This is a genomic window from Pseudomonas sp. Leaf48 (assembly GCF_001421885.1).
Lineage (GTDB): Bacteria > Pseudomonadota > Gammaproteobacteria > Pseudomonadales > Pseudomonadaceae > Aquipseudomonas.
In genome coordinates, this window is record NZ_LMLH01000015.1 from 1 (window position 1) to 57671 (window position 57671).

At 60.4% G+C, this 57671-nt stretch carries 52 protein-coding genes (1 of these 52 running past the window's edge); 22 read left to right on the forward strand and 30 right to left on the reverse strand.

The genetic code is table 11. From position 1 onward, the window contains the following. Positions 1-155 precede the first annotated feature (155 nt). Entirely contained in the window at positions 156-974 is an 819-nt protein-coding gene (gene tcdA / locus ASE98_RS13160) for a tRNA cyclic N6-threonylcarbamoyladenosine(37) synthase TcdA (RefSeq protein WP_060541799.1), read from the reverse strand. A gap of 272 nt (positions 975-1246) precedes the next feature. On the opposite strand from tcdA, the gene ASE98_RS13165 reads away from it, so the two are divergent. The 4 genes from ASE98_RS13165 (at position 1247) to ASE98_RS13180 (ending at position 6493) form a co-directional block, all read left to right on the forward strand. Then, positions 1247-3838 carry a glycosyltransferase gene (locus ASE98_RS13165; protein ID WP_060541800.1) on the forward strand — a complete coding sequence of 864 codons (2592 nt, stop codon included), beginning with the start codon at positions 1247-1249 and terminating at the stop codon, positions 3836-3838. Between the two features lie 239 nt (positions 3839-4077). After that, positions 4078-5229, forward strand: coding sequence for a succinyl-diaminopimelate desuccinylase (dapE, locus tag ASE98_RS13170; RefSeq protein ID WP_060541801.1), 1152 nt, complete (start codon positions 4078-4080; stop codon positions 5227-5229). Continuing rightward, entirely contained in the window at positions 5229-6041 is an 813-nt protein-coding gene (locus ASE98_RS13175; protein ID WP_060541802.1) for a putative RNA methyltransferase, read from the forward strand. The genes dapE and ASE98_RS13175 overlap by 1 nt, the downstream gene beginning before the upstream one ends. Positions 6042-6115: 74 nt before the next feature. Next, positions 6116-6493, forward strand: coding sequence for a hypothetical protein (locus ASE98_RS13180; protein WP_060541803.1), 378 nt, complete (start codon positions 6116-6118; stop codon positions 6491-6493). Between the two features lie 140 nt (positions 6494-6633). Here the strand turns inward: ASE98_RS13180 and ASE98_RS13185 are convergent, their stop codons facing one another. Next, positions 6634-6843 (reverse strand): cold-shock protein, encoded by a 210-nt coding sequence (locus tag ASE98_RS13185; protein ID WP_010462862.1) that lies wholly within the window; start codon positions 6841-6843, stop codon positions 6634-6636. A gap of 166 nt (positions 6844-7009) precedes the next feature. Between ASE98_RS13185 and plsB the strand changes: the two genes are divergently transcribed. The 3 genes from plsB to ASE98_RS13200 all read left to right on the forward strand — a co-directional run bounded on the left by plsB (position 7010) and on the right by ASE98_RS13200 (position 10944). Beyond that, complete coding sequence (plsB, locus tag ASE98_RS13190; protein ID WP_060541804.1) at positions 7010-9502, forward strand: glycerol-3-phosphate 1-O-acyltransferase PlsB; 2493 nt, start codon at positions 7010-7012, stop codon at positions 9500-9502. Positions 9503-9655: 153 nt separating this feature from the next. Beyond that, positions 9656-10006, forward strand: a complete 351-nt coding sequence (locus ASE98_RS13195; protein ID WP_060541805.1) for a YbaY family lipoprotein — start codon at positions 9656-9658, stop codon at positions 10004-10006. 248 nt (positions 10007-10254) lie between these two features. After that, complete coding sequence (locus tag ASE98_RS13200; protein ID WP_060541806.1) at positions 10255-10944, forward strand: DUF4197 domain-containing protein; 690 nt, start codon at positions 10255-10257, stop codon at positions 10942-10944. Positions 10945-11993: 1049 nt separating this feature from the next. On the opposite strand, the gene ASE98_RS13205 is transcribed toward ASE98_RS13200, so the two are convergent. Continuing rightward, positions 11994-15059 (reverse strand): efflux RND transporter permease subunit, encoded by a 3066-nt coding sequence (locus tag ASE98_RS13205; RefSeq protein ID WP_060541807.1) that lies wholly within the window; start codon positions 15057-15059, stop codon positions 11994-11996. A 5-nt stretch (positions 15060-15064) separates the two neighbouring features. After that, positions 15065-16165 carry an efflux RND transporter periplasmic adaptor subunit gene (locus ASE98_RS13210; protein WP_060541808.1) on the reverse strand — a complete coding sequence of 367 codons (1101 nt, stop codon included), beginning with the start codon at positions 16163-16165 and terminating at the stop codon, positions 15065-15067. 93 nt (positions 16166-16258) lie between these two features. Here ASE98_RS13210 and ASE98_RS13215 point away from each other — a divergent pair, with 93 nt between their 5' ends. Beyond that, the gene (locus tag ASE98_RS13215) at positions 16259-16897 is read left to right on the forward strand and encodes a TetR/AcrR family transcriptional regulator (RefSeq protein ID WP_060541809.1); all 639 of its coding nucleotides are present in this window, start codon (positions 16259-16261) and stop codon (positions 16895-16897) included. A gap of 124 nt (positions 16898-17021) precedes the next feature. Here ASE98_RS13215 and ASE98_RS13220 read toward each other — a convergent pair whose 3' ends face one another. Next, positions 17022-17804, reverse strand: coding sequence for a class I SAM-dependent methyltransferase (locus ASE98_RS13220; RefSeq protein WP_060541810.1), 783 nt, complete (start codon positions 17802-17804; stop codon positions 17022-17024). 93 nt (positions 17805-17897) lie between these two features. On the opposite strand from ASE98_RS13220, the gene ASE98_RS13225 reads away from it, so the two are divergent. Next, a complete protein-coding gene (locus ASE98_RS13225) occupies positions 17898-18518 on the forward strand; it encodes a hypothetical protein (RefSeq protein WP_060541811.1) in 621 nt (206 codons plus the stop codon). A 3-nt stretch (positions 18519-18521) separates the two neighbouring features. Here ASE98_RS13225 and ASE98_RS13230 read toward each other — a convergent pair whose 3' ends face one another. The 9 genes from ASE98_RS13230 to ppc all read right to left on the reverse strand — a co-directional run bounded on the left by ASE98_RS13230 (position 18522) and on the right by ppc (position 27330). Beyond that, positions 18522-19217 carry an extensin-like domain-containing protein gene (locus tag ASE98_RS13230; RefSeq protein ID WP_060541812.1) on the reverse strand — a complete coding sequence of 232 codons (696 nt, stop codon included), beginning with the start codon at positions 19215-19217 and terminating at the stop codon, positions 18522-18524. 2 nt (positions 19218-19219) lie between these two features. Beyond that, on the reverse strand, positions 19220-20041 hold the full coding sequence (locus ASE98_RS13235) for an isocitrate lyase/PEP mutase family protein (protein WP_060541813.1): 822 nt from the start codon (positions 20039-20041) through the stop codon (positions 19220-19222). A 32-nt stretch (positions 20042-20073) separates the two neighbouring features. After that, positions 20074-20934 (reverse strand): DUF72 domain-containing protein, encoded by an 861-nt coding sequence (locus ASE98_RS13240; RefSeq protein ID WP_060541814.1) that lies wholly within the window; start codon positions 20932-20934, stop codon positions 20074-20076. Beyond that, complete coding sequence (locus ASE98_RS13245) at positions 20934-21239, reverse strand: hypothetical protein (RefSeq protein ID WP_060541815.1); 306 nt, start codon at positions 21237-21239, stop codon at positions 20934-20936. The genes ASE98_RS13240 and ASE98_RS13245 overlap by 1 nt, the downstream gene beginning before the upstream one ends. A 229-nt stretch (positions 21240-21468) precedes the next feature. Continuing rightward, positions 21469-22329 (reverse strand): hypothetical protein, encoded by an 861-nt coding sequence (locus ASE98_RS25850; RefSeq protein WP_236707795.1) that lies wholly within the window; start codon positions 22327-22329, stop codon positions 21469-21471. Between the two features lie 18 nt (positions 22330-22347). Next, positions 22348-22668, reverse strand: a complete 321-nt coding sequence (locus ASE98_RS27215) for a hypothetical protein (RefSeq protein WP_060541817.1) — start codon at positions 22666-22668, stop codon at positions 22348-22350. A 326-nt stretch (positions 22669-22994) separates the two neighbouring features. Then, on the reverse strand, positions 22995-23675 hold the full coding sequence (tsaB, locus tag ASE98_RS13260) for a tRNA (adenosine(37)-N6)-threonylcarbamoyltransferase complex dimerization subunit type 1 TsaB (protein ID WP_060541818.1): 681 nt from the start codon (positions 23673-23675) through the stop codon (positions 22995-22997). A gap of 88 nt (positions 23676-23763) precedes the next feature. Next, positions 23764-24411, reverse strand: coding sequence for an adenylate kinase (gene adk / locus ASE98_RS13265; RefSeq protein WP_060541819.1), 648 nt, complete (start codon positions 24409-24411; stop codon positions 23764-23766). 288 nt (positions 24412-24699) lie between these two features. Beyond that, on the reverse strand, positions 24700-27330 hold the full coding sequence (gene ppc, locus ASE98_RS13270) for a phosphoenolpyruvate carboxylase (protein ID WP_060541820.1): 2631 nt from the start codon (positions 27328-27330) through the stop codon (positions 24700-24702). Positions 27331-27532: 202 nt separating this feature from the next. Between ppc and ASE98_RS13275 the strand changes: the two genes are divergently transcribed. The 3 genes from ASE98_RS13275 to ASE98_RS13285 all read left to right on the forward strand — a co-directional run bounded on the left by ASE98_RS13275 (position 27533) and on the right by ASE98_RS13285 (position 29549). Next, positions 27533-27877, forward strand: coding sequence for a hypothetical protein (locus ASE98_RS13275; protein ID WP_060541821.1), 345 nt, complete (start codon positions 27533-27535; stop codon positions 27875-27877). Positions 27878-28291: 414 nt separating this feature from the next. Continuing rightward, positions 28292-28705, forward strand: a complete 414-nt coding sequence (locus tag ASE98_RS13280; RefSeq protein ID WP_060541822.1) for a DUF4398 domain-containing protein — start codon at positions 28292-28294, stop codon at positions 28703-28705. 46 nt (positions 28706-28751) lie between these two features. After that, positions 28752-29549, forward strand: coding sequence for an OmpA family protein (locus tag ASE98_RS13285; RefSeq protein ID WP_060541823.1), 798 nt, complete (start codon positions 28752-28754; stop codon positions 29547-29549). Between the two features lie 127 nt (positions 29550-29676). Here ASE98_RS13285 and ASE98_RS13290 read toward each other — a convergent pair whose 3' ends face one another. The 15 genes from ASE98_RS13290 to ASE98_RS13355 all read right to left on the reverse strand — a co-directional run bounded on the left by ASE98_RS13290 (position 29677) and on the right by ASE98_RS13355 (position 46370). Beyond that, a complete protein-coding gene (locus ASE98_RS13290) occupies positions 29677-30006 on the reverse strand; it encodes a hypothetical protein (RefSeq protein ID WP_060541824.1) in 330 nt (109 codons plus the stop codon). Continuing rightward, positions 30003-30917 carry an alpha/beta hydrolase gene (locus tag ASE98_RS13295; RefSeq protein WP_060541825.1) on the reverse strand — a complete coding sequence of 305 codons (915 nt, stop codon included), beginning with the start codon at positions 30915-30917 and terminating at the stop codon, positions 30003-30005. Before ASE98_RS13295 ends, ASE98_RS13290 begins: the two co-directional genes overlap by 4 nt. 146 nt (positions 30918-31063) lie before the next feature. Next, entirely contained in the window at positions 31064-32341 is a 1278-nt protein-coding gene (locus ASE98_RS13300; RefSeq protein WP_060541826.1) for a flavohemoglobin expression-modulating QEGLA motif protein, read from the reverse strand. 29 nt (positions 32342-32370) lie between these two features. Then, on the reverse strand, positions 32371-32925 hold the full coding sequence (locus tag ASE98_RS13305) for a hypothetical protein (RefSeq protein ID WP_060541827.1): 555 nt from the start codon (positions 32923-32925) through the stop codon (positions 32371-32373). Between the two features lie 310 nt (positions 32926-33235). Next, the gene (locus tag ASE98_RS13310; protein WP_177336972.1) at positions 33236-33940 is read right to left on the reverse strand and encodes a TetR/AcrR family transcriptional regulator; all 705 of its coding nucleotides are present in this window, start codon (positions 33938-33940) and stop codon (positions 33236-33238) included. A 111-nt stretch (positions 33941-34051) separates the two neighbouring features. After that, positions 34052-35554: a lysine--tRNA ligase gene (lysS, locus tag ASE98_RS13315; RefSeq protein ID WP_060541828.1), complete on the reverse strand. Its 1503-nt coding sequence runs from the start codon at positions 35552-35554 to the stop codon at positions 34052-34054. A gap of 105 nt (positions 35555-35659) precedes the next feature. Next, a protein-coding gene (gene prfB, locus ASE98_RS25855; RefSeq protein WP_103394385.1) for a peptide chain release factor 2 occupies positions 35660-36755 on the reverse strand; the annotation gives its coding sequence in 2 pieces (ribosomal slippage) (positions 35660-36682 and positions 36684-36755; 1095 coding nt in all). 248 nt (positions 36756-37003) lie between these two features. Next, positions 37004-38005 carry a response regulator gene (locus ASE98_RS13320; protein ID WP_060541829.1) on the reverse strand — a complete coding sequence of 334 codons (1002 nt, stop codon included), beginning with the start codon at positions 38003-38005 and terminating at the stop codon, positions 37004-37006. A 48-nt stretch (positions 38006-38053) separates the two neighbouring features. Beyond that, positions 38054-39064, reverse strand: a complete 1011-nt coding sequence (locus tag ASE98_RS13325; protein ID WP_060541830.1) for a chemotaxis response regulator protein-glutamate methylesterase — start codon at positions 39062-39064, stop codon at positions 38054-38056. Next, positions 39061-41331 (reverse strand): hybrid sensor histidine kinase/response regulator, encoded by a 2271-nt coding sequence (locus ASE98_RS13330; protein ID WP_060541831.1) that lies wholly within the window; start codon positions 41329-41331, stop codon positions 39061-39063. The genes ASE98_RS13325 and ASE98_RS13330 overlap by 4 nt, the downstream gene beginning before the upstream one ends. Next, entirely contained in the window at positions 41328-42008 is a 681-nt protein-coding gene (locus tag ASE98_RS13335) for a chemotaxis protein CheW (RefSeq protein WP_060541832.1), read from the reverse strand. The genes ASE98_RS13330 and ASE98_RS13335 overlap by 4 nt, the downstream gene beginning before the upstream one ends. Then, the gene (locus ASE98_RS13340) at positions 42005-43276 is read right to left on the reverse strand and encodes a CheR family methyltransferase (RefSeq protein ID WP_060541833.1); all 1272 of its coding nucleotides are present in this window, start codon (positions 43274-43276) and stop codon (positions 42005-42007) included. Before ASE98_RS13340 ends, ASE98_RS13335 begins: the two co-directional genes overlap by 4 nt. Continuing rightward, entirely contained in the window at positions 43273-43809 is a 537-nt protein-coding gene (locus ASE98_RS13345) for a chemotaxis protein CheW (RefSeq protein WP_060541834.1), read from the reverse strand. Before ASE98_RS13345 ends, ASE98_RS13340 begins: the two co-directional genes overlap by 4 nt. Further along, the gene (locus ASE98_RS13350; RefSeq protein WP_060541835.1) at positions 43809-45431 is read right to left on the reverse strand and encodes a methyl-accepting chemotaxis protein; all 1623 of its coding nucleotides are present in this window, start codon (positions 45429-45431) and stop codon (positions 43809-43811) included. The genes ASE98_RS13345 and ASE98_RS13350 overlap by 1 nt, the downstream gene beginning before the upstream one ends. A 255-nt stretch (positions 45432-45686) precedes the next feature. Then, positions 45687-46370 carry a tellurite resistance TerB family protein gene (locus ASE98_RS13355; protein WP_060541836.1) on the reverse strand — a complete coding sequence of 228 codons (684 nt, stop codon included), beginning with the start codon at positions 46368-46370 and terminating at the stop codon, positions 45687-45689. 205 nt (positions 46371-46575) lie between these two features. On the opposite strand from ASE98_RS13355, the gene ASE98_RS13360 reads away from it, so the two are divergent. The 9 genes from ASE98_RS13360 to ASE98_RS13400 all read left to right on the forward strand — a co-directional run bounded on the left by ASE98_RS13360 (position 46576) and on the right by ASE98_RS13400 (position 56142). Beyond that, positions 46576-47490, forward strand: a complete 915-nt coding sequence (locus tag ASE98_RS13360; protein WP_060541837.1) for a LysR family transcriptional regulator — start codon at positions 46576-46578, stop codon at positions 47488-47490. A 102-nt stretch (positions 47491-47592) separates the two neighbouring features. After that, positions 47593-49080: a gamma-aminobutyraldehyde dehydrogenase gene (locus tag ASE98_RS13365; protein ID WP_082457538.1), complete on the forward strand. Its 1488-nt coding sequence runs from the start codon at positions 47593-47595 to the stop codon at positions 49078-49080. A gap of 84 nt (positions 49081-49164) precedes the next feature. Beyond that, the gene (gene ydcS / locus ASE98_RS13370; RefSeq protein WP_060541839.1) at positions 49165-50316 is read left to right on the forward strand and encodes a putative ABC transporter substrate-binding protein YdcS; all 1152 of its coding nucleotides are present in this window, start codon (positions 49165-49167) and stop codon (positions 50314-50316) included. Between the two features lie 516 nt (positions 50317-50832). After that, positions 50833-51870 carry an ABC transporter ATP-binding protein gene (locus tag ASE98_RS13375; RefSeq protein ID WP_060541840.1) on the forward strand — a complete coding sequence of 346 codons (1038 nt, stop codon included), beginning with the start codon at positions 50833-50835 and terminating at the stop codon, positions 51868-51870. A 1-nt stretch (position 51871) separates the two neighbouring features. Continuing rightward, a complete protein-coding gene (locus ASE98_RS13380; RefSeq protein ID WP_060541841.1) occupies positions 51872-52819 on the forward strand; it encodes an ABC transporter permease in 948 nt (315 codons plus the stop codon). Then, positions 52809-53618 carry an ABC transporter permease gene (locus ASE98_RS13385; protein ID WP_060541842.1) on the forward strand — a complete coding sequence of 270 codons (810 nt, stop codon included), beginning with the start codon at positions 52809-52811 and terminating at the stop codon, positions 53616-53618. The genes ASE98_RS13380 and ASE98_RS13385 overlap by 11 nt, the downstream gene beginning before the upstream one ends. A 179-nt stretch (positions 53619-53797) precedes the next feature. Beyond that, on the forward strand, positions 53798-55222 hold the full coding sequence (locus ASE98_RS13390) for a gamma-aminobutyraldehyde dehydrogenase (protein ID WP_060541843.1): 1425 nt from the start codon (positions 53798-53800) through the stop codon (positions 55220-55222). A gap of 403 nt (positions 55223-55625) precedes the next feature. Further along, positions 55626-55874 carry a CopG family ribbon-helix-helix protein gene (locus ASE98_RS13395; protein ID WP_060541844.1) on the forward strand — a complete coding sequence of 83 codons (249 nt, stop codon included), beginning with the start codon at positions 55626-55628 and terminating at the stop codon, positions 55872-55874. Then, on the forward strand, positions 55852-56142 hold the full coding sequence (locus tag ASE98_RS13400; RefSeq protein WP_060541845.1) for a type II toxin-antitoxin system RelE/ParE family toxin: 291 nt from the start codon (positions 55852-55854) through the stop codon (positions 56140-56142). Before ASE98_RS13395 ends, ASE98_RS13400 begins: the two co-directional genes overlap by 23 nt. A 39-nt stretch (positions 56143-56181) precedes the next feature. Here ASE98_RS13400 and ASE98_RS13405 read toward each other — a convergent pair whose 3' ends face one another. Next, positions 56182-56367 (reverse strand): hypothetical protein, encoded by a 186-nt coding sequence (locus ASE98_RS13405; RefSeq protein ID WP_060541846.1) that lies wholly within the window; start codon positions 56365-56367, stop codon positions 56182-56184. Between the two features lie 433 nt (positions 56368-56800). On the opposite strand from ASE98_RS13405, the gene ASE98_RS13410 reads away from it, so the two are divergent. After that, on the forward strand, positions 56801-57671 hold the 5' portion of the coding sequence (locus ASE98_RS13410) for a glucan biosynthesis protein D (protein WP_060541847.1). The gene runs 758 nt beyond the window's last position; the window shows 871 of its 1629 coding nt (coding positions 1-871); its start codon is at positions 56801-56803; the stop codon falls past the right edge of the window.

Here is a 57671-nt window from a genome sequence, read left to right on the forward strand (position 1 = left end):
AAGCTTGCTCGGGTGGTATTCGCCTTGCTGAAAGGACAAAGCGAATATCAGCCAAAAGTCAGTTGAGGGCTTCCCCTCAACCATAGAATCTCCCACATTGGAATGCATTCCCCTGTGGGCGAGCCTGCTCGCGATGAGGCCATCAGCCCAACCAGCTAAACTTGAGACTTTATCCGCTCCGACGGGCGCCGCCCCCCCGCAACGATCTTATCCACCGCCTTGGTCGCCGCGACCATGCCGAAGGTCGCAGTCACCATCATCACCGCACCAAAGCCGCCGGCGCAGTCGAGCTTGACGCCGTCGCCGACAAAACTCTTCTGCAGGCAAATGCTGCCATCAGGTTTCGGATAGCGCAGTTGCTCGGTGGAAAACACACACGGCACGCTGTAATGGCGGGTTACGGTGCGTGAAAAGCCGTAGTCGCGGCGCAAAGTGGAACGCACTTTGGAGGCCAGCGGATCATTGAAGGTGCGGTTCAAATCGCAGACCTGAATCAAGGTCGGGTCGATCTGCCCACCCGCGCCGCCGGTGGTGATGATCTGGATCTTGCGGCGTTTGCACCAGGCGATCAGCGCCGCCTTGGCGTTGACGCTGTCAATGCAGTCGATCACGCAATCGATGTTCGGCGTGATGTACTCAGCCATGGTCTCACGGGTGACAAAATCCGCCACCGCATGCACCGTGCAATCCGGGTTGATGCCGCGCAGGCGCTCGGCCATCACCTCGACCTTGGGTTTGCCGACCGTGCTGTCCAGCGCGTGCAACTGGCGGTTGGCGTTACTGACGCAAACATCGTCGAGATCAAACAGCGAAATCTCGCCCACGCCGCAACGGGCCATGGCTTCTGCCGCCCAGGAACCCACACCGCCCACGCCGACTATCGCCACATGGGCCGCGCGCAGACGCTCCAGGCCTTCGATGCCATACAAACGGGCAATGCCAGCAAACCGCGGATCTTCTGTACTCATGACCATTACCCCAAAAACCGGCGCGCATTATAGGGCCGTCCGCGGCCAAGAGCATCTTTTGGGCTATGAACGGGCGCGTCATTGCTTTTGATAAGACTACATCGAACGAAGAATTGAACTACATGCTCTAAGGAAAGAACTTAAGTCGACTTGGAGTGCCCAACGTCCGGCATTTCCCTGTGCGATGTAAGTTCAGTGAGCTGCCGGTGTAGGAAGCGCGCCCTTGTGCGGCCGCCGACCGTTCTTTTGTTCCACATTCCTTGGAACCCGAAATAGCTATGTCATCGCGTAAATTTGGACTCAACCTGGTCGTGGTGCTCGCCATCGCCGCCTTGTTTACCGGCTTCTGGGCGTTGATCAATCGCCCGGTCACCGCACCCAACTGGCCTGAACAGATCTCCGGTTTTTCATACTCGCCGTTCCAGCAAGGCCAGTTCCCTCAGAAGGAGCAGTATCCGACCGACGATCAGATGCGCCGCGACCTGGAGATCATGAGCAAGTTGACGGACAACATCCGCACTTACTCGGTCGACGGCACGCTGGAAAACATTCCGAAACTAGCGGAAGAGTTCGGCCTGCGGGTGACGCTGGGGATCTGGATCAGCCCGGACCAGGAACGCAATGAACGCGAGATCAACCGTGCCATCGAAATCGCCAATTCCTCGCGCAGCGTGGTTCGTGTGGTGGTCGGCAACGAAGCGATCTTCCGCAAGGAAATCAGCGCCGCCGAGTTGGGCATGATCCTTGATCGCGTCCGCGCTGCCGTGAAGGTACCGGTCACCACCTCCGAGCAGTGGCACGTCTGGGAAGAACACCCGGAACTGGCCAGGCACGTCGACCTGATCGCCGCGCACGTCCTGCCTTATTGGGAGTTCATCCCGATGGACAAGGCCGGGCAGTTCGTTCTCGACCGCGCTCGCGACCTGAAAAAGATGTTCCCGAAAAAGCCGCTGCTGCTGTCCGAAGTGGGCTGGCCGAGCAACGGCCGCATGCGCGGTGGCGCCGACGCGTCGCCGGCAGACCAGGCCATCTACCTGCGCACCCTGGTGAACAAACTCAACCGTCAGGGCTTCAACTACTTCGTGATCGAAGCGTTTGACCAGCCGTGGAAAGCCAGTGACGAAGGCTCCGTTGGCGCCTACTGGGGCGTGTTCAACGCCGCACGCCAGCAGAAGTTCAACTTCGAAGGCCCGGTAGTGGCGATTCCGCAATGGCGCGTGCTGGCCATCGGCTCCGTCGTGCTGGCCCTGTTGTCCCTGACCTTGCTGATGATCGACGGCTCGGCCCTGCGCCAACGCGGCCGCACTTTCCTGACCTTTATCGCGTTCCTCTGCGGTTCAGTGCTGGTCTGGATCGGTTATGACTACAGCCTGCAATACAGCACCTGGTTCAGCCTGACCGTGGGGTTCCTGCTCGCCCTTGGTGCGCTCGGGGTGTTCATCGTGTTGCTGACCGAAGCCCATGAACTGGCTGAAGCGGTGTGGGTGCACAAGCGCCGGCGCGAGTTCCTGCCGGTGGAAGGCGACTCCAGCTACCGTCCGAAAGTGTCGATTCACGTGCCCTGCTACAACGAGCCGCCTGAGATGGTCAAACAGACCCTCAACGCCCTGGCCAACCTCGACTATCCGGACTTCGAAGTCCTGATCATCGATAACAACACCAAGGACCCGGCGGTCTGGGAGCCGGTGCGCGACTACTGCGCCACCCTCGGCCCGCGCTTCAAGTTCTTCCACGTCGCCCCACTGGCCGGCTTCAAGGGCGGCGCGCTGAACTACCTGCTTCCGCACACCGCCAAGGACGCCGAAGTGATTGCCGTGATCGACTCGGATTACTGCGTCGACCGCAACTGGCTCAAGCACATGGTGCCGCACTTCGCCGATCCGAAAATTGCCGTGGTGCAGTCGCCGCAGGACTATCGCGACCAGAACGAAAGCACCTTCAAGAAGCTCTGCTATGCCGAATACAAGGGCTTCTTCCATATCGGCATGGTCACCCGCAACGACCGTGACGCGATCATCCAGCACGGCACCATGACCATGACCCGGCGCTCGGTGCTCGAAGAGCTGGGCTGGGCCGACTGGTGCATCTGCGAGGATGCCGAACTGGGCCTGCGCGTGTTCGAGAAAGGCCTGTCGGCGGCGTATTACCACACCAGCTACGGCAAAGGCTTGATGCCCGACACCTTTATCGACTTCAAGAAACAGCGCTTCCGCTGGGCCTACGGGGCGATTCAGATCATCAAGCGCCACACCGCCAGCCTGCTGCGCGGCAAGGACACCGAGCTGACCCGCGGCCAGCGCTACCACTTCCTCGCGGGCTGGTTGCCGTGGGTCGCCGATGGCATGAACATCTTCTTCACCGTCGGTGCCCTGTTGTGGTCGGCAGCGATGATCATCGTGCCGCAGCGGGTGGATCCGCCGCTGCTGATTTTCGCCATCCCGCCATTGGCACTGTTCGTGTTCAAGGTGGCCAAGATCATTTTCCTCTACCGTCGAGCGGTCGGGGTCAATCTCAAGGATGCCTTCTGCGCGGCGCTGGCCGGGCTGGCCTTGTCCCATACCATTGCCAAAGCGGTGTTGTACGGCTTCTTCACCAGCAGCATTCCGTTCTTCCGCACACCGAAGAATGCCGATAACCATGGCTTCTGGGTGGCGATTTCCGAGGCCCGGGAAGAGATGTTCATCATGCTGCTGCTGTGGGGCGCTGCACTGGGGATCTTCCTGGTCAACGGCCTGCCGAGCAACGACATGCGCTTCTGGGTCATCATGTTGCTGGTGCAGTCGCTGCCGTACGTGGCGGCGCTGATCATGGCGTTCCTGTCGTCGCTGCCAAAACCTTCTGTCGAGGCGCAAACCGCACCGGCGGTCTAAATCTCTGCGGATGCACTAAACGGCGGCCAATGGTCGCCGTTTTGCTTTAAGATAACCGCCATTTTGCGGGGCTTGGCGTGCCTCGGCTTGCCGATCGAAGCCAATACCTGTGGGAGCGGGCTTGCTCGCGAATGCGTTGTAACAGTCGAGGAGTATGTTGACTGATACACCGCATTCGCGAGCAAGCCCGCTCCCACACTAAAAGCCCAAGCCCATACCTCAAGTTTCCGGAGTTTTCCATGACGGCCCACGCCGACCTTTCGCCGACCCTCCAACTCGCCATCGACCTGATCCGCCGTCCATCCGTGACGCCGCTCGACGCCGATTGCCAGAAGCAGATGATGCAGCGCCTGGGCGATGCCGGCTTCACCCTGGAACCGATGCGCATCGAAGATGTGGATAACTTCTGGGCCACCCACGGCCAGGACGACGGTCCGGTGCTGTGCTTCGCCGGCCACACCGACGTGGTCCCGACCGGCCCGGTGGCGGCCTGGCAGATCGAACCGTTCAACGCACTGATCGACGAACACGGCATGCTCTGTGGCCGTGGCGCGGCTGACATGAAAGGCAGCCTCGCCGCCATGACCGTCGCCTCCGAGCGTTTTGTCACCGACTACCCGAATCACAAGGGCAAGGTCGCCTTCCTGATCACCAGCGACGAAGAAGGCCCGGCGCACCACGGCACCAAGGCAGTGGTTGAGCGCCTGGCCGCACGCAATGAGCGCCTGGACTGGTGCATCGTCGGCGAACCGTCGAGCACCACCCTGGTCGGTGACGTGGTCAAGAACGGTCGTCGCGGCTCCCTCGGCGCCAAGCTGACTGTACGCGGCATTCAGGGTCACGTGGCCTATCCGCATCTGGCGAAGAACCCGATCCACCTCGCAGCTCCGGCGTTGGCGGAACTCGCCGCCGAGCATTGGGACCACGGCAACGATTTCTTCCCGCCGACCAGCTTCCAGATCTCCAACGTCAATTCCGGCACCGGCGCGACCAACGTGATCCCCGGCGACCTGATCGCGGTGTTCAACTTCCGTTTCTCCACCGAGTCCACCGTCGAAGGCCTGCAAAAGCGCGTCGCCGACATCCTCGACAAGCACGGCCTGGACTGGCACATCGACTGGGCACTGTCCGGCCTGCCGTTCCTCACCGAGCCAGGCGCTCTGCTCGACGCGGTGTCGTCGAGCATCAAGGACATCACCGGTCGTGACACCAAGGCCTCCACCAGTGGCGGCACCTCCGACGGGCGCTTCATCGCGACCATGGGCACGCAAGTGGTCGAGCTGGGCCCGGTCAACGCGACGATTCACCAGGTCAATGAGCGGGTACTGGCGGCTGATCTCGATGTGTTGACCGAAATCTACTACCAGACCCTGATCAAGTTGCTCGCCTGATGCTCGCGTGTCCGATCTGCAGTGAACCGCTGAGCGCGGTGGATAACGGCGTGGCGTGTCCCGCCGGGCATCGGTTCGACCGCGCGCGCCAGGGCTACCTGAACCTGCTGCCGGTGCAGCACAAGAACAGCCGTGACCCTGGGGATAACCAGGCAATGGTCGAGGCTCGCCGTGACTTCCTCAACGCCGGCCATTACGCACCGGTGGCCAGGCGCCTGGCGGAGCTGGCTGCGGGTTACGCGCCACAGCGCTGGCTCGACATCGGTTGTGGCGAGGGTTACTACACCGCGCAGATCGCCGAGGCCTTGCCGAACGCCGACGGATACGCCCTGGACATTTCCCGGGAAGCGGTGAAGCGTGCCTGCAAACGCAACCCGGCAATTACCTGGTTGATCGCCAGCATGGCGCGGGTGCCGCTGGCATCGGCCAGCTGCCAGTTCCTGGCCAGTGTTTTCAGCCCGCTGGACTGGCAGGAGGCCAAACGCCTGCTCAGCCCCGGCGGCGGCCTGATGAAGGTCGGCCCGACCAGCGGCCACCTGATGGAATTGCGCGAGCGGCTGTACGACGAAGTACGCGAGTACATCGACGACAAGCATCTGGACCTGGTGCCGGACGGCATGCAGCTGCAACACAGCGAGATCCTGGAGTTCAAGCTGACGCTTGCCCATGGTCAGGATCGCGCCAACCTGCTGGCCATGACGCCCCACGGCTGGCGCGCCAGCGCCGAACGCCGGGCAGCGGTCATCGAGCAGGCTGAGCCGTTCGAGGTCACCGTGTCGATGCGCTACGATTATTTCGTTCTTCAACCCTAATATTGGCCTTGAGCATCAGCTTGAGCCCGGCTAAATCCGCGAATGGATTTTTCAGACACGCAGTGAGGACATCCATGCGCCAACCCGATATCGAGATTTACCTGAAAGACGCCGACGTCGACCACAAAGCCATCTCGGCTTGGCTCGGTGCGGCATTGGGCCCGTGCAGCGACTGGGTACAGAGAGGCCAGACCTACAAGTGCAAGGCTGGCAACGTGCCGGTGACCTGGCTACCCAAGGCCGTGGGCAAATGGAACAGCCTGTACCTTGAAAGCGACCAGACCCCGTGGGAAGACGACATCGCCTGCGCCCGCGCCGCGTTTGTCGCGCTGAACGTCGAAGTGCGCTGCGCACCGGGTAGCTGGGTCGAAGAAGAAGGTGAAGAAACAGCGGATCGCTGGATACGCATCAGCGCTGATGGTGAAGAAGAGATCACCTGGAAAACTGCTTAAAGCAGAGCGACACCGAGCTGGATGTGGGAGCGGGCTTGCTCGCGAATGCGGTGCGTCAGTAGAGATCAATGCTGACTGACGCACCGCATTCGCGAGCAAGCCCGCTCCCACAATGGTTTTGGGTGAGCTGATGAGTGGGTTTACAGCCCGACGACGTCTTCGGCCTGCAAACCCTTCTCGCCCGTCACCACGGCATATTCAACCTGCTGCCCTTCAGCCAGCGAGCGGTGCCCTTCGCCGCGAATTGCGCGGTAATGCACGAACACGTCCACCCCGTCCTCGCGCTGAATGAAGCCGTAGCCTTTGGCGTCGTTGAACCACTTCACGTTGCCTGTTTCGCGCGTTGCCATGAATCAGTACCCCCTTGTTTTTATTTTGAGCGTCGGAGTATATGACAGCCGTCAAAACTCTCAACTCAACTTTACTTAGCCGCTTTTTTGCCGATTTTCGGCGAATACGGCACACTATCGCCCACCCGAGCATTTGCTCGGTTTTATTCACTCACGCAGAAGCCGTATGACCCGTTCCCCGTTCCGCCGTCTTGTGTTTGGCACACTGCGCCGACTTTTGTACCTCTGGGTTCGCTCGGAGACGATCAATCAGTCGTCGTTCACCCTTAACCTCGACCGCAGTCGCCCGGTGCTCTACGTCCTGCAAAACCCTTCGCTGAGCGACCTCGCCGTGGTCGACAGCGAATGCACCAAGGCCGGCCTGCCGCGCCCGGTGCTGCCAGTCTCGGTGGGCGGCCTGGTGGAACCCGCGGCGTTCTTCTACCTGACCCCGGATCCCGACTGGCTCGGCCGCCAGGACAAGCGCGGTGCGCCGCCGACCCTGACCCGGCTGGTCAGCGCCTTGAGCCAGAACGCTGGCGAAGACGCGCAGATCATTCCCGTCAGCGTGTTCTGGGGCCAATCGCCGGACAGCGAGTCCAGCCCCTGGAAACTCTTGTTCGCCGACAGCTGGGCCGTCACTGGCCGCCTGCGCCGCTTGCTCAGCATCATCGTGCTGGGGCGCAAGACCCGCGTGCAGTTCTCCGCGCCGATCCACTTGCGTGAGTTGATCGATCACAACAAGGGGCACGAGCGAACCGTGCGCATGGCCCAGCGGATACTGCGGGTGCACTTTCGCAACCTCAAGGCCGCCGTCATCGGCCCGGATATTTCCCACCGGCGCAACCTGGTCAAGGGCTTGCTCAATCAGCCACTGGTCAAGCAGGCGATCCTCGACGAAGCAGAGCGCGAGAACATCTCCCCGGAAAAGGCCAAGGCCCAAGCGCTGCGCTATGGCAACGAGATCGCCTCGGACTACACCTACACCGCAATCCGCTTCATGGAAGTGGTGCTGAGCTGGTTCTGGAACAAGATCTACGACGGCATCAAGGTCAACAACATCGAAGGCGTGCAAAAGGTCGCACCGGGTTACGAAGTGATCTACGTACCCTGCCATCGCAGCCACATCGACTACCTGCTGCTGTCCTATCTGCTGTTCCGCAATGGCCTGACCCCACCGCACATCGCCGCCGGGATCAACCTCAACATGCCGGGCATCGGCGGCCTGCTGCGTCGTGGCGGTGCGTTCTTCATGCGCCGTACCTTCAAGGGCAACCCGCTGTACACCTCGGTATTCAACGAATACCTGCACACCCTGTTTACCAAAGGCTTCCCGGTGGAGTACTTCGTCGAAGGCGGCCGTTCGCGCACAGGGCGCATGCTGCAACCGAAGACCGGGATGCTGGCGATCACCCTGCGCAGTTTCCTGCGCTCCTCGCGTATGCCGATCGTCTTCGTACCGGTGTACATCGGCTACGAACGCGTGCTGGAAGGCCGGACCTATCTTGGCGAACTGCGTGGCGCCACCAAGAAGAAAGAGTCGATTTTCGACATCTTCAAAGTCATCGGCGCGCTCAAGCAGCGTTTCGGCCAGGTAGCGGTGAACTTCGGTGAGCCGATCAAACTCGCGGAATTTCTCGACAGCGAACAGCCGGACTGGCGCAAACAGGAGCTCGGTCCGCAATTCAGACCGGCCTGGCTCAACGAAACCACCAACCGCCTCGGCGAAAAGGTCGCGCAGCACTTGAATGAAGCGGCGGCGATCAACCCGGTCAACCTGGTGGCGTTGGCGCTGCTCTCCACCTCGCGCCTGGCCCTCGACGATCGGGCCATGGCGCGGGTACTCGACCTGTATCTGGCGCTGTTGCGCAAAGTCCCTTATTCACCGCACACCACCCTGCCCGCAGGTGATGGTCGTGCGTTGATCGAGCACGTGAAGGACATGGACCTGTTGTCCGAGCAGAGCGATGCCCTGGGCAAGATTCTGTATCTGGACGAGCAGAACGCTGTCCTGATGACCTACTACCGTAACAACGTCCTGCATATCTTCGCGTTGCCGGCGTTGCTGGCGAGCTTCTTCCAGAGTGCGTCGCGCATGAACCGCGAACAGATCCTGCGCTACACCCGCGCGCTTTATCCGTACTTGCAGGCGGAGCTGTTCATTCGCTGGTCGCTGGACGAACTGGACGCGGTGATCGATCAATGGCTGCAAGCCTTCGTCGAGCAAGGCTTGCTGCGATTCGAAAACGATGTCTACCTGCGCCCGGCACCGAGCTCGCGGCATTTCGTGCTGCTGACCCTGCTGTCGAAAAGCATCGCCCAGACTCTGCAGCGTTTCTACATGACCGTCTCTTTGCTGCTCAACAGTGGCCAGCACAGCATCAGCGCCGAAGAACTGGAAGACCTGTGCACGGTCATGGCCCAGCGCCTGTCGATCCTGCATGGCCTGAACGCCCCGGAATTCTTCGACAAGAGCCTGTTCCGCCACTTCATCCAGACCCTGCTCGATCTCGAGGTGCTCAAGCGCGACGAAGCCGGCAAGCTGGGCTACCACGAACTGCTCGGCGAACTGGCCGAAGGCGCGGCCAAGCGAGTGTTGCCGGCGGAGATTCGTTTGTCGATCCGTCAGGTGGCGTTGCATCGCAGTGAAGATGCAGCGGAGTTACTGACGCCGCTCTGACCCATCGAGTATTTGGCAGAAACAAGGATTTTTCTGCCCTATAAGACGCCCCGTTCGACTCGGTTTGCAGGAATCGCCCTACATAAAAGTCGCGGTATCGACTTTATGGTTAGCGCTCGTCAATACCGACGGTCAATTGAAAAGGAAATCAAAATGAGCGGCGAAAAAGAAATTACCGGTAGCGTAATTTATCTCGAAAAGGTTGGCCTTCTATCGGGTTCGACCCTCCAGGTCAGCCTGGTGGATGTCACTCAGCCAAGTGACCTGAAAACACTGGCTACAGAGGTCTATACCGATCTGAACCAGGATTTCATGGAATACGCACTGACTTTCGACATGGCAAAACTGCAGTACGGGCGTACCTACGCCATCAGTGCAAGCATCTTCTATGAAGATGAGAGGGTGTTCACCTCCACGAACCATCCCGCACTGGATTTGAGCGAGGAGACGTTGTGGGTTAAAGATGTGGTGGTGAAAATCGTCAGTGTTTCGCCAGACGCATAACCGGCAGTTTTTCTTGAGTTGCCGTTGGCGCCGACTGTGCTCGAGCGCCAACGACTAAGTGTTACCTGGAACATTGCGCAACAAATCCGTTAAATTGTCATAGGCGCCAGTGAACTTCCGGCGCCAACGACACGGATTCGCTTCATGAAAGAACATGCTCTGCCAAGGCGAATCGCAACAATCAGCAACCCGTTGATAATTCCCGACGAAGCCGTCCGCTGATGCCCTCTTTCAAACAAGGAAGCCTAATGTTCCGCCCTACCCTTCGCTTTGCCGGTCTGTGCGCCGGCGTGATGATCTGCGCCAACGCCCTGGCCCTTTCCCTCTCCGACCTGTCGCAAAAAGACGCCACCGGTGGTCTCAAGGATGCCTTGACCCAGGGTGCACAATTAGCCGTGAAACAACTCGGCACCCCAGGCGGTTTCAGCAACAACCCGGACGTCAAAATCGAACTGCCAGGCAAGCTCGGCAAAGTCGCGAACAAGATGAAACAGTTCGGCATGGGTGCTCAGGTCGACCAGCTGGAATCGAGCATGAACAAAGCAGCTGAAACCGCTGTGACCCAGGCCCAGCCGATTCTTGTGGATGCCGTGAAGAAAATGACCGTGGAAGACGCCAAGGGCATCCTCAGCGGCGGCAACGATTCGGCCACTCAGTACCTGAACAAAACCAGCCGCGAACAGATTCGCGTCAAGTTCCTGCCCATCGTCAAGCAAGCCACCGATCAAGTGGGCCTGGCCCAGCAATACAACGCCTTCGCCGGCCAGGCCGCGACCATGGGTGTGATCGATGCGAAGAGCGCCAACGTCGAAAACTATGTGACTGAGCAGGCGCTCAATGGCTTGTTCGAAATGATCGGCAAACAGGAAGAAACCATTCGCCAGAACCCGGCTGCGGCTGCGACAGGTTTGGCCAAAAAAGTATTCGGCACTCTGTAACGATCACCTGCCATATCCCTTCCGCGTACGGCGCATTCCGTATAGATCTGCCGAAGGCTGCAGTCTTCTGATCTCGCTCTTAAATCAAGATCAAAAGATCGCAGCCTCCGGCGCCTCCTACAGGGATCGAGTGCATCTGAAAGCGACTGGTTGGCTTGCAGGCCGCCATCGCTGGCAGCCCAGCTCCCACAATTAGTCCCCGGTGCATCTAGGAGAGATTGGTCGGCTCGTAGACCGCCATCGCTGGCAGGCCAGCTGCCACAATTAGTCCCCGGTGTATCTGAGAGAGATTGGTCGGCTCGTAGACCGCCATCGCTGGCAAGCCAGCTCCTACAATTTGGGTCCCGGTGCATCTGAGACAGATTGGTCGGCTAGTAGGCCGCCATCGCCGGCAGGCCAGCTCCCACAATTAGACCCTGGTGCATCTGAGAGAGATTGGTCGGCTCGTAGACCGCCATCGCTGGCAAGTCAACTCCTACAATATGGATCCCGGTGCATCTGAGAGAGATTGGTCGGCTCGTAGGCCGCCATCGCCGGCAAGCCAGCTCTACAATTTGGATCCCGGTGCATCTGAGAGAGACTGGTCGGCTCGTAGACCGCCATCGCTGGCAGGCCAGCTCCCACAATTAGTCCCCGGTGCATCTGAGAGAGATTGGTCGGCTCGTAGGCCGCCATCGCTCTTCACCACTCAACAGGCCGAGCGTTAGCTCGCCTGCAGCTTTTGATCTTGATCCACCCGCCCCTTCGGGAGGCTGAGTGGAGGTGTTTATCCGGGGGGTAGGCGCGTAGCGCCGTTCGACGAAGTCGAACACATCGAGAGGAGGTCGAAGCGAAGCCGACCGGAGGCGATGCCCCCGGATGAATACCGGAACGAAGGAACGCCGAGCCTAAGCGAGGGGCCGGACGCTGGGGCAAGCCTTTTTGGGTACTTTTTTGGCGTTTGAAAAAAGTGCCTCGCCGTAAGGGCGAAACCATAAGCCGCCATTACCGCAGCAACGGATATGTACTCAATCCCCCCAAGAACCTGGTCGGCCCAAAGGCCGCCAAGGTCAAACAGATTCTTTGCGAACACGAAACCAGGCCGCATAAAGCGCAGGCAAGAACAACAGCGTCAAAGCCGTAGCAACAATCAACCCCCCCATGATCGCCACCGCCATCGGCCCGAAAAACAAACTGCGCGACAGCGGAATCATCGCCAGCACCGCCGCCAGCGCCGTCAACACAATCGGCCGGAACCGCCGCACCGTCGCCTCGATAATCGCCTCCCAAGGCTTATACCCGGCAGCGATATCCTGCTCGATCTGATCCACCAGAATCACCGAGTTACGCATGATCATCCCGGACAAAGCGATAGTCCCCAGCATCGCGACAAATCCGAACGGCTGGCGGAACACCAGCAGAAACAGCGTCACCCCGATCAACCCCAACGGCGCCGTCAGAAACACCATCGCCGTGCGTGAGAAACTGCGCAGCTGCAGCATCAGCAACGTCAACACCACCACGATGAACAGCGGCACACCGGCCTTCACCGAGTTCTGTCCGCGTGCCGAATCCTCCACGGTGCCGCCAACATCCAGCAAATACCCATCCGGCAGTTCGGCGCGGATCGGGTCGAGGGTCGGCATGATCTGCTTCACCAGGGTCGCCGGTTGTTCCTTGTCGTAGATGTCGGCGCGAACCGTCACGTTAGGCAGGCGATTGCGGTGCCAGATCACGCCTTCTTCGAAGCCGTATTCCAGGGTCGCGACCTGCGACAATGCCACGCTGCGACCGTTGTCGGTCGGTACCGCCAGGCTTGGCAGCAGCGACAGCTCAGTGCGTTCATGCAAGGTGCCGCGCAACAGGATCTCGATCAACTCGTTGTCTTCGCGATACTGGCTGACGCTGGAGCCGGTCAGGGAGCTTTGCAAAAACTTCGACAGGTTCGCCGTACTGACGCCCAGTGCCCTCGCGCGGTCCTGATCGACGTTCAGGTACACCACCTTGCTCGGTTCTTCCCAATCAAGGTGGACGTTGACCACATGGGGATTCTCGCGAACCTTGGCCGCGACTTTGCGCGCCAGTGCACGGACTTCCTCAATGTGCTCACCGGTCACCCGGAACTGCACCGGATAGCCGACCGGCGGACCGTTCTCCAGACGCGTAACCCGCGCGCGCAGGGCTGGAAACTGCTCGTTGAGGGTGGCGATCAACCAGTTGCGCAGGGTTTCGCGCTCCTCGATGTTTTTCGCCAGGACGACGAACTGGGCAAAACTCGCCGCCGGCAGTTGCTGATCGAGGGGCAGGTAGAAACGTGGCGAACCGGTGCCGACATAAGCCACATAGTTGTCGATCCCGGCATGATCCTTGAGCAACGCTTCGAGGCGCTTGACCTCATCGGCGGTGTTGCTCAGCGAAGCGCCTTCGGCCAGTTTCAGGTCGACCATCAATTCCAGGCGGCCCGATGCCGGGAAGAACTGCTGCGGCACAAAGCGGAACAGCACGATCGAGCCAATGAACAACAGCACGGTCAGCACGATAACGGTTTTGCGCCAGCGCACACACCACTCCACCAGTCGCCGCACGCGCTGATAGAAAGGTGTGCCGTAGGGGTCGGGTTGGCCTGCACCATGCTTGGCCGCATGAATTTTCGCCAGGTCCGGCAGGAGCTTTTCCCCAAGGTAAGGCACGAAGAGTACCGCAGCCACCCATGACGCCAGCAGCGCGATGGTGACCACCTCAAAGATCGACCGGGTGTATTCGCCGGTGCTCGATTGCGCGGTGGCAATCGGCAGGAAGCCGGCTGCGGTGATCAGCGTCCCGGTGAGCATCGGGAACGCGGTGCTGGTCCAGGCGTAGCTGGCAGCCTTGATGCGGTCGAAGCCCTGCTCCATTTTGATCGCCATCATTTCCACGGCGATGATCGCGTCGTCCACCAGCAAACCCAGCGCCAGCACCAAGGCGCCGAGGGAGATCTTGTGCAGGCCTATCCCTAAGTAATACATGCAGGCGAAAGTCATCGCCAATACCAGCGGGATCGTCAGCGCCACGACCATGCCGGTGCGCATGCCGAGGGAAAAGAAACTCACCAGCAGCACGATGGCCAGGGCTTCGACCAGCACCTGGACGAACTCGCCGACCCCGGTTTTCACCGCCGCTGGCTGGTCGGAGACCTTGCGCAGCTGCATGCCGGCCGGCAGGTTTTTCTGGATGCGGGCAAACTCGACTTCCAGGGCCTTGCCGAGCACCAGAATATCGCCGCCGCCCTTCATGGCGACGGCCAGGCCGATAGCGTCTTCCCCCATAAAGCGCATGCGCGGCGCCGGAGGATCGTTGAAACCGCGCCGCACATTGGCCACATCGGAAATGCGGAAAGTGCGATCGCCTACGCGAATCGGGAAATTCCGGATCTCGTCGACCGTCTGGAAGTTCCCCGTGACCCGTAGCTGCAATCGCTCGCTGCTGGTTTCGAAAAAGCCCGCCGTGGATACCGCGTTCTGCTCTTCCAAAGCTTGTTGCACCGCCGCCAACGGCAAGCCGAGGGTGGCGAGCTTGACGTTGGAGAGCTCGATCCAGACTTTCTCGTCCTGCAACCCGAGCAGGTCGACCTTGCCCACGTCCTTGACCCGTTGCAGCTGGATCTGGATGCGGTCGGCGTAATCCTTGAGGACCGCGTAGTCAAAACCATCGCCCGTAAGGGCGTAGATGTTGCCGAAGGTGGTGCCGAATTCATCGTTGAAAAATGGCCCCTGGATGCCAGGCGGCAAGGTGTGACGAATGTCGTTGACCTTCTTGCGCACCTGATACCAGAGCTCGGGGATATCCACCGAATGCATGGCGTCGCGGGCGATGAAGGTCACCTGGGATTCGCCGGGGCGCGAGAACGACATGATGCGCTCGTAATCGCCGGTTTCCATCAGCTTCTTTTCGATGCGTTCGGTGACCTGGCGCGAGACTTCCTGCGCCGTCGCCCCCGGCCAGTTGGTGCGAACCACCATGGCCTTGAAGGTGAACGGCGGGTCTTCGCTCTGGCCGAGCTTGGTGTAGGAAAGCGCGCCAACAATGGCCAGCAACAGCATCAGGAACAGGACAATCTGACGATTACGCAGCGCCCAGGCGGAGAGATTGAAACCCATCGGGATTACTCCTTGTCCGCCAGATTGACCACGCGGTTGGAGCGATCTACCGGGCGCACCTGCTGCCCTTCGAGAAGCACATGGACACCGGCGGCCACTACCCAGTCGCTGGCTTTGAGCCCTTCGAGCACCGGTACGGTTTTTTCACCGAAGGCACCGATACGCACCGGGGTCTTCTTCAAGGTATTGTCGGCGCTGACGACCCAGACGTAGGACACGCCGTTTTCCGAGGTCAGTGCCGAAAGCGGCACCGACAGCACCATCACGTCGCTGCTCTGCACGAATACCCGGGCGCTCTGGCCCAGTTCGACGGGTACATTGCCGGCGGTGAAGGCGATGCGTGCGGCGAAGGTGCGGGACTTGGGATCGGCCGCTGGCGACAGCTCGCGGATACGTCCGGCGAAACGCTGATCGGGTTGGGTCCACAGTTCCACCGCGACCGGCTGGCCGACCTTGAAGCGGCCGAAGCTCTGCTCCGGCAGGCTGATCAACACCTCACGCTCGCCGTCGGTGGCGAGGGTAAATACCGTCTGCCCTGGCGCCACCACTTGCCCGACTTCCACCGCGCGCTTGGCCACCACACCATCCTGGGGAGCACGCAGCACCGCGTAACTGGCCTGGTTGGTCGAGACGTTGAATTCGGCTTTGATCTGTTTGAGGCGCGCTTCACCGGAGCGGTAAAGGTTTTCGTGATTGTCGTACTGCGAGCGGCTGACCAGCTGACGTTCCATCAGGGTTTTATAACGATCACGCTCGGCGCGCACCATGCTCAGGTTGGCCTCGGCGGCGGCGACCTGGGCGCGGGTGGCTTCCAGTTGCAGGCGCACATCCTGGGGATCGAGCTCGGCCAGGGGTTGATCGGCCTTGACCCGTTGCCCTTCGTCCACCAGTCGTCGGCTGACTTTACCGCCGATGCGAAACGCCAGGTCAGGCTCATAACGCGCACGAACTTCACCGGGATAGCTTTCCATTGCCTGCGCCGAAGGCTCTGGCCTAACCACCATGGCCGGCCGCACGCTGACCTGGGGCGCCTCTTCGTGACCGCACGCAGACAGAAAAAAAGCCAGGCAGACTGGCAACGCGAGGGGCAAGGCATAGCGGAACATGGTGAAGGACCTTTCGCTAATAGTGCTTGGAATAATTATACTGAGCAGTATGGTATTAATAGCAAACTCACCAGTCCAGTAATAAAAGCGAATATGCCCAACAAACTTTCAGCACCCAATGGCCCAGGCCGCCCCAAGGATCTGGCCAAGCGCCAGGCGATCCTCGATGCGGCCAAAACGCTGTTCGTGAGTAAGGGCTATGCCAGCACCAGCATGGATGCCGTCGCCGCCGAAGCGGGTGTGTCGAAGCTTACGGTCTACAGCCATTTCAACGACAAGGAGACGCTGTTCTCCGCCGCGGTGGTGGCCAAGTGCGAGGAGCAACTGCCGCCACTGTTCTTCGAATTGCCGCCAGGCGTCGCGGTTGAAACCGTGCTGTTGAACATCGCGCGCGGCTTTCATCAGCTGATCAATAGCGATGAATCGGTGAACCTGCACCGTCTGATGATGACCCTGGGCAGTCAGGACCCCAAACTCGCACAGATCTTCTTCGAGGCCGGCCCCCAGCGCATGGTGCTGGGCATGGAGCGCTTGCTGACCCGCATCGATCAGAGTGGCGCGTTGCGCATCGACAATCCGCACAATGCAGCCGAGCATTTCTTCTGCCTGCTCAAGGGCGCGGGGAATTTCCGTTTGCTGTATGGATGCGGCGAGCCACCGGAGGGTGACGCGGCCGAGAGCCATGTGCGGGAAGTGGTGGGGCTGTTTATGCGGGCCTATCGGCCGGATTGAGCCTGATAGACTCTGTTTGGCTGATCCGGCCCCTTCGCGAGCAAGCCCGCTCCCACAGGGGATTTGTGGTGATCCATAGAGCCAGTGTGGGAGCGGGCTTGCTCGCGAAGCAGGCGACGCGGTGCTAGGGCTTCAACGCCTTCTTCGGATAAATGTCATACCGGCTCGACTTGCCATCGAGCGCATGACTTGGCTTGGGCCCTTCAATACACGGAGCCTTGCGCGGGCGCTTGACCACCACCCGGTGGCTGGCCAGGGCCAGGGCCGCTGCAAGCAAGGCCGGCGCATCCGGGTCATCGCCCACCAGCGGCCGGAACAGGCGCATTTCCTTCTTCACCAATGCGGTTTTCTCACGATGCGGGAACATTGGGTCGAGGTAGATCACCTGGGGTGGCTCCCCTGCCCAATTGCTCATCACCTCGATTGAGTTGCCCTTGAGCAACTGCATGCGCGCCACGATCGGCGCCACCTCGAAATCGTCCGCGCCACGGGCCAGGCCATCTTCGAGCAAGGCACCAATCAACGGCTGGCGCTCGATCAGGCTCATCTCGCAGCCGAGGCTGGCCAGCACGAAGGCATCCTTGCCCAACCCGGCCGTGGCATCCAGTACGCGCGGGCGCACACCCTGTGCGACGCCGACCGCCTTGGCGATCATCTGTCCGCTGCCACCGCCGTACAGCCGGCGATGGGCCGCTCCGCCCTCGACGAAATCCACCCGCACCGGCCCTGGCGCATCCGCACCCAGCTGTTGCAACTGCAAACCCTGCTCGCCCACCTGCAAGGCGAACTCGGCGTCCGCCACCTGCAACGGCAAGTCCAGGCGCGCGGCCCACTGCTCGGCTTGTGGCTCGAAGGCTTCGCCGAGGGCCTCGACATGAATGCGGCACGACGCAGGTTGATCAATCATCGGAAAACACGCTCAAAAAATTAATGATCGGCAAAAACTGCCGATAACAAAACTATCGAGCATTTTGCCAGAGCTGAGCGTCGACCGAGAGAAATGTCAGACATTCAACCGACAATCACAGGTTTTATCTCGCCCTACGGCGATTACAACCTGCGAAACACCCAGGCACTGAGCGGCGTCAGTCACATCTGGCAGGATTTCTTCGCCCGTGCGCTGGCCGATCAGTCGGGTGAGGTGCTGCCTGAATCGCTCAACTTTCCACCCGTCGACCTCGACAGCCCGATCGAGCCCACTGTAGGTAGCGAACTGTTGGCACACATCGTGTCCCAGCGTTTATGCGATGTGCAGGACAACGAAGTCCGCCCGCCTGAACCGCTGTTCCTGCCGATTGCCGAGTTCGAAATGGACCTGGCCGACAAGCCGCTCCCTCCATTCCCGGCAGATGAAATCGTCGCCCAGCAAAAACAGCAGGACTTCGACAGCGGCTGGGTGCGCCCGATCGTGCTCAACGCCGGCCAGCCTGTGCCGCTAGCAGGCCCGGCGCCGCAACCCCGTGCGTTGCACCTGCCGATCGCCGAGTTCGAACTCGACCTGCTCGACAAGCCGTTCCCGCCGTTCTCGCCTGAAGAGTTGGTGGAACAACAGAAACAGCTCGACTTTGACAATGGTTGGGCGCGCCCGATCATCCTGCAGAACCTGCGCATCGCCGCCTGACCCTCAGCGACAGACCCACCACGGCCCGACATCCACATGAAAGTGATTGCGGTGGGCTGCGTTGTAGTCCGGGCTCAACACCACACTGAACATCCCGCAGGCGCCGTCGCGAACCTGACGCAGGAACAGCGCTTCCTGATTATCCTTGGGCCAATCCTTGAGCACGCTGATGGCCCGGCCATCGGCCAGGCGGAAACCGGCGATATCCAGCGCATTGGCACTGGCATGCTGGCTGCGCCGGCCGTTCTCGCGGCTGTAGACGTTGCGACAGGCAAAGCTGCCCAGATGCTCGACTCGCGTCACCGCTTGCCCGTAGACCGCCTGCGCGGCGGGCTGCAACACATGGTGCTCGAACAGGGCAAAGGACACGGCGAGGCGGCAACTGGCGAGAAAACTGCTGCTCAGGCCCACCTCGCCACCTTGCACGCGCAAGGTACCGGTCAACGGGCACGTCGCGTCAGGGCTGTCAGCCTGGTGGGTGACGCGCAGGCCGGAACTGCCCAGCGCTTGATCGCACAGTTGCGGGTCATCACGCAGACGCATCAGCTTGTAGCGGGTCAGCAGGTTCGGCGTGGCCTTCACATCCAGCGGCGCCCAGGGGTTCCATTGCGGCGCCAGGTCGATCCAGCCGCGCCAGACGCCCACCACCGCTGCGCCGCTGATCAACAGCAGCACCAGCAGCCACCTTGCGCCACGCATGGTCAGCCTTTGAACAGATTATTGGCCTGCTGGAACGGCATGCTGCGGGAGGTGAAGCCAAAGGTGCCCGACGTGCGGATTTCTTCGGCAGCACGAAAAAACTCGCCATAGGCCGCCAGCGCCAACGCCGAACCGACGCTGATGCGCTTGACGCCCATTTCGCTCAACTGCTCGACCGTCAGTTTCAAGCCACCGGACATCAACACATTGACCGGCTTGGGCGCCACGGCACGCACTACTGCCAGGACTTCCTCGGCGCTGCGCAGGCCCGGCGCATAAAGCACGTCGGCGCCAGCCTCGGCAAACGCCTGCAAGCGGCGGATGGTGTCGGCGAGGTCCGGCTTGCCGTGCAGATAGTTCTCCGCCCGGGCCGTCAGCGTGAAGTGAAAAGGCAAGCTGCGCGCGGCCACCACTGCAGCTTCAATGCGCGCCACAGCATGTTCGAAGCAGTAGATCGGACCTTCTTCACGCCCCGTGGCATCTTCAATCGAACCGCCAACGGCACCGGCCTCGGCTGCGCGCAGAATGCTTTTCGCGCAATCGACGGGGTTGTCGGCGAAACCGTTTTCCAGATCAACCGCCACCGGCAGATCGCTGGCCGCGACAATCGCCTGGACGTTGAGCAGGGTCTCGTCCAGGGTCAGTCCACCATCGGGACGCCCCCGGGAAAAAGCATAACCGGCACTGGTGGTGGCCAGCGCCTCGAAGCCGAGACTGGCGAGCATTTTCGCCGAGCCGGCGTCCCACGGATTGGGAATCACAAAAGCGCCGTTGCGTTCGTGCAGTGCCTGGAACGCCTGGGCTCGAAGGGTTTGCGCATCCATTTGGCAGCCTCCTGAACGGAAAAGAGTTCGCCTCAGAGCAGGCCAAGTTGCTCGATGACGGGCTCTCTGTATAGCTCAGCCAGCGCCGCCAAGCCAGGCAGGCGCTGCATCAGCATGCCGTGGAAGCGTTGCGCCAGCTTCGCCGCGAGCAGGTTGTCGGCGGTGTGCAGGAAGATGTAGGGCGTGCGGCCCTCTTCGATCCACAGGGCGATCTTTTCCACCCACGGCAACAGAAACGGGTCGTTGGCTTCGAGCAGCGGATGGCCAATGAAACGCACTTGGGGAAATCGGGTGAACGCCGCCGGACGTGGTGGAACCCGGGGCTTCTTCGATTGGGCATGGAGCACCGAGGGTTCGGTGGAGGTGCAACTGAACAGTGCTCGCGGATCGAGGCAGATACGTTCGACGCCGCGGTCGAGCAGCAGGCGATTGAGCATGCGCTCGCTGTCACCCCTGGCAAAGAAGTCGTCATGGCGCACTTCAACGGCCAACGGTCGTTCCAAGGCATCGATAAAACCGGCCAGTTCGGGCAAACGTTGTGGCGTGAAGCTTTTCGATAACTGCAACCACAGCGGCGACACCCGTTCGCCCAGAGGCTTGAGCAATTGCACGAAGGTGTCGGCGGCCGTCAATTGTTCGCGCAGATCGCCACCGTGGCTGATCTCACGGGGGAACTTGGCGGTGAAACGAAAGTGCTCGGGCATGCTCTCGGCCCAGCGTTGCACCGTATTGGCAGCCGGGCTCGCATAGAAGGTCGTATTGCCTTCCACGGCGTTGAATACCTGGGAATACAGATTCAGAAAATCGGCGGGTCTGGCGTCTGGCGGATACAGGTACTCGCGCCAGGCGTTTTCACTCCAGGACGGGCAACCAAGGTAGTAAGGCAGCGACATCAGATGTACAGGTCGAGGCCCAGCACGTCCGCTTCCCAATCGACGAAACCGGCGGTGCTCAGGTAGCTGGCCAAGGCCATTGCCGCACTTTTGCTCATGGAGCGCTGGTAGATCATGTCCTGCTGACGAGCCGGCAGATTGCTCAGTTTCTGTGCAGAGGCTTTGGCAGCACGGGCAGCCCGTTGTTCTTGCGTGGGCAACTCCAACTCACCGTCGATATCGACGTAGTCGTCTTCCGTCACAGGGCCTTTGCGAGGCTTGCGCTTGATCGGGTAGGACTGAGAGGAAACGCCGTCTATACGCATATATGCATGCTCGGAATCAGTGATGGCAGTTTAGTGGCGCAGAATCTGCTGCGCAAACGGCCGAGTGATAACTAGAACACAGAAAAGCGAAAAGGTTTAAAGCCGGGGGCAGAAAATGACGATTGGTAATCTTCTGCGGCGGCAATAGCCGTTCGCCGATCAACCACACCCCACCAGCCTATCAATTCGATAGGCTGGTCATTTAAGGCAAACTCGCCAAGGCGTCAGTTCACAACTGGACGCCATATACCGTTGGAGTGCGGGCCCCCGCGTCATTCAAATTCTCACCCGCTACAATGATTCGATTGCTTTGAACGCTGACCCCCCATGAAAGTCCGCCTACACCGAGACTGCCCCAGCCATTGCCACCGAAACTGGTATCAGGTCTCCCATCCGGAAGTAGCCTGGCCGCAATGACCAATAACTGAAGATTGGCATTGTTCCCCGTCATGACAATTTTACCATCCGACTGAATAGCCAATGCGTTCCAGAACGTGTCTCGTTCTGCATCAGTGAGCACGGGACTCGCACCGTTGAAGCTCGAGTCTGGACTTGCGTCGGCATTGAACCGCATTACCATGCCCACTGTTCTAGAGTTTCCGATAGAGGCTGCGCCAGCACACACCAATTTTCCATCGGCCTGCGCTACCATCTGCCTCATTCTCAATGGGGTTCCCGGGCTACTGTAAAAACCAAAACCTTTGTCAGCGAAAGTTGTGTCGACCTCGCCGTTGGGTGTAACGCAGGCTATTACCAACTGATCGTCAGCGGTCCCGCCGACAATAATCTTCCCATCGTCTCTTACAAGCACACTTCGCAATTCGATGGGGTAGTCTGCGTGTTTGACTTCTGCAACACCTCCGTTACCGAAACTCATATCAAGGCTCCCGGTCGCAGCAGTCAATCGTATTAACAGCGACAGCCTCCCTTCAGCAGTTCTGTAGCTGAACGTTACAAGTATTTTTCCATCGCTCTGAAGATAACCACTGACCAACTCCAACAGTACATATTCTTCATCAAGGACCGGAATCAGTACTGTGCCGAATACCAGGTCAGGACTCCCAGAGCTGTGGAAGCGCGTCAGTGCCACGCGGCCGGTACCGTCCCTTCACGTATCACCGATGACAAGTATCTTGTGGTCCGCTTGCACCAGTACGCAGGAAGGTCTGGATTCTTCGCCGCTGACAAAACGCCACTTTACATGGCCTGTTCCATTACCGAAGGACGGATCCACGCCCCCGTCAGGCGTAGTCCGATACAAAGCGTTTTCATTCTGCCAAGCCGTAAAATAGACCGATTCGTCCGCTGACAATTGCATTGCCCGCACAGAACCACTTTGAAGATTTGGCCGGACTTGTCCTGATTCGCCGAACCCAGGATCAAGAGGCAGGGCCCCTTGAGCTTTCAATTGAGTCGATTCCATTTCCATTTCTGCTCCTGCTTCCAGCCCGGAGGACACGACAGGTATCCAAAGCGGCTTCCTGACGATAGATCGAGACGTAACGGCAAGATCCAGGAGGGGAGCCACCCCGAGCCGATGAACCGACATTCAACGCTATGTGGAGAAGCAAAAGAAACTGTCAAATATGACAGTTGCGGCAACATAAACCCTCCTGTAGAAAGGGTAAATTGCGCATGAATAGAATCAATGCAACACAGTTAAAAGCCCTTATAACCGTTGCCGGAAAAAGAGCCTTGGTCCCGCTGTGTTAGCCAGATTGCGAACTACTGAAACCTTGAAAAATTACGCATTAATCATGTTTTCGGTAATTTAGGCGTCGCCACTTTATCGCGCAGATAAACCGGCTGCGCTTGATCGGCCACGATCGCCTCGCCCCGCGCCCAGGCAAATCGCGCCAGGGTCAGCAGGTCTTCGGCGTGAGGCAGCATGCCCGCGTCCTGGCCGGTCAGGCTGACAGCAATACGTTCGGCATACCCCCAACCGGTGCCCGCGCCGAACCATTCGCCACTGGCGTCCGCCGGCAACGCCGCCACTTCCGGAGGCAATACCGCCTCAACGCCAGCCAGTCGCATCTCCCCCGCCGTTTCGCGGTAGCAACCCCAATACACTTCGTCCATGCGCGCATCGATGGCGGCGGCAACCTGGCTGGCGCCATGCTCGCGAAAGGCGCGTTGCGCCAGCACCGCCAGGTTCGACACCGGCAACACCGGGCGATCGAGGGCGAACGCCAGGCCCTGGACCACACCGATGGCAATTCGAACGCCAGTGAAGGCCCCCGGGCCACGGCCAAAAGCGATGGCATCCACAGCTTGCAGGGTAGTCCCGGCATCAGCGAGCAATTGCTGGATCATCGGCAACAGCTTCTGCGCATGCAGGCGCGGGATCACCTCGTAATGGCTCGTGACCTTGCCGTCATGCAGCAAGGCAACGGAGCAAGCTTCAGTCGCGGTGTCCAGGGCCAGCAAGGTGCTCATCGATGTGTCCGTAACAAGAGGTCAGAAAAAGTGCGTCAGTATAAACAACTACGGCCCGCAAGCGGGCCGTAGATCATGCAGCAAGTGATCAGCTCAGGGCAGCAAGCACCTTGGAGGTGATCGCTTCAACCGAACCGACGCCTTCGATATGGCTGTACTTGGGCTTGCCATTGGCAGCGGACAGCTTCTGGTAGAAATCCACCAGCGGCTTGGTCTGCGAATGGTAGACCGACAGGCGATGACGCACGGTTTCTTCGGTGTCGTCTTTGCGCTGCACCAGCTCTTCACCGGTGACGTCGTCCTTGCCGGCCACTTTCGGCGGGTTGTAGACGATGTGGTAAACGCGACCGCTGGCCTCGTGAACACGGCGACCGGCGATACGCTGGACGATTTCTTCGTCTTCAACGGCGATTTCAACAACCGCATCCAGTTCGACACCGGCAGTCACCAGGGCTTCTGCCTGAGGAATGGTGCGCGGGAAGCCGTCGAACAGGAAACCGTTGGCGCAGTCGGACTGGGCAATGCGGTCCTTGACCAGTGCGATGATCAGGTCGTCGGATACCAGGCCGCCGGCATCCATGATGCTCTTGGCCTTGATGCCCAGCTCTGTGCCGGCCTTGACCGCAGCACGCAGCATGTCGCCGGTGGAGATTTGCGGAATGCCGAATTTTTCGGTGATGAACTGAGCCTGAGTACCTTTACCGGCCCCGGGAGCTCCCAGCAGAATGACGCGCATCGATGTGCTCCTCAATTTTTTATATGGATAACGTCAGATTCGCCTCGTGGGGCCAATCTCAAAAATAGGGTCGTGGCCGCCCAAACGGCCAAAGGCTGATCAAGATACACAGCAGGCTGCGCCCACACAAGACGGCAAAAGTCGGAGAAACCGCTGCCCGATGTGACCCGGCCACTGAGTTTTACAAGTCGCAACCCCATCATTAACTGTCGCCTGGCAGTACTTTCCCAACGGCCATGCGCGGACCTGCGGCACATCGACCGCAGGCCTGAACCCGAGGCAAAAACCTTAGCCGGTGTTACGCAAACCGGCGGCAATCCCCGCCACAGACACCAGCAAGGCCTGTTCTACTGGGCTGCCCTGCGCTACATCCTGCAGTCGCGAACGGGCCAGCAACTCGGCCTGCAATAGATGTAGCGGGTCGAGGTAAGTGTTGCGCAAGCGGATGAACTCAAGGGTGGCTGGGCTATGTGCCAGCAGCTGCGACTGACCGGTCAGGCCCAGGACGATGGTGCACGCCTGCGACAATAGGTCGCGTAAGTGCGCGCCCAATGGCAGCAGATCCGCCTCGACCAGACGCTCGTCGTAGGACCGCGCAATATCCGCGTCGGCTTTGGCCAGGACCATTTCCAGCATATCGATACGGGTACGGAAGAACGGCCACTGCTCGCGCATCTGCCCCAACAGTTCGCCTTCGCCGCGTTCCAGCGCCTTGCTCAGGGCCGCTTCCCAGCCGAGCCAGGCCGGCAGCATCAGGCGTGTCTGGGTCCAGCCGAAGATCCATGGAATCGCCCGCAGGCTCTCGATCCCGCCGGCCCGTCGCTTGGCCGGCCGGCTGCCCAAAGGCAAGCGGCCGAGTTCCTGCTCCGGGGTGGACTGGCGGAAGTACTCGACGAACTGCGGATTTTCCCGCACCACGGCGCGATAGGCGCTGACACCGTCGGCCGCCAGTTCGTCCATCAAGTGTCGCCACTCAGGTGTCGGTGGTGGCGGTGGCAACAGGGTCGCTTCAAGCACCGCCGCCAGATAAAGGTTGAGGTTCTGTTCGGCGATGTCCGGCAGGCCGAACTTGAATCGAATCATTTCCCCCTGCTCGGTGGTTCGGAAGCGCCCCGCCACCGACCCCGGCGGCTGCGACAGAATCGCCGCATGGGCCGGGCCGCCGCCACGGCCCACGGTGCCGCCGCGACCGTGGAACAGCAGCAGTTCCACTTGCTGTTCGCGGCAGATATCCACCAGGCGCTCCTGCGCCCGATACTGCGCCCAGGCCGCCGCCGTGGTGCCGGCGTCCTTGGCCGAGTCGGAGTAGCCGATCATCACTTCCTGCGGCCCTTGCAGGCGAGAGCGATAACCCGGCAACAGCAACAATTTCTCGATCACCGGGCCGGCGTTGTCGAGGTCGGCCAGGGTTTCGAACAGCGGCACCACACGCATCGGCCGCAACACGCCGGACTCTTTGAGCAGCAATTGCACGGCCAGCACATCGGAAGCGGCGCCGGCCATGGAGATCACGTAAGAACCCAGGGACGCGCCCGGTGCGGCTGCGATTTCCCGGCAGGTCGCCAGTACTTCGGCGGTGTCGGCAGAAGGTTTGAAGTAAGTCGGCAGCAATGGTCGACGGTTGCCCAGTTCGCGCAGCAGGAAGGCGATGCGCTCTTCCTCGCTCCAGTCTTCGTAGCGACCCAGGCCCAGGTAGTCGGTAATTTCGGTCATGGCACCGGTGTGCCGCGACGAGTCCTGACGCACATCGAGGCGCACCAGGAAAAGGCCGAAGGTCACTGCCCGGCGCAGGCAGTCGAGCAACGGGCCGTCGGCAATCACGCCCATGCCGCACTCGTGCAATGACTGAAAGCACAGCTCCAGCGGGTCGAGCAGCTCACGGTTGTTTTGCAGCACATCGGCCGGTGCCGGCGTCGGCGCCGACAATGCGCTGTGCGCCCAGTTGCGCGTCGCCCGCAAGCGCTCTCGCAGCTGTTTGAGCACCGCCCGGTAAGGTTCGGCGCTGTCGCCGGCCTTGGCCTTGAGTGCTTCGCTGGCCTGTTGCATGGACAATTCAGCGGCCAGGTGATCGACATCGCGCAAATACAGGTCTGCCGCCATCCAGCGCGCCAGCAGTAGTACTTCGCGGGTGACCGTCGCCGTCACGTTGGGGTTGCCGTCGCGGTCACCGCCCATCCACGAGGCAAAGCGGATCGGCGCCGCTTCCAGTGGCAAACGCAGGCCAGTGGCGGCATGCAGGGCCTGATCGGCCTTGCGCAGGTAATTGGGGATCGCCTGCCACAGCGAATGTTCGATCACCGCGAAACCCCATTTGGCTTCGTCAACCGGTGTCGGGCGGGTGCGGCGGATTTCTTCGGTGTGCCAGGCTTCGGCGATCAGGCGCTGGAGCGTGGCCTGGATCTGTTCCCGCTCGCTAGCGGTCAGGTCGCGGTGGTCCAGCGCCGCCAGTTGCGCGGCAATGGCGTCGTATTTCTGGATCAGCGTGCGCCGGGCGACCTCGGTCGGGTGCGCCGTGAGGACCAGCTCGATCTCCAGTCGTCCCAATTGCCGGGCCAGCGCCTCGGCACCGTGCCCTTCGGCGCGCAGGCGCGCGAGCAATTCAGGCAGTACCCGGGCTTCGAACGGCGCGGCCTGGGTTTCTTCGCGACGGTGGATCAGTTGGTACTGCTCGGCGATGTTGGCCAGGTTGAGAAACTGGTTGAACGCCCGCGCCACCGGCAGCAATTCGTCTTCGGTCAGTTGATTGAGACTGGCGCTGAGCTCGGCATCCATGGAGCCACGACGGTCGGCCTTGGCGCCCTTGCGGATCTGCTCGATCTTGTCGAGAAACCCCTCGCCATACTGTTCACGAATGGTGTTGCCCAGCAGCTCACCCAACAGGTGAACGTCTTCGCGCAAGCGTGCATCAATATCGGTCATCAGCGGGTCTCCAGCAAAGAATCCGGGCGGCTTTTAACCTAGAGAGTGCCGCTCCAGACGGGTTCTTACAAGCCAGACGACGAAGTGACGTCAAACTTTGCCGGTTGAAGCTAGTCTCAACAGAAGGCCGTACAACGACCTTCGCCGGCACTTGCCGGATACTCACACTGCCTGCCACGAGCAGACGCACCATGAGGTCTCTATGAAAATCCGCGAACTCGCCCACCATTGGGAAGAAAACGCCAAGGGTCGCCTGACCGATACCGGCTACTCGATTCATCTGGACGTGGAAGCCGCCGCCCGCCTGGCGGCGATCATCGATATGTACCCCAAGCGGCATCCCGAAGAACTGCTCGGTGACCTGATCGGTGCCGCCCTGGAGGAACTGGAAAGAAGCTTCCCCTATGTGAAAGGCTCGACCGTGGTCGCCACCGATGAAGAGGGTGATCCGCTGTATGAAGACGTCGGGCCGACCCCGCGTTTTCTAGCCCTGTCACGTCGCCATCTACACGATTTGGCAGCCGGCGACGACAAGCAGAAACACTGATCTCCCTCCCCGCCATACCTGCTCGCGATGGACTCAAGGACACCGTGGGGAACCGGACTCCCCGCGTAATCGTTAACCACCATCGCGAGCATGCTCGCTCCTACCTGGGAATRCGGTCCACTGTAGGAGCGAGCACGCTCGCGATGGACTCAAGACCACCGCGGCGAACCAGACACCCCGCGTAATCGTTAACAACCATCGCAAACATACTCCACTCCCAAAAACACGGTCTGGAACCCTGCCGATTCCGTCACGGTTTTTCGATAGCTGGCTAAATTTCTCTGAACTTTCGAAAAAAGCTCCGGGTCAACCAGGTAACCACACCTGGGACGAGCGTTTCAAATTCTCTCGAATTAGACGGTTCGCGGCTCCTTGCCCAGGATGGATTTTCAACGTTTATCTGGAGTTGACCCAATGGAGTTGAAGACTATGAAAACCCGTACTGGCATCCCCTCGTTCACCCACCTGCGCAGTTTGAAACTGGCGGCGCTGGCCCTCGGCACCGGCCTGATTCTGGCCGGTTGCGCCGGTAACCCTCCCACCGAGCAATACGCGGTAACCCAATCAGCCGTTAACGACGCCGTGAGCGCCGGTGGCACCGAGTTCGCCGCGGTGGAAATGAAATCCGCCCAGGACAAGCTCAAGCAGGCCGAGATCGCCATGCATGACAAGAAATACGACGAGGCCCGACTGCTCGCCGAACAAGCCGAGTGGGACGCTCGCGTGGCCGAGCGCAAGGCCCAGGCCATGAAAGCTGATCAGACGGTGAAGGACTCTCAGAAAGGGGTCCAGGAACTGCGTCAGGAAAGCCAGCGCACCGTTCAATAAACGCCGCGGCACGACGTATTTCTTATTCAACTAAAAGGACGAAACCATGAAGCGCACACAATTGATGATCCCTGCCCTGCTGGCTGTCACCGTTGCCTTGGCGGCCTGCTCCACGCCTCCCAACGCCAACCTCGAACAGGCCAGAACCAATTACGCCGGCCTGCAGGCCAACCCGCAGGCAAGCAAAGTCGCCGCTCTGGAAACCAAGGAAGCCAGCGACTATTTGAACAAGGCCGACAAGGCCTACATGGACAAGGAAGACGCGGCCCAGGTTGACCAACTGGCGTATCTGACCAACCAGCGGGTGGAAGTCGCCAAGCAAACCATCGCCCTGCGCACCGCCGAAGCCAATCTCAAAGACGCCTCGGCGCAACGGGCCCAGGCCCGACTGGATGCCCGCGACCAACAGATCAAACAGTTGCAGAACAGCCTCAACGCCAAGCAGACCGATCGCGGCACCCTGGTGACCTTCGGTGACGTACTGTTCGCCACCGACAAAGCCGAGCTGAACTCCAACGGCTTGGTCAACACCAATAAACTGGCGCAGTACCTGCAGGAAAACCCGGACCGTAAAGTGATTGTCGAAGGCTATACCGACAGTACCGGTACGGCTTCGCACAACCAGTCGCTGTCGGAACGCCGCGCAAACTCCGTGCGTGCGGCGCTGGTGAAGATGGGTGTTGATCCGACGCGCATCGTCGCCCAGGGTTATGGCAAGGAATATCCTGTAGCCGATAACACCAGTACTTCGGGGCGGGCGATGAACCGTCGGGTAGAAGTGACTATTTCCAATGACAACCAGCCGGTGATTCCGCGTTCGGCGGTGAGTGTAAACAGCCAATAACGGGTGGAAATACGTAACCAATGTGGGAGCGGGCTTGCTCGCGAAGGCGGTGTGTCAGACAACAGTGATGTTGAATGTAAGACCGCATTCGCGAGCAAGCCCGCTCCCACAGTTGATTTATCCAGTCTTACTGCTCCAGCTTTTGCGGCGTTTCCTGCCCCATGCAACGCACGGCTTTCTTCTTGCTGTCCACCAGCACCCCGGTCAGGCCTTTCTGGTCCATGTCGAACAGCACCAGCACACCATCAACGCACTGCGCCACTTGCGAGGCCGGCTCCAGGGAGACTCGGTAGTCTTCACCCGGCACCGTCTTGAGCATGGTGAACTCGCTGAGCAGCAGCGCGTCTTCCGGTTTGGCAAAGTGCAGGTAGCCGTACCACCACAGGGCAGCTACCGTGCCGAGGATGCTGCAGATACCGGTGATGATCAGCGGGATGGCATTACGTTCTTCACTCATTGCGGACTCTCTGGTGGTTCATCTTCAGAATGCTGGGGCGCCGGGTAATTGGGGATTTCACCCAGGCGGCGCAGACCGTTGAAATGCTGCGGGTCATCAAGATAACGCAGCATGACGTTGCGCCAGACCGGGTCGGCGAAGGTCTGCACATGACCGCCCCGGGTCAGTTGCAACACTCGCGGCGGCGGCGCAGCTTGATACAGACGGATGCCGTTGGAAAGAGGCACGATCGGATCGTCGATGCTGTGGTAGATCAGTTTCGGCACGCCTTTGAGTTGCGCGATTGAATTGATCGCGCTGTCACCATCCGGTACCAGCCACGACAGCGGCACCTGAAATGGCCAGGTCAGCCATGACGTACTCAGGACAAATTGCCCGACGTCGCGGTAGCTGGCGGGTGCGCCATCGAGCACGATGGCCTTGAGTTGCTTCTGCCGTTGCGGGTGCTGCACCAGATAATGCACGGCCATCGAGCCACCCAGGCTCTGGCCGAGCAAGACCAGCGGCTTGCCCTTGACCTCGGGTGCCTGGTCGAGCCATTTGAACGCGGTGTCGATGTCCTGATAGATCCCCGACAGGCTCGGTTCGCCCTCGGACAGGCCGTATCCGCGATAGTCGATCAGCAACACCTGGTAACCGTTTTTCGGTAACCAGAAGCTGCCGCCGAGGTGCATAGGCAGGTTGCCACCGTTGCCGTGCAGGTGCAGGACAGTGCCTTTGACTTCGACACCCTGCTTCGCCGGCAGCCACCAGGCATTCAGCTTGAGGCCGTCTGCGGTGGTCAGGGTGACCTCGCGGTATTGAAGACCGGCTTTTTCCGGGGTGAATAGCTGGCCGGGTTCAGGGTAGAACAGCAACGAGCCGCAACCGCTCAAGGTCAGGAGGAGGCAAACGATGCCGAGGATTCTCATCCGTTGAAGCCTCGCATTAATGGTGGTTGGAACACAGAACGAATGTGGGAGCGGGCTTGCTCGCGAAAGCAGTGTGTCAGTCAATAGACGTTCTGAATGTTAGACCGCATTCGCGAGCAAGCCCGCTCCCACAGGGGCCGACTCACTCACAGGATGTTGGAGTAATCCGCCTCGATCCGGTCCAGGCTCAGGTGGTTGAGGAAGTTGGAGAAGCACATCCACGCCGACAATGCGTTCATGTCGCGAAACTGTTCCGGCAGGTACTTGGGCGGTACCACCAGGCCTTCATCCACCAGCTGGCGCAAGGTGCGCATGTCTTCCAGAGTGGTCTTGCCGCAGAACAGCAGCGGAATCTGCTCCAGCTTGCCTTTGCGCACCGCCAGCTGAATGTAGTTGTAAATCATGATGAAGCCCTTGAGATAGGACAAGTCTTTGGTAAATGGCAGACCTGTCGGCACCGAACCGCGGAAAACGCGGCTGGTGTTGCTATAGCTGTCAGCCATCTCGAAGCCTTGCTCACGGAAGAACTCGAACACCTGCAGGAAGTCGGCGCCCTCTTCCACCATATGAATCGCCCGGGTGCGGTTGGTCAGTTTGCGCAAGCGACTGGGGTAGGAAGCGAAGGTGATGATCTCCATCAGGATCGCCAGGCCTTCCTGGGTCACCGTGGACGAGGGTGGGCCTTTGGACAGGAAGGTACAGATAGGCTGGTTCAAGCCGTTGAGCGTGGTGCCAACGTGCACCAGCCCTTCGTGGACTTCCAGGGCGCGCACGTCGCGCTGGTTGAACATCGCATCGGTGCGGATCTTGATGTAGTCGGCACCGGCCGCCGCATCGGCAACAATCCCGTCGGATTCGAATACCCGGATGGTTTCCTCGGCCTCGCCAAACACTTTGTTCAGGCGATGCTGCAGCATGTCCACCGCTTCCTTGGCGGTCAGCGTCTTGGGTTCATCCTTGAGGTCACCACGGCCGTCGATGTTGTTCAGGTAGTCGGACAGCATCAGTCCCAGGTCGGACAGGGTCGGGTCTCCGGCGTGGAACGCATCGGAAGCGGCGCCGTAAAGCTCCTGGGAAATCAGGCCGAAGTCCTCGGTACCGCGCGCTTCGAGCATGCGCACTACCATGCGGTATTCCTTGCACATGCGCCGCATGATCTGCCCGACCGGGTTGAACTGGCCGAGCTGGCGAGTGATGTCGCGCTCGATATTCTGGAACTCCAGCTTCACCTGGCTGGAGTCGAACGCCAGAGGCCGGTTGAGGTAGTAGTCGCGATCCACTGCGGGCATTTCCTTGCCCTTGGCCTTCAGGAAGCCTTTGCGAATGTTGTCATCCCATTTGACCGCATCGAGTACGCGAATCGGCGTCTGCGCCAGCACAATGCGGTCAGACAAAATGCGTATCGACTGCTGGTAATCGTCCACGCGGAACTCCTGTAGAAAAACGTGCCGGGTTATTTGGTTTTGGCCTGGTGCTGGTAGCGCACGGCCTCGACGAACACATCGGTATTGGCCGGGTCGTCGAGGTACGCCGAGACTTGATCCATGTTGCTGTCGATCAGCACGCCATCGCCATCGTCAGTCTGGAAGCCTTGTCCGCTCAGGGAGCGTTGTTTGATGGCCTGGTTGATCTGGTCGAGGTCGAGGTTATAAACCACCAGTTCATGTTTGTCGGTGAGTTCGAAGCCGGCGATAGTGAAATGCCCGCCGAACTGCGCCGGCACTTTCGCCGACAGATACCAGCGATTGCCATGACGCGACACGGTGAAGGGATAAGCTTCGCGCTCCTTGGGCCTGGCCCTGTAGTAGCTGACGGCCTGATAGCGATTATCGCCGATGCGGGTCAGCTCCAGGTTGAGCGGCTCACCCCAGGCGTTGGTGCTGGTCCATTCGCCAAGCAGCCCTTTGGGCGCGGGCTCGCTGGTGGGCAGCGGCGCCTTGAACGTCACCAGGCAGCCGCTGAGCAGCAGGAACGACAAGGCGATCACAACGACACGCCAGACTCTCATTCAACACTCCCTATCGACACGCTTCGCCCTAAAATGACCACCTCAGCCTGTGGACGCGAGCCCGTGGCGAGGGGCTTGTGTGGCAAGAGGGCCTGTGTGGCAAAGGGGCTTGTGCGGCCAGGGTGCTTTTGTGGCGAGGGGGCTTGCCAACGTTGGACTACGCAGTAGTCCCTGTTTTGGGGCCGCTTCGCGGCCCGACGGGGGCAAGCCCCCTCGCCACAAAAGCAACCCTAGCCACACAAGCACCCTAGCCACAAAAGTCCCCCGGCCACAAAACCCCTCTCACCACACAAGCCCGCTCTTACAGGAATCACACCGACGCCAGCACCAAATGCATGTAACGCGTCAGGATACCGAGCATTTCCTCTTCGGCGTCAGGTTCGGCGTCATTGAGCAGGCCCTGATATTCCATCCGCCCGATAATCGCCGTCAACACTTTGGCATCCTGGTCAGGCTCACGGGAACCCAGTACCTGAAATAACTGGCAGGTGCCCTGCAGCAGAATCTGCTGATGCGAGCGCACCAGTTGGGCCAGGCGCGGGTTGAGCAACGCTTCCTGACGAAACGCCTGCTCGGCCATCAAGTGCTCGCGGCGGTTGACCAGTTGCCGATGGACATAGTCGGTCATCAGCCGTGCGATGTTGTCCGCCAGCTTCGAGCGCGCCTGCGGGCTGCCGTCGCCGCTGTCGACCATCTCGCGCAACAGGCCTTCATTGTTGATCCACAACTTGGCCATGTAGGCCGCGCTGCGCTCAACGTATTGGGCGAAGGTATCGTTGAGCAGGTCATCGATATCCTTGAAATAGTAGGTGGTCGCCGACAATGGCACCGCCGCCTCGGCCGCCACCGCACGGTGGCGTACAGCCCGCACGCCATCGCGCACGACGATGCGCATGGCGGCATCGAGGATGTCCTGTCGACGCTGCTCGCTGCCCTGTCGGCTGGCCTTGCGGCCCTGGTACTGAACACTTTCAGCGACCGCAGTGGCGATATCCGCTGCACCTTCTTGAGCTATTGCACGAATCACGACAGGTATTTCCTCTCAGGTGAAAGTCACAAGTTGATACGTTTGTACCAGACAGGCAATAAAAAACCGCCTGAAGAGGCGGTTTTTTAAGTGAAACACTTACGCTTGCGGCCGCATGTGCGGGAACAGTATCACGTCGCGGATCGACGGTGAGTTGGTCAACAACATCACCAGGCGGTCGATGCCGATACCTTCACCGGCGGTTGGCGGCATACCGTATTCAAGGGCACGCACGAAGTCGGCGTCGTAGTGCATGGCTTCGTCGTCGCCGGCGTCCTTGTCGGCCACCTGGGCCATGAAGCGCTCGGCCTGGTCTTCCGCGTCGTTCAACTCGGAGTAGGCGTTGGCGATTTCACGGCCGCCGATGAACAGCTCGAAACGGTCGGTGACGTTCGGGTTGTCGTCGTTGCGACGGGCCAGCGGCGACACTTCGAACGGGTACTGGGTGATGAAGTGCGGCTGCTCCAGTTTGTGCTCGACCAGCTCTTCGAAAATCATCACCTGCAATTTACCCAGGCCTTCGAAACCCAGCACCTTGGCGCCGGCTTTCTTGGCGATGGCACGGGCCTTGTCGATGTCGTTCAGGTCGTCAGCGGTCAGCTCAGGGTTGTACTTGAGGATCGAGTCGAACACCGACAGACGCACGAACGGCTCGCCGAAGTGGAACACCTTGTCGCCGTACGGCACATCGGTGCTGCCCAGAACCAGCTGCGCCAGCTCACGGAACAGTTCTTCGGTCAGGTCCATGTTGTCTTCGTAGTCGGCGTAAGCCTGATAGAACTCCAACATGGTGAATTCAGGGTTGTGACGAGTCGATACGCCTTCGTTACGGAAGTTGCGGTTGATCTCGAACACTTTTTCAAACCCGCCAACAACAAGCCGCTTGAGGTACAACTCAGGCGCAATGCGCAAGAACATTTCCATGTCCAGCGCGTTGTGGTGGGTTTCAAACGGTTTGGCTGCCGCGCCGCCCGGAATGGATTGCAGCATCGGCGTTTCCACTTCCAGGAAGTCACGCTTCATCAGGAAGGTACGGATGTGGGCGATGACTTGCGAACGCACGCGGAACGTCTGGCGCACGTCTTCGTTGACGATCAGGTCAACATAACGCTGGCGGTAGCGCTGCTCGGTGTCGGTCAGGCCGTGGTGCTTGTCCGGCAGTGGGCGCAGGGACTTGGTCAGCAGGCGCACGTTGGTCATTTCAACGTACAGGTCACCTTTGCCGGAACGGGCCAGGGTGCCTTCGGCGGCAATGATGTCGCCCATGTCCCAGGTTTTCACCGCGGCCAGGGTTTCTTCGGACAGAGTCTTGCGGTTGACGTAGACCTGGATTCGTCCGGTCATGTCCTGGATTACCATGAACGAGCCACGGTTGAGCATGATACGACCGGCAACCTTGACCGGGATCGCAGCCTCTGCCAGCTCTTCCTTGGTCTTGTCCGCGTACTGTTTCTGCAGCACATCGCAGTAGTTGTCGCGGCGGAAGTCGTTGGGGAAGGCATTGCCCTTGGCGCGCTCGGCAGCAAGCTTTTCCTTGCGCAGGGCGATCAGGGAGTTTTCTTCCTGTTGCAGGGCTTGCGGGTCGAGTTCTTGGTCGCTCATGTCTTTAAATATTCCATCACGGGTTCGTTGCCCCCGGCCTGCGGCCGGGGATCGCCAGCAAGCCGGCTCCTACAAGGGATCGAGACCGATCCCGTATTGCATGTCTTACAGCCCGGATTTCAGGCTGGCTTCCAGGTATTCGTCGATATCGCCGTCGAGTACCTTGTCGCAGTCGCTGCGTTCGATGTTAGTGCGCAAATCCTTGATCCGCGAGGCATCCAGCACGTACGAACGAATCTGGTGACCCCAGCCGATATCGGACTTGGTGTCTTCCAGGGCCTGGGAGGCCGCGTTGCGTTTCTGCATTTCCTGCTCATACAACTTGGCCCGCAGCATTTTCATGGCGGTGTCCTTGTTGGCGTGCTGGGAACGTTCGTTCTGGCAGCTGACCACGGTGTTCGTCGGTACGTGGGTGATACGTACGGCCGAGTCGGTGGTGTTTACGTGCTGACCACCGGCACCCGAGGAACGATAGGTGTCGATCCGCAAGTCTGCCGGGTTGATTTCGATTTCGACCTTGTCATCGATCTCCGGGGAAACGAACACCGCAGAGAAAGATGTGTGACGACGATTGCCGGAGTCGAACGGGCTCTTGCGCACCAGACGGTGCACGCCGATTTCGGTACGCAGCCAGCCAAAGGCGTATTCGCCCTTGATGTGCACGGTGGCGCCCTTGATCCCGGCGACTTCACCGGCGGACAGTTCCATGATGGTCGCGTCGAAACCGCGTTTGTCAGCCCAGCGCAGGTACATGCGCAACAGGATGTTGGCCCAATCCTGGGCTTCGGTGCCGCCGGAGCCGGCCTGGATGTCCAGGTAGGCGTTGTTCGGGTCCATTTCGTGGCTGAACATGCGGCGGAATTCAAGCTTGGCGAGGTTTTCCTCGAGACGGGCCAGCTCGGCGACGACATCGCCCACTGCGCCTTCATCGTTTTCTTCGACGGCCATGTCCAGCAGGTCGCGGCAATCGGCCAGACCGGTGTTCAGTTCGTCCAGGGTTTCGACGATCTGCGCCAGTGCAGCACGCTCGCGGCCCAGCTCCTGGGCGTATTCAGGTTTGTTCCAGACACTCGGATCTTCAAGCTCGCGATTGACTTCAGTCAGACGCTCATGCTTTTGATCGTAGTCAAAGATACCCCCGAATAGTTTCGGAGCGCTCGGACAGGTCCTTGATGGTGTTAAGGATCGGGTTGATTTCCATGGCGGGCAGCACTCGTTGGCGAACTTTTGAAAGCCGGCGAGTATACCGGTAAACAGCCAAAAACGGCAGTCCGCCTGGCCGAAAAGGCATGTTAACAGGCAATCCCTGAAACGACGCAAACCCCTGTAGGAGCGAGCCTGCTCGCGAAAAACCGCAAGCACCGCTGGGTATCTGGCTTTAAGCGTTATCGTTCACGCCCATCGTCGGATCGCCGCCCGGAGCCTGCTCGCACCTGCACAGGGTACGGTTTACCCGACCCCAACCTGATTACGCCCATTTTTCTTCGCCGAATACAGGCCCTTGTCCGCCGCCGAGATCAGGTCGCGGTAATTGCCGCCCGGTTTCGGGATGATGGTCGACAGGCCGATGCTGACGGTCAGGCTTGAACCTTCGCTTGGGGAGTTGTGCGGGATTTTCAGGGCTTCGATGGTCTGGCGCAGTTTTTCCGCCACAAGTCGGGCACCGCCCGGCGAGGTGTTGGGCAGCACCAGGGAGAATTCTTCGCCGCCGTAACGGGCCGGCAGGTCGGAAGGCCGGGAGCTGGCGTTGCGGATCGCCTCGGCCACCTTGCGCAGGGCTTCGTCGCCTTCCACGTGACCGAAGTTGTCGTTGTAGGACTTGAAATAGTCGACGTCGATCATCAGCAACGACAACTGACTCTGCTCGCGCAACGCACGGCGCCATTCCAGTTCCATGTATTCATCGAAATGCCGGCGGTTCGATAATCCGGTCAGGCCGTCGGAGTTCATCAGGCGCTGCAGCACCAGGTTGGTGTCGAGCAACTGTTGCTGGCTGACCCGCAACGCCCGGTAAGCGGCGTCGCGCTGCAACAGGGTCATGTAGGACCGCGAGTGATAGCGGATGCGCGCGACCAGTTCGATGTTGTCCGGCAGTTTGACCAGGTAATCGTTGGCGCCGGCGGCGAACGCCGCGCTCTTGATCAGCGGGTCTTCCTTGGTCGACAGGACGATGATCGGAATGTCCCGGGTCGCCGGATGATTGCGGTATTCGCGTACCAGGCTCAGGCCGTCCAGGCCCGGCATCACCAGGTCCTGGAGAATCACCGTCGGCTTGATGCGCACCGCTTGGGCGATCGCCTGGTGCGGGTCGGCGCAGAAATGGAAGTCGATGTTCTCTTCATTCGATAATCCACGGCGCACGGCTTCGCCAATCATCGCCTGATCGTCCACCAGCAATACCATGGCGGCGTTTTCGTCGCTCTTGAAGTCGTCGATCTGTAAATCATTCATGTGCGGTCACCTGAGTACTGCCTGGGCCAGGGTTGCGAAAAAAAGTAGTCATTTGGAGAAAATCTCCAGCAATCGTGGCGCTATCTTGTCCAGTGGGCGAATTTCCACGGCAGCGTCGATGGCCGCGGCCGCTTTCGGCATGCCGTAGACCGCGCTGCTGTTCTGGTCCTGTGCGATGGTCAGGTAACCCTGCTGGCGCATGAGTTTAAGCCCCTGAGCGCCATCACGCCCCATGCCGGTGAGCAAAACGCCTACGGCATCGCCGGCCCAGTGATGGGCCACGCTCTCGAAGAACACGTCGATAGAGGGTCGGTAGATTTCGTTGACCGGTTCGGCGGTGTAGGCCAGCGTGCCGTTTTTCAACAGACGGATATGATGATTGGTGCCGGCCAGCAAGACCGTGCCGCTTTGCGGCGGCTCACCTTCGCGGGCCAGCCGCACGTCGAGGCCGCTGGCACTGCCGAGCCATTCGGCCATGCCGGCGGCGAACACCTGGTCAACGTGCTGTACCAGCACGATGGCCGCTGAGAAGTTGCGCGGCAGCCCCTTGAGCAGGACCTCTAGCGCAGCGGGCCCGCCGGCGGATGAACCGATGGCAATCAGCCTTTGTCGCGAACCCTGATTGCGTGACGGGCCGGGGGCGGAACGTTCGCCACTGACCTTTTCGCCGATCAGCCAGCCGATGTTGATGATTTTGCGCAGTAATGGCGCGGCCGCTTCCTGGGCATTACCGGCACCGAGGGTCGGAGTGTCGACGACGTCCAGTGCCCCGTGGCCCATGGCTTCGAACACCCGGTGGACATTCTGCTGGCGATCGACGGTAACAATGACGATGGCGCAAGGGGTCTCATTCATGATCCGCCGGGTAGCCTCGACGCCATCCATCACCGGCATGATCAGGTCCATCAGGATCAGGTCCGGCGTATCCTGCGCGCACAGGTGCACTGCCTCGGCCCCGTCGCCGGCGACCCAGACCACCTGGTGAGCCGGCTCGAACGCCAGAGCGCGGCGCAGGGCTTCCACTGCCATTGGCATGTCGTTGACAATTGCGATCCTCATGCCCGCGCTCCTCCAATGAGCTCGACCACTGCATCGAGCAGGGCGTCGTCATGAAAACTGGCCTTGGCCAAATAGTAGTCGGCGCCGGCATCCAGCCCCCGACGGCGATCTTCTTCGCGATCCTTGTAGGACACCACCATCACCGGCAGCGATTGCAGGCGATTGTCCCGACGCAGCAGCGTGACCAGTTCGATGCCATCCATGCGCGGCATATCAATGTCGGTGATCAGCAGATCGAAATCCTCCGAACGCAGGGCGTTCCAGCCGTCCATGCCATCCACCGCGACCGCTACGTCATAGCCGCGATTGAGTAGCAATTTACGCTGCAACTCTCGCACGGTCAGGGAGTCGTCGACCACCAGAATCCGCTTGCGCGCGGCTTCGACGACCTTGCTGCTGTGCCGGGCGATGCGTTCCAGACGCCCGGTATTGAGCAGTTTATCCACGGAGCGCAGCATGTCTTCGACGTCGACGATCAGCACCACTGAACCGTCGTCGAGCAAGGCCCCGGCAGAAATGTCCTGCACCTTGCCCAGACGCTCATCCAGCGGCAGCACCACCAATGTCCGTTCGCCGATAAAGCGCTCCACCGCCACGCCGTAGATCGCATCGCGTTCGCGGATGACCACGACTTTCAATGTTTGCGGGCTGTTCTGGCTCGCCGGGCGCTGCAATAGCTGAGTCGCCGCCACCAGCCCCACGTGTCGGCCCTCGTGCCAGAAGTGCTGGCGACCTTCGACCTGGACGATATCCGCCGGCTCCAGATCGCACATGCGTTCAATGTGAGCCAACGGAAAGGCGTAGGCTTCGTCGCCGACCTCTACCACCAGGCTGCGCACCACCGACAGGGTCAGCGGCACTTCCAGATGGAAACGGCTGCCCTCGCCCGCCGTCTGCTCCAGTACCACGGCGCCGCGCAATTGCCGGACCATGTGCTGCACCGCATCAAGCCCGACGCCGCGTCCGGAGACTTCGGTGACCGTGTCGCGCAGGCTGAAACCCGGCAGAAACAGGAACGTCAGCAGCTCTTCCTCGCTCAACTGCGCGGCGGTTTGCGCTGGCGACAACTGCCGTTCGATGATGCTGCGGCGGACCTTTTCCAGGTCCACGCCATTACCGTCATCACTCAACTCCAGCACCAACAGCCCGGCCTGATGGGAGACGCGCAGGCGGATCAGGCCTTCAGCCGGCTTGCCTGCCAGCAGGCGCTGCTCAGGGCTTTCAATGCCATGATCGACCGCGTTGCGCAGCAAATGGGTCAGCGGAGCTTCGAGCTTTTCCAGCACGTCGCGATCGACCTGGGTCTTCTCACCCTCGATCTCCAGGCGCACCTGTTTACCCAAGTCGCGGCCCAGATCGCGGACCATGCGCACTTGTCCGCTCAGCACATCAGCAAACGGCCGCATCCGACAGGCCAATGCCGTGTCGTACAGCACCTGCGCCCGCTGGCCGGCCTGCCAGGCGAACTCATCGAGTTCGGTGTTCTTTTCCACCAGCAATTGCTGGGATTGCGCCAGAAGTCGCCGGGCATCCTCGAGGGCTTCCCGGGCTTCCAGGCTCAAGGCCTGGTCCTTGAGATGCGTATTGAGGTTCTCCAGCGCGCGCTGGCTGTTGTTCTGCAGGCGTTTGAGACGCTGCATGGCGGCCAGATGCGGTTTGAGCCGCAGGGTTTCGACCAGGGATTTACTCGACAGATCGAGCAGGCTGTTCAGGCGCTCGGCGGTAACGCGCAGCACACGTTCGCCGTTTTCCGTCGCGGGTTTTCTTTTGCGCAGTGTCTTGGCCGCAGGCGGCTCAATGTCCTCTGCCACTGGCTCGATCCCAGGCACTGGCGCTTCGAGCTGCAGTTCGGCCATCACCGGTGCTGCCGCCGTGGCGTTCGGGTCGAGCAATTGCGCCATCCGTGCCACATAGGCTTCGATCTCGGCCCCTTGCGGATTGTTGTTCGGTGTGGCGATGCGCATCAGCAGATCGGTGCCTTGCAGCAACGCATCGATATGCTCCGGGCACAGCAGCAGACGCCCTTCCTGGGCACTGACCAGACAATCTTCCATCACGTGGGCAACGCTGACCCCGGCATCGATACCCACGATCCGCGCCGCGCCCTTGAGCGAGTGTGCCGCGCGCATGCACGACTCGAGCTGGTCGGCCAGGGTCGGGTTGCGTTCAAGCGCCAACAGACCGGTACTCAACACCTGGGTCTGGGCCTCGGCTTCCAGGCTGAACAGCTCCTGCAAAGAGGCGTCGCGCATTTGCTCAGGGGTCATGTAAGGCTCCGTGTCACGGCTGTCAGCAGCTGCTCTTCATCCAGCCAGCGCAGGCTGCGGCCTTTGAATTGCAACACGCCCCGGGTGTATATGGCGCTGGCCTGGGCACCGGAGCGCGAGGCCGCATCGAGGATGCGCTCATCGATGGCGTGAATCCCGTCGACCTCATCCACCGGCACCACCACCGGCCCGCCGTGAGCCGCGATGATCAGCATGCGCGGCATGACCCGGATGCCAGGCGCGACGTTGCCGCTGCCATCGAGCCCGAGCAGTTCCACCAGCGACAGGCACGCCACCAACGCGCCGCGCACATTGGCAACACCGAGCAGGGCCCGGGAGCGCTGGTGCGGCAAAGAGTGAATCGCCTGCATCGGCGCCACTTCGACCAGACTGCGGGTAGCCAGGCCCAACCATTCTTCGCCCAGGCGAAACATCAACAGCGAGCGGGTTTTCACCTCGCTCTCGAGCGCAATGGACACCTGCTCGCGATCTTCCTGCTGCAACGCATAACGATCGAGCAAACGCGTGGCGGCGGCCGAATACACCGCGCAATTACGGCAGTGAATGTGCTCACCCAGCAACGGGCAGGATTTGTCACCGTGAATCCCGATGCGGTTCCAGCAATCGTCGATGGCCTGGGCGTCCCGGCTGACGCGAAAGGTATCGGAGGCGGTCATCGTCTACGCTCACTGTCGGCGGCGCGGCCGCTGCGGGCGGCACGCTCCTGTAATCGTCTGGCACCCGCGGTGTCGCCCTGGGCTTGCAGCAATGCCGCCAGGTGCATCAACGCCTCGGGATGTTGCGGTTCGAGGTACAACGCCTTGCGATAAAAACCCTGGGCCTCCAGGGCATTGCCGGCCACGTCGCTGAGCAACCCCAGCCAGCAAAAAACCTGGGCTACCGGCTCGTGGCTGCGCAGATAACTTTCACAGGCGACCCGCGCTTGTGCAGTTTTGCCTTCGTTGGCCAGGGCGGCGATGTTTGCCAGCAACCCGGCCCTGTCGGAATCCGGCTTCTTTGCCGCAGCAGGCATCGGCGCCACGCTGGCAAACGGACGGCTGCGCAGTGACGTTGGCGGGGCGCTGCGCAGTTGTTTCTGCACCGGTAAAGGCGCAGGTACGAAGAGGGGGAACGGCTCAGGCACCGGGGCGTTCTGGTGACTGAAAGCAAAGGATTGTGCAATGCCAATCGAGCGCATGCCCAAGCGCCCCAGCGGAGCACCCTCGGCCGGACCGATGAATAGCACGCCATCCACGTGGGTCAGGCGCTTGAGCACTTCAAACACCTGCTTCTGCGTTGCCTGGTCAAAATAGATCAGCAGATTACGGCAGAACACAAAGTCATACGGCGGCTCACCGGCCAGCAGCGCCGGATCAAGCAGATTGCCGACCTGCAGGCGCACCTGCTCGAGCACTCTCTGGTCAAGGCGAAAACTATCGCCTGCGGCGCTGAAATGGCGTTCTCGAAAGCCCATGTCGTGGCCACGAAAGGAGTTTTTGCCATACAGCGCACGCCTGGCTTTTTCCACAGACAGGGGGCTGACGTCCATGCCGTCGACCTTGAACTGATGCGGCTTGAGCCCGGCATCGAGCAACGCCATGGCTATCGAGTACGGTTCTTCTCCGGTGGAGCACGGCAGGCTGAGGATCCTCAGCGCACGCAGGTTATTGATCTCGGTCAGGCGTTTGCTGGCCAGCCTGGCCAGGGTGACGAAGGACTCCGGGTAACGGAAGAACCAGGTTTCCGGGACGATCACCGCTTCGATCAGTGCCTGCTGTTCGTTCTCTGAGCCTTGCAGCAGTTGCCAGTAATGATCGGCTGTCAGCGCATGCGACGCGGCACTGCGCTGGCGCACGGCACGCTCGATGATCGCCGGCCCTACCGAGGTCACGTCAAGGCCGATGCGCGCCTTGAGGAAATCGAAAAAGCGCTGGTCGCTGCTCATGAGTGCGCCTCAAGCGACGCCAGGTCCAGCGGTGGCGAAGGGAACAACAGTGCGCGAACCTCATCGTTCAGCAGATCCCTGACCCGCACCCATTGCAGCAAACCCTGCTCGTCCTTGCGCACCGGTCCCAGGTACGGCGCCTGGCGATTGTCCAGTCCATAGGGTTGAAAATCCGCCGGATCGCAACGCAGGGTGTCGGTGGCCTGCTCCAGAATCAACCCGAGCAGTTTCGTTTCCGCGCTTTCATCGCGACGGTAGTTGACCAGCACAAGCCGCGTACTGGTACGGGCCTGGGCGGGCGAACCAAAGGCCAGTGCGCAGAGGTCAATCACCGGTACCACCACACCACGACAGGCGAACACGCCGGCGACCCATTCGGGGGTACCGGGGATCGGCTTCAACGCATGGCACGGCAGCACTTGCGCCACCTCTATCGCTTGTAATGCATAGCGCTCGCTGCCGACGCGAAACACCAGAAACAACGCGTGCGCCGCCTGTTTCACGGCAGCGCGTTTGGCGGTGATTTCGCTCATCAGACTTTGAATCGCGAAACGCCACTACGCAGCCCTACGGCCACCTGGCTCAGCTCGTCGATGGCGAAGCTGGCCTGGCGCAGGGATTCGACGGTCTGACTGCTGGCGTCACCCAGTTGCACCAGCGCGTGGTTGATCTGCTCGGCACCGGTGGCTTGGGCCTGCATGCCTTCGTTGACCATCAACACCCGTGGCGCCAGCGCCTGAACCTGATGGATGATCTGCGACAGCTGCTCGCCGACTTGCTGCACCTCGGACATGCCCCGGCGCACTTCCTCGGAGAACTTGTCCATGCCCATGACCCCGGCGGACACCGCCGACTGGATCTCACGGACCATTTGCTCGATGTCATAGGTGGCCACGGCAGTCTGGTCCGCCAGACGTCGCACTTCGGTGGCGACCACGGCGAACCCGCGACCGTACTCCCCGGCTTTCTCCGCTTCGATGGCGGCGTTGAGCGACAGCAGGTTGGTCTGGTCGGCGACCTTGACGATGGTCACCACCACCTGGTTGATGTTGCCGGCCTTCTCGTTGAGGATCGCCAGCTTGGCGTTGACCAGATCGGCCGCGCCCATTACCGAGTGCATGGTTTCTTCCATCCGCGCCAGGCCCTGTTGCCCGGAGCCGGCGGCCACCGAGGCCTGGTCGGCGGCGGTGGAGACTTCTGTCATGGTGCGCACCAGGTCACGGGAAGTGGCGGCGATTTCCCGCGACGTCGCGCCGATTTCCGTGGTGGTGGCAGCGGTTTCGGTGGCGGTGGCTTGCTGTTGCTTGGACGTGGCGGCGATCTCGGTGACCGAGGTGGTGACCTGCACCGACGAGCGCTGGGCCTGGGACACCAGGGACGTCAGCTCGGTCATCATGTCGTTGAAGCCGGTTTCCACCGCACCGAATTCGTCCTTGCGCTCCAGATTCAGGCGACTGCTGAGATCACCGGTGCGCATGATTCCGAGAATTTCCACGATGCGATTCATCGGCGCCATGATGGCGCGCATCAACAACAGGCCGCAGAGGCCGGCCGCCAATACGGCGATCACCAAGGAAATGCCCATGATAACTTTCGCGGTGAGGACAGCGTCGTCGATGGCTGCTACTTCCGCATCTGCCACTGCCTTGTTGTGGCGCAGGATATCAGTGAGTTTCAGACGACCCGCCGTCCAGGTCGGGGTCAGCTCTTCATTGAATGTCTCTATCGCTTCGGCGTTCTGATTGCGTTTGTACAACTCGATCACGGCCAACAGAATCCGCTGGTAATCCGCCGCCAGCTTTTCGAACGCGGCGTACTCGACTTTGTCTTCTTCGGTCGTGACTGTTGCGCGATAGAGCTCCATCTGCTCTTGCAGGCGCGCGGAGTAGCCCTTGAAGTCCGAGACATCCTCAGCGCTGAAGCCGTTCCCTTGCTCCAGGCCAAGCATGCCCAGCATTCGTAGATAACTGTCGGACCAGGCACTGCGCACCATCGAACTGTGATACAGCCCGGGAACTGCATCCTCGCGAACACTGGCTTCGCTGGATTCGATCGTCAACAGCCGTGAATACGAGACGACCACCATCAACAGCATAATGGCGATAATTACCGCAAAACTCGCCAAAATGCGTTGGCGCAACGTCCAGTTCTTCACAGTCGATCCTCGGGCCTGATGCCAAATGGGCGGAGTATAGCCGAGGGCGGTGTTACACCTATAAGACGGTCGCTTACACTATTTTACCCTTCTGGCAGAAACAGGCTATCAATTGGCCATTAAGACACTGAGCGCAACTGCAATTGTCATCGTGAACAGGCCCGATCCCACAATAACCTTATGCGAGCACAACATTTGTGCTCGCCGATGGTCCTTGTGGCAGCGAGCCTGCCCGCGGTCAGGCGGCCTCGGCGCCTACAGCGAAGCCTGGCGCACCTGCCTCTCCAGCTCGGCCTTCAACCCTGGCTCCAGCTTGAGTTGCCGCGCCAGTTCATCGAGGTAGGACTTCTCCATGAAGTTCTCCTCGTCGACCATCATCACACTGGCGATGTACATTTCAGCGGCGATTTCCGGGGTACTGGCGGCGCGGGCGACAACGCTTGGGTCCAGGGGCATGTTCAGTTCGGCGTGCAGCCAGTGCTGCAACTCCTGATCGTTGTCCAGTTTGGTGAACGCACCTTCAATCAGTGCACGTTCGCGCTCATCGACGTGACCGTCAGCCTTGGCCGCGGCCACCATGGCCTTGAGGATTGCCTGGCTGTGCTGCTCGACCTGCACGGCGGGCACGCGGTCGACGGTTTGCGGCTCACGCGCTGATCCAGCACCCGACTGGGCCTGCCAGTTGCCATAAGCCTTGTAGGCCAGTACGCCTAACGCGGCGAGGCCACCGTAAACCGCGACCTTGCCCCCGACTTTGCGGGCCTTCTTGTTACCGAGCAGCAAGCCCATTGCCCCGGCGGCCAATGCGCTACCCCCGGCACCGGAGAGCAGACTGCCGAGACCGCCGCTTGCACTCTTGCCCTGCGCGCCACCGGCCTTGTTCTGCAGCAGGTCCTGACCGGACTTGAATAATTGATCGAGCAATCCGCGGGTGTTCATTTTTCCGCCTCCATAAAAGTGATTAACCGGAAAATAAGGCCACCAGCCTAGATTGAAAGTGCCCACGACTCGCCCGCAAGAGTGCTTCGAGATGTTGCCTGCGTCCTTGCACTTGCCACTTCAAGCTCGCAGCTTTCGGCTGCACTCAGAAAAATCGATATAGACTGCAACAAATTGATAAAAACAGCCCACTGGGACCTTTCCCATGATGACCCTGCGTCAGATCCGTCATTTCATCGCCGTAGCCGAGACCGGCTCCATCTCGGCCGCCGCGCAAACCGCGTTCATTTCCCAGTCGACCCTGACCCTGGCCATCCAGCAATTGGAAGAAGAAATCGGTGTCAGCCTGTTCAGTCGCCATGCCAAGGGCATGACCCTGACCCACCAGGGCCATCAGTTCCTGCGTCAGGCGCACCTTATCCTGGCCACCGTGGACAACGCCAAGCGCAGTCTGCAACAGAGCACCGACCAGGTCGCCGGGCAGTTGATCATCGGCGTAACCAGCCTGGTCGCCGGCTATTACCTGGCGGATTTGCTCACGCGCTTCCAGCGCGCCTACCCCAACGTTGAAATCCGCGTGATGGAGGATGAACGCCCTTATATCGAGCACTTGCTGGTCAGCGGCGAGATTGATGTCGGCGTGCTGATCCTTTCCAACCTCGAAGACCGCCACGCCTTGCAGACCGAAGTTCTGACCCATTCGCCCCATCGACTGTGGCTACCGGCCCAGCATCCACTGCTGGAACACGACAGCATCAACCTCGCCGACGTGGCCCGCGAGCCGCTGATTCAGTTGAACGTCGACGAGATGGACCGCAATGCCCAGCGCATGTGGTCCGCCGCCTCATTGCAGCCGCGCATCACCCTGAGAACCGCCTCAACCGAAGCCGTGCGAAGCCTGGTGGCTGCGGGATTGGGCGTGTCGATCCAGCCCGACATGACTTATCGCCCCTGGTCCCTTGAGGGCGACATCATCGAAGCGCGCACCATCGCCGACCTGAGCCAGACCCTCGACGTCGGCCTGGCCTGGCGTCGCGGCACCGCACGCCCGGCGCTGGTGGACCCGTTCCTCACCGTCGCCCGTGAACAGCCTCATGGCGGGCGCAAGCCATCTATTTAATCGAACGCTACCTTCAGTATTTAGAATTTGTCGACCTCGGGTCCGCGCACTAGTCTTGTCGTATCTATATAAGACGGCCAGGCCCCAGTCACAGGGAGCAGCATGGCTATACAAGAAAAGAGAACCCGAAAGATGGCTGGCGCACAGACCCCGTTGTTCACCGCTCTGTTGATCGATGGTGAATTAGTTGCCGGCCAGGGCCGCGCCGAGCCGATTCTCAATCCGGCCACCGGCGAAGTCATCACACAGATCGCCGAAGCCAGCACCGAGCAAGTCGAAGCGGCCATACTCGCCGCCCACCGCGCCTTCGCCGGTTGGTCACGGACCACGCCGCAGCAGCGCTCGAACCTGTTGCTGGACATCGCCAACACCATCGAAAAGAACGCCGACCTGCTTGCCCGCCTCGAATCCATGAACTGCGGCAAGCCGCTGCACCTGGCCCGCCAGGATGACCTCAGCGCCACGGTCGACGTGTTCCGCTTCTTCGCCGGCGCCGTGCGTTGCCAGACCGGCCAGCTCAGCGGTGAATACGCACCGGGCTACACCAGCATGGTGCGCCGCGACCCTATCGGCGTCGTCGCCTCGATAGCGCCGTGGAACTACCCGATCATGATGGCCGCGTGGAAGATCGCGCCGGCCCTCGCCGCCGGCAATACCCTGGTGTTCAAACCCTCGGAACACACACCGCTGTCGATCCTGGCCCTGGCCCCGGCACTGGCCGAGATCCTGCCGCCGGGCGTGATCAACATTATCTGCGGCGGCGGTGAAGGCGTCGGCAGTCACCTGGTGAGCCATCCTAAAGTGCGCATGGTGTCGCTGACCGGCGATATCGTCACCGGACAAAAAATCCTCCAGGCTGCGTCGAAAACACTTAAACGCACCCACCTGGAACTTGGCGGCAAGGCCCCGGTGATCGTCTGCAACGATGCCGACATCCAGGCTGTGGTCGAAGGCGTGCGCACCTATGGCTATTACAACGCCGGTCAGGATTGCACCGCCGCTTGCCGGATTTATGCTCAGGCCGGCATTCATGACCGCCTGGTGGCCGAACTCGGCGCGGCGGTGAGCAGCCTGCGCTTCGCCGGCAAACGCGACGCCGACAATGAAATCGGCCCGCTGATCAGCACCCGTCAGCGCGACCGCGTGGCCAGTTTCGTCGAGCGTGCCCTCGGCCAGCCGCACATCGAGCGGGTAACCGGCGCGGCAGTGCATTCAGGAGCCGGTTTCTACTATCAGCCGACCCTGCTGGCCGGCTGCAAGCAAAACGATGAAATCGTCCAGCGCGAAGTCTTCGGTCCAGTGGTCACGGTGACCCGTTTCGATGAACTCTCACAAGTCGTGGACTGGGCCAACGACTCGGAGTACGGCCTGGCTTCCTCGGTCTGGACCCAGAACCTCGACAAGGCCATGCAGGTCGCGGCACGCCTGCAATATGGCTGCACCTGGATCAACAGCCATTTCATGCTGGTCAGCGAAATGCCCCACGGCGGCCTGAAGCGTTCGGGCTACGGCAAGGACCTGTCCAGCGATTCCCTTCAGGATTACAGCGTGGTGCGGCACATCATGGCGCGCCATGGCCAGCATCTCTGACTACGCTAATAACAAGCCGCTGACGGCATGCTTCACCACGTTCAAAACACTGCCCCGACCATAATTAAAAAAGAGGGAAATTCCATGTTCGTGCACAAGACCGCACTGCTCAGTGCAATCACCACCGCGCTGCTGGCCAGCGTCAGTGTCCAGGCCGCAGAGCCCCTCACGGCCGTCGGTGCCGGCGAGGGTCAACTGGATATTGTCGCCTGGCCGGGCTACATCGAACGTGGCGAGAGCGACAAGGCCTACGACTGGGTGACCGGCTTCGAGAAAGAAACCGGCTGCAAGGTCAACGTCAAGACCGCTGCTACCTCTGATGAAATGGTCAGCCTGATGGCCAAGGGCGGATACGACCTGGTGACCGCGTCCGGCGACGCTTCCCTGCGCCTGATCGTCGGCAAGCGGGTACAGCCGATCAACACGGCGCTGATTTCGAACTGGAAGAATCTCGACCCGCGCCTCAAGGATGCGCCGTGGTACGTAGTCAATAAACAGACCTACGGCACCCCGTACCAGTGGGGCCCGAACGTGCTGATGTACAACACCAACGTGTTCAAGACCGCGCCCACCAGTTGGGGCGTGCTGTTCGACGCGCAGAACCTGCCGGACGGCAAACCGAACAAGGGTCGCGTACAGGCGTATGACGGTCCGATCTACATTGCCGACGCGGCGCTGTACCTGAAAACCGCCAAGCCGGAACTGGGTATCCAGAGCCCGTACGAACTGACCGAAGCGCAGTACAAAGCCGTGCTCGACCTGTTGCGCGCCCAGCAGCCGTTGATCCACCGCTACTGGCATGACACCACGGTTCAAATGAGCGACTTCAAGAACGAGGGCGTAGTCGCCTCCGGCGCCTGGCCGTACCAGGTCAACGGTCTGATCAACGAGAAGCAGCCAATCGCTTCGACCATCCCGAAAGAAGGCGCCACCGGTTGGGCCGACACCACCATGTTGCACACCGAGGCCAAGCACCCGAACTGTGCGTACAAGTGGATGGACTGGTCACTGCAACCGAAAGTCCAGGGCGATGTCGCGGCATGGTTCGGCTCGTTGCCAGCGGTGCCGGCGGCTTGCAAAGGCAGTGAGCTGCTCGGCGCCGAGGGCTGCAAGACCAACGGTTTCGACCAGTTCGACAAAATCGCTTTCTGGAAAACCCCGCAGGCTGAAGGCGGCAAGTTCGTGCCGTACAGCCGCTGGACCCAGGATTACATTGCGATCATGGGTGGGCGCTGACTCAAGTGCGATCCGGTCGAGCTCCCTTTGCCCCTCTTCCCCCTGAGGGAAAGGGCTGGGGTGAGGGGGTAGCTTTTGACGTTGCTCTTCAATTATGGGCAATGACCGAAACCGCTGCCCTCACCCCCCGCCCTCTCCCGGAGGGAGAGGGAGCTAAAAGCAGATTGCATTTCATCTGCGAGATGTGCGAGCTCAAAGCAGATCGCATTTCACCTGCAGGATGTGTGAGCTAAAAGCAGATCGCATTTCACCTGCAGGATGTGTGAGCTAAAAGCGGATCGCATTTCACCTGCAGGATGTGTGAGCTAAAAGCAGATCGCATTTCACCTGCAGGATGTGTGAGCTAAAAGCGGATCGCATTTCTCCGGCCAGATGTGTGAGCTAAAAGCGAATCGCATTTCATCTGCCAGGTGTGTGAGCTGAAAGCAGATCGCATTCACCGCTAGACGATTCAGTTTTTTCAGAAGTCCAGGCAGGGCCGTTGCGACGGCCCTCGCCTTTTTGGAGCACCGCACCATGACGCTTGCAGTCCAATTCACCAACGTTTCCCGTCTGTTCGGCGAAGTGAAGGCCGTAGACCGGGTTTCCATCGACATCCAGGACGGCGAGTTCTTCTCCATGCTGGGGCCTTCCGGCTCGGGCAAAACCACCTGTCTGCGCCTGATCGCCGGCTTCGAACAACCGAGCGCCGGCTCCATCCGTATTCATGGCGAAGAAGCCGCCGGGCTGCCGCCGTATCAACGCGACGTGAACACCGTGTTCCAGGATTACGCGCTGTTCCCGCACATGAACGTTCGCGACAACGTCGCCTACGGCCTGAAAGTCAAAGGCGTGGGCAAGATTGAACGCCTCAAGCGCGCCGAAGAAACCCTCGACATGGTCGCCCTGGCTGGCTATGGCGAGCGCAAGCCGGTGCAACTGTCCGGTGGTCAGCGCCAGCGTGTGGCCCTGGCCCGCGCCCTGGTCAATCGTCCGCGCGTATTGCTGCTCGACGAGCCCCTCGGCGCTCTCGACCTGAAGCTGCGCGAGCAAATGCAGAGCGAGCTGAAAAAGCTGCAGCGCCAGCTCGGCATCACCTTCATTTTCGTTACCCATGACCAGACTGAAGCGCTGTCGATGTCCGATCGCGTTGCAGTATTCAACAAGGGCCGCATCGAACAAGTCGATACGCCGCGCAACCTGTACATGAAACCGGCCACCACCTTCGTCGCGGAATTCGTTGGCACCTCCAACGTGATCCGCGGCGAGCTGGCCAAGCAGTTGAGTGGCAATCCGCAGCCGTTCTCGATTCGCCCGGAACACGTGCGCTTCGCCGAAGGCCCGCTGGCCAGCCACGAGATTGAAGTCAGCGGTTTGCTGCACGATATCCAGTACCAAGGCAGTTCGACTCGCTATGAGCTGAAACTGGAAAACGGCCAGAGCCTGAACATCAGTAAGGCCAACAACCAGTGGCTGGATACCAGCGCACAGCACCAGACCGGACAGCGCATCAGTGCACGCTGGGCGCGCGAAGCCATGATCCCGTTGCACGACACCGCAGCGGGCGGGGTGTGAGATGAACAGCGTGGCTCTCGCTCAATCTTCGGCCAGCGGCTCACTGCTGCGCAGGTTTTCCAACCTGTTGTATCGCCGACCGAATTTTTACCTGTCGCTACTGTTGGTACCGCCGCTGCTGTGGTTCGGTGCGATCTATCTCGGTTCGTTGCTGGTTCTGCTGTGGCAAGGCTTCTACACCTTCGATGACTTCACCATGGCGGTCACCCCCGACCTGACCCTGGCGAACTTTGCCGCACTGTTCCAGCCATCGAACTTCGACATCATCCTGCGCACCCTCGGCATGGCGATTGCCGTGTCGATCGCCAGCGCCATCGTCGCGTTCCCGATCGCCTATTACATGGCGCGCTACACCACCGGCAAGACCAAGGCGTTCTTCTACATCGCGGTGATGATGCCGATGTGGGCCAGCTACATCGTCAAGGCCTATGCCTGGACCTTGCTGCTGGCCAAGGGCGGCGTGGCCCAGTGGTTCGTGCAGCACTTGGGGCTGGAGCCGCTCCTGCAACTGGTGCTGGGCATTCCGGGCGTCGGTGGCAGCACCCTGTCGACCTCGCACCTGGGGCGCTTCATGGTGTTCGTCTACATCTGGCTGCCGTTCATGATCCTGCCGATCCAGGCCTCGCTGGAACGCCTGCCGCCGTCGTTGCTGCAAGCCTCCGCCGACCTTGGGGCCAAGCCGCGCCAGACCTTTATGCAGGTGATCCTGCCGCTGTCGATCCCGGGCATTGCCGCAGGCTCGATCTTCACCTTCTCTCTGACGCTCGGTGACTTCATCGTGCCGCAACTGGTGGGCCCACCCGGCTACTTCGTCGGCAGCATGGTCTACGCCCAGCAAGGCGCGATCGGCAACATGCCAATGGCCGCAGCGTTCACCCTGGTGCCGATCGTGCTGATCGCCATCTACCTCTCCATCGTCAAACGCCTGGGGGCCTTCGATGCACTCTGAGAAAGCTTCTATTGGCCTGAAAATCGCGGCGTGGGGCGGGCTGGTGTTCCTGCACTTCCCGATCCTGATCATCTTCCTGTACGCCTTCAACACCGAAGACGCGGCGTTCAGCTTTCCGCCCAAGGGCTTCACCCTGAAGTGGATCGGCGTGGCGTTCTCGCGGCCGGACGTGCTCGAAGCGATCAAGCTGTCGTTGCAGATCGCCTCGATTGCCACGCTGATCGCCATGGTCCTTGGCACATTGGCCTCGGCCGCGTTGTACCGCCGGGATTTCTTCGGCAAGCAAGGCATTTCGCTGATGCTGATCCTGCCGATCGCCCTGCCGGGGATCATCACCGGGATCGCGCTGCTGGCGACCTTCAAGACACTGGGGATCGAACCGGGGATGTTCACCATCATCGTCGGTCACGCGACCTTCTGTGTGGTGATCGTCTACAACAACGTCATCGCCCGTTTGCGCCGCACTTCGCACAGCCTGATCGAGGCCTCGATGGACCTCGGCGCCGACGGCTGGCAGACCTTCCGCTACATCATCCTGCCGAACCTCGGCTCGGCGTTGCTGGCTGGCGGCATGCTCGCTTTCGCGCTGTCGTTCGATGAAATCATCGTCACCACCTTCACCGCCGGCCATGAACGCACCCTGCCGCTGTGGCTGCTCAACCAGCTCAGCCGCCCACGGGACGTACCGGTGACCAACGTCGTGGCGATGCTGGTGATGATCGTGACCATGCTGCCAATTTTCGGTGCCTATTACCTGACCCGTGGCGGTGAAAGCGTGGCGGGCAGTGGTGGAAAGTAACTGACAACGATTACTCCCGAAAGGAACCGAACTCAATGTGGGAGCGGGCTTGCTCGCGAAGAGGCCATCAAATTCAACAGTGATGGTGCATGACACACCGCTTTCGCGAGCAAGCCCGCTCCCACAGTTAGAGCCGGTTTCTACAGATAAAAATAAATAGTTTCGAAGAGGACAATGCCATGCAAACCCGACTCTTGATCAACGGCCAACTCCTTGATGGCGAAGGCCCCGCCCAACCGGTGTTCAACCCGGCACTGGGCAGTGTGCTGGTGGAAATCAACGAAGCCAGCGAAGCCCAGGTCGATGCCGCCGTGCGCGCTGCCGACGCCGCGTTCGACAGCTGGTCGCAGACCCCGCCTAAAGAACGTTCGCTGCTGCTACTCAATCTCGCCAACGTCATCGAAGCCCACGGAGAAGAGCTGGCCAAACTGGAATCGGACAACTGCGGCAAGCCCTACAGCGCCGCGTTGAACGACGAGATCCCGGCGATTGCCGACGTGTTCCGCTTCTTCGCCGGCGCCAGCCGCTGCATGAGCGGTTCGGCCGGTGGCGAATACCTGCCTGGCCACACCTCGATGATCCGCCGCGATCCGGTGGGCGTGATCGCTTCCATCGCGCCCTGGAACTACCCGCTGATGATGGTTGCCTGGAAAATCGCCCCGGCCCTGGCCGCCGGTAATACCGTGGTGCTCAAGCCGTCGGAACAAACTCCGCTGACCGCCCTGCGTCTGGCCGAGCTGGCGTCAGAAATTTTCCCGGCCGGCGTGCTCAACCTGGTATTCGGTCGCGGCCCTACCGTCGGCAGCCCGCTGGTGACCCATCCGAAAGTGCGCATGGTGTCCCTGACCGGTTCGATCGCCACCGGTTCGAACATCATTTCCAGCACTGCCGACAGCGTCAAGCGCATGCACATGGAACTGGGCGGCAAGGCTCCGGTGATCATCTTCGACGACGCCGACATCGACGCGGCAGTGGAAGGCATCCGCACCTTCGGTTTTTACAACGCCGGCCAAGACTGCACCGCCGCCTGCCGCATCTATGCGCAGGAAGGCATCTACGACAAGTTCCTCGAGAAACTCGGTGCCGCCGTCAGCAGCATCAAGCACGGCTTGCAGGATGACCCATCGACCGAACTCGGCCCACTGATCAGCGCACAGCACCGCGACCGCGTGGCCGGCTTTGTCGAGCGCGCCGTGGCCCAGCCGCACATCCGCCTGATCACCGGTGGCAAGGCGGTGGACGGCAACGGATTCTTCTTCGAGCCCACGGTGCTGGCCGACGCGCAGCAAGACGATGAAATTGTTCGTCGTGAAGTGTTTGGGCCAGTGGTGTCCGTCACCCGATTCACCGATGAAGCGCAGGTGCTGGGCTGGGCCAATGATTCGGACTACGGGCTCGCCTCGTCGGTGTGGACCTCAGATGTCGGCCGCGCCCATCGCCTGTCCGCGCGCTTGCAGTACGGCTGCACCTGGGTGAATACGCACTTCATGCTGGTCAGCGAAATGCCCCATGGCGGTCAGAAACTGTCCGGGTACGGGAAGGACATGTCGATGTATGGGTTGGAGGACTACACCGTCGTGCGGCATGTGATGTTCAAGCACTAAAGGCATCGCCAGCAGGCTGGCTCCCACAGTTTGGAATGCGTTTCCCTGTGGGAGCCAGCCTGCTGGCGATAGCGTCACCCCGGCTTCAAGGCAGAAGCCGGCACCAGGCGACGCCTGGAAGACAAAACAATAACCACCGCCCCCGAACGCTTCCAAAACTTTGCCCTGGTTTCGGACATCCTGAATCTGCCAGTTTTGCGCAGAGATCTCAATGAGTGCATTACCCTGCCCAGCGCATGGCCTTGGTAGGGAACAGCATCTGGCAACACATCACTCCCCCACTTTCGCGCTCACCCCGCTAAAGTTTTCTACGCCTCTGCACACTTGAGTTGGTTGACGAAAAGCGCGGGAGACCCTAGTGTGTTTACGTAGTTTACAGCGTATACACCCTAGGAGAGCCATCATGGCTTCACCCGTTTTGTCCTTTCGCGTCGAAGAATTACTGGCTCAACAGCTCGATCAGCTAGCAGCCGCCACCGATCGCGACCGCCAATACCATCTCAAGCGTGCACTGGTTCGATATGTGGAAGCCGAGTCCTGGCATCTGCAAGCCATCAGCGACGGCATAACCGATGCCGATGCCGGGAATCTCACCGATCTGGACGCCGTGAAGGCTAAGTGGGCAAAACGTGCCGAGCGTAGTACTGACTGAAAAAGCTGAAAGCGACCTCGATAACATCCATGAGCATTACCTGGGGATCGCTGGCGCACAGGCTGCCTTGGAAATCATCGCGACGATCCTGCAATCCTTTGAACTGCTCGAGCATTTTCCCGGCTCGGGCCGGCCGTCTGTGGTGCCTGATGTACGAGAGTTAGTGCTTGGCCGATATCCCTTCATCGCCCCTTATCGATTTGTCGAAGGCCAGGTACAGGTGTTGCGAGTGCTGCATCAGCGCTCAGAACGCTCGCAGGATTGGTGAAAAAAGGGCATCCCGCCCAAGCCGGATGCCCCGCCTCTTTCAGAACCGCGAAACACTCCTCATCGCATCCACCAGATAGCGCATGGCAATCCGGTCGCTTTCCGATAATTCGCGATATCGCTCCACCAGTTTCATTTCCTCGCTGTTGAGTCTGCGTCTGCGTCGCCCGGTACCCAGGCACGGAAAGATTCCCAACATTTCGGTGATGCCTTGTACTTTCGACATGGACGATGTCCTTCTCTATACGTCAAAGAAAACTGCTAAAAACCGAATCGCCCTATCTTTTTCAACTGACTCCCTGTTTCAGCTGCCTCCATGTGCCCACTGAACCGCACCGGCCTGAAGGGCATAAACCGGTCATGAGCACAGAATAGGAATATTCCGCGCGCTGAAAAGCGGTTTTTAGAGTAATTAGTCGAAAAAAGCAGATATGCCCTGAAAATCAGAAAAGGCTGTGGGAAACATTTACCGACATGTCTTGTTTCATTGCCGGACTAGCGCCGTGCCATCAATCAATTTTGCTCTTCAAGCGAACGGTTTAAGCTATCCGGCATCTGTTTAAAGTCCGTTGCGTTTGGCCGAAGGCATGTCCGAACCGATATTTTTGATCCAGCACGTGCCAGGAACGGCGCGGGATTGTTAACGACAGGTTGTATTTATGCACCGCAGACATTTGCTCAAAGCCTCCATGGCCATCGCTGCCTACACCGGCTTGTCCGCCTCCGGCCTGCTGGCCGCCAATGCCTGGGCGGGCAGCGGGAGCACCGCCGATGGCGAGGCCACTGCGTTCGATTTCGAAGCGCTGAAACGCCAGGCCAAACAGCTTGCCAGCAACCGCTACCAGGACACCAAGCAGGTGTTGCCGCCGACCCTGGCGACCATGACCCCGCAGAACTTCAACGCCATCCGCTATGACGGCAACCATTCACTGTGGAATGACCTGAACGGGCAGCTTGACGTGCAGTTCTTCCACGTCGGCATGGGGTTCAAGCAGCCGGTGCGCATGTACAGCGTCGACCCCAAGACCCGCCTGGCGCGCGAGGTGCATTTCCGTCCGTCGCTGTTCAACTATGAAAACACCACCGTTGACACTACCCAGCTCAAGGGCGATCTGGGCTTCTCCGGCTTCAAGCTGTTCAAGGCTCCGGAACTGGACAAGCACGACGTCGTGTCTTTCCTCGGCGCCAGCTACTTCCGTGCAGTAGACGCCACCGGCCAGTACGGCTTGTCGGCCCGCGGCTTGGCCATCGACACCTACGCCAGCAAGCGCGAAGAGTTTCCCGACTTCACCAAGTTCTGGTTCGAGACGCCAGACAAGGACAGCACCCGTTTCGTGGTCTATGCCCTGCTCGACTCGCCGAGCGCTACCGGCGCCTATCGCTTCGATATCGACTGCCAGGCCGAGCGCGTGGTGATGGAAGTCGACGCCCACGTCAACGCGCGTACCGCCATCGACCAGTTGGGCATTGCACCCATGACCAGCATGTTCAGTTGCGGCACCCATGAGCGCCGGATGTGCGACACCATTC

Coding starts and splice junctions, on each gene's coding strand:
- tcdA (WP_060541799.1), bottom strand. CDS start 974: ATGGTCATGAGTACAGAAGATCCGCGGTTTGCTGGCATTGCCCGTTTG.
- ASE98_RS13165 (WP_060541800.1), top strand. CDS start 1,247: ATGTCATCGCGTAAATTTGGACTCAACCTGGTCGTGGTGCTCGCCATC.
- dapE (WP_060541801.1), top strand. CDS start 4,078: ATGACGGCCCACGCCGACCTTTCGCCGACCCTCCAACTCGCCATCGAC.
- ASE98_RS13175 (WP_060541802.1), top strand. CDS start 5,229: ATGCTCGCGTGTCCGATCTGCAGTGAACCGCTGAGCGCGGTGGATAAC.
- ASE98_RS13180 (WP_060541803.1), top strand. CDS start 6,116: ATGCGCCAACCCGATATCGAGATTTACCTGAAAGACGCCGACGTCGAC.
- ASE98_RS13185 (WP_010462862.1), bottom strand. CDS start 6,843: ATGGCAACGCGCGAAACAGGCAACGTGAAGTGGTTCAACGACGCCAAA.
- plsB (WP_060541804.1), top strand. CDS start 7,010: ATGACCCGTTCCCCGTTCCGCCGTCTTGTGTTTGGCACACTGCGCCGA.
- ASE98_RS13195 (WP_060541805.1), top strand. CDS start 9,656: ATGAGCGGCGAAAAAGAAATTACCGGTAGCGTAATTTATCTCGAAAAG.
- ASE98_RS13200 (WP_060541806.1), top strand. CDS start 10,255: ATGTTCCGCCCTACCCTTCGCTTTGCCGGTCTGTGCGCCGGCGTGATG.
- ASE98_RS13205 (WP_060541807.1), bottom strand. CDS start 15,059: ATGGGTTTCAATCTCTCCGCCTGGGCGCTGCGTAATCGTCAGATTGTC.
- ASE98_RS13210 (WP_060541808.1), bottom strand. CDS start 16,165: ATGTTCCGCTATGCCTTGCCCCTCGCGTTGCCAGTCTGCCTGGCTTTT.
- ASE98_RS13215 (WP_060541809.1), top strand. CDS start 16,259: ATGCCCAACAAACTTTCAGCACCCAATGGCCCAGGCCGCCCCAAGGAT.
- ASE98_RS13220 (WP_060541810.1), bottom strand. CDS start 17,804: ATGATTGATCAACCTGCGTCGTGCCGCATTCATGTCGAGGCCCTCGGC.
- ASE98_RS13225 (WP_060541811.1), top strand. CDS start 17,898: ATGTCAGACATTCAACCGACAATCACAGGTTTTATCTCGCCCTACGGC.
- ASE98_RS13230 (WP_060541812.1), bottom strand. CDS start 19,217: ATGCGTGGCGCAAGGTGGCTGCTGGTGCTGCTGTTGATCAGCGGCGCA.
- ASE98_RS13235 (WP_060541813.1), bottom strand. CDS start 20,041: ATGGATGCGCAAACCCTTCGAGCCCAGGCGTTCCAGGCACTGCACGAA.
- ASE98_RS13240 (WP_060541814.1), bottom strand. CDS start 20,934: ATGTCGCTGCCTTACTACCTTGGTTGCCCGTCCTGGAGTGAAAACGCC.
- ASE98_RS13245 (WP_060541815.1), bottom strand. CDS start 21,239: ATGCGTATAGACGGCGTTTCCTCTCAGTCCTACCCGATCAAGCGCAAG.
- ASE98_RS27215 (WP_060541817.1), bottom strand. CDS start 22,668: ATGGAAATGGAATCGACTCAATTGAAAGCTCAAGGGGCCCTGCCTCTT.
- tsaB (WP_060541818.1), bottom strand. CDS start 23,675: ATGAGCACCTTGCTGGCCCTGGACACCGCGACTGAAGCTTGCTCCGTT.
- adk (WP_060541819.1), bottom strand. CDS start 24,411: ATGCGCGTCATTCTGCTGGGAGCTCCCGGGGCCGGTAAAGGTACTCAG.
- ppc (WP_060541820.1), bottom strand. CDS start 27,330: ATGACCGATATTGATGCACGCTTGCGCGAAGACGTTCACCTGTTGGGT.
- ASE98_RS13275 (WP_060541821.1), top strand. CDS start 27,533: ATGAAAATCCGCGAACTCGCCCACCATTGGGAAGAAAACGCCAAGGGT.
- ASE98_RS13280 (WP_060541822.1), top strand. CDS start 28,292: ATGGAGTTGAAGACTATGAAAACCCGTACTGGCATCCCCTCGTTCACC.
- ASE98_RS13285 (WP_060541823.1), top strand. CDS start 28,752: ATGAAGCGCACACAATTGATGATCCCTGCCCTGCTGGCTGTCACCGTT.
- ASE98_RS13290 (WP_060541824.1), bottom strand. CDS start 30,006: ATGAGTGAAGAACGTAATGCCATCCCGCTGATCATCACCGGTATCTGC.
- ASE98_RS13295 (WP_060541825.1), bottom strand. CDS start 30,917: ATGAGAATCCTCGGCATCGTTTGCCTCCTCCTGACCTTGAGCGGTTGC.
- ASE98_RS13305 (WP_060541827.1), bottom strand. CDS start 32,925: ATGAGAGTCTGGCGTGTCGTTGTGATCGCCTTGTCGTTCCTGCTGCTC.
- lysS (WP_060541828.1), bottom strand. CDS start 35,554: ATGAGCGACCAAGAACTCGACCCGCAAGCCCTGCAACAGGAAGAAAAC.
- ASE98_RS13320 (WP_060541829.1), bottom strand. CDS start 38,005: ATGAATGATTTACAGATCGACGACTTCAAGAGCGACGAAAACGCCGCC.
- ASE98_RS13325 (WP_060541830.1), bottom strand. CDS start 39,064: ATGAGGATCGCAATTGTCAACGACATGCCAATGGCAGTGGAAGCCCTG.
- ASE98_RS13330 (WP_060541831.1), bottom strand. CDS start 41,331: ATGACCCCTGAGCAAATGCGCGACGCCTCTTTGCAGGAGCTGTTCAGC.
- ASE98_RS13335 (WP_060541832.1), bottom strand. CDS start 42,008: ATGACCGCCTCCGATACCTTTCGCGTCAGCCGGGACGCCCAGGCCATC.
- ASE98_RS13340 (WP_060541833.1), bottom strand. CDS start 43,276: ATGAGCAGCGACCAGCGCTTTTTCGATTTCCTCAAGGCGCGCATCGGC.
- ASE98_RS13345 (WP_060541834.1), bottom strand. CDS start 43,809: ATGAGCGAAATCACCGCCAAACGCGCTGCCGTGAAACAGGCGGCGCAC.
- ASE98_RS13355 (WP_060541836.1), bottom strand. CDS start 46,370: ATGAACACCCGCGGATTGCTCGATCAATTATTCAAGTCCGGTCAGGAC.
- ASE98_RS13360 (WP_060541837.1), top strand. CDS start 46,576: ATGATGACCCTGCGTCAGATCCGTCATTTCATCGCCGTAGCCGAGACC.
- ASE98_RS13365 (WP_082457538.1), top strand. CDS start 47,593: ATGGCTATACAAGAAAAGAGAACCCGAAAGATGGCTGGCGCACAGACC.
- ydcS (WP_060541839.1), top strand. CDS start 49,165: ATGTTCGTGCACAAGACCGCACTGCTCAGTGCAATCACCACCGCGCTG.
- ASE98_RS13375 (WP_060541840.1), top strand. CDS start 50,833: ATGACGCTTGCAGTCCAATTCACCAACGTTTCCCGTCTGTTCGGCGAA.
- ASE98_RS13380 (WP_060541841.1), top strand. CDS start 51,872: ATGAACAGCGTGGCTCTCGCTCAATCTTCGGCCAGCGGCTCACTGCTG.
- ASE98_RS13385 (WP_060541842.1), top strand. CDS start 52,809: ATGCACTCTGAGAAAGCTTCTATTGGCCTGAAAATCGCGGCGTGGGGC.
- ASE98_RS13390 (WP_060541843.1), top strand. CDS start 53,798: ATGCAAACCCGACTCTTGATCAACGGCCAACTCCTTGATGGCGAAGGC.
- ASE98_RS13395 (WP_060541844.1), top strand. CDS start 55,626: ATGGCTTCACCCGTTTTGTCCTTTCGCGTCGAAGAATTACTGGCTCAA.
- ASE98_RS13405 (WP_060541846.1), bottom strand. CDS start 56,367: ATGTCGAAAGTACAAGGCATCACCGAAATGTTGGGAATCTTTCCGTGC.